45 protein-coding genes and 2 pseudogenes (1 of these 47 cut by a window edge) are annotated in these 57,167 nt (G+C 74.1%); 13 read left to right on the top strand and 34 right to left on the bottom strand.

What is annotated here, in order from left to right:
- Window positions 1-116 precede the first annotated feature (116 nt).
- The 13 genes from IO40_RS0123440 to IO40_RS0123375 all read right to left on the bottom strand — a co-directional run bounded on the left by IO40_RS0123440 (window position 117) and on the right by IO40_RS0123375 (window position 23,320).
- On the bottom strand, window positions 117-1,304 hold the full coding sequence (locus IO40_RS0123440; RefSeq protein ID WP_016473206.1) for a cytochrome P450: 1,188 nt from the start codon (window positions 1,302-1,304) through the stop codon (window positions 117-119).
- The gene (locus tag IO40_RS0123435) at window positions 1,301-2,923 is read right to left on the bottom strand and encodes a (2,3-dihydroxybenzoyl)adenylate synthase (protein WP_016473205.1); all 1,623 of its coding nucleotides are present in this window, start codon (window positions 2,921-2,923) and stop codon (window positions 1,301-1,303) included. The genes IO40_RS0123440 and IO40_RS0123435 overlap by 4 nt, the downstream gene beginning before the upstream one ends.
- A gap of 89 nt (window positions 2,924-3,012) precedes the next feature.
- Window positions 3,013-4,239, bottom strand: coding sequence for a cytochrome P450 family protein (locus IO40_RS0123430; RefSeq protein ID WP_016473204.1), 1,227 nt, complete (start codon window positions 4,237-4,239; stop codon window positions 3,013-3,015).
- A gap of 76 nt (window positions 4,240-4,315) precedes the next feature.
- Complete coding sequence (asnB, locus tag IO40_RS0123425; protein WP_016473203.1) at window positions 4,316-6,157, bottom strand: asparagine synthase (glutamine-hydrolyzing); 1,842 nt, start codon at window positions 6,155-6,157, stop codon at window positions 4,316-4,318.
- 56 nt (window positions 6,158-6,213) lie between these two features.
- A complete protein-coding gene (locus IO40_RS34975) occupies window positions 6,214-8,991 on the bottom strand; it encodes a class I SAM-dependent methyltransferase (RefSeq protein WP_051719301.1) in 2,778 nt (925 codons plus the stop codon).
- Entirely contained in the window at window positions 8,988-10,136 is a 1,149-nt protein-coding gene (locus tag IO40_RS38020) for a saccharopine dehydrogenase NADP-binding domain-containing protein (protein ID WP_041968541.1), read from the bottom strand. The genes IO40_RS34975 and IO40_RS38020 overlap by 4 nt, the downstream gene beginning before the upstream one ends.
- On the bottom strand, window positions 10,133-11,887 hold the full coding sequence (locus IO40_RS0123405) for an ABC transporter ATP-binding protein (protein ID WP_016473200.1): 1,755 nt from the start codon (window positions 11,885-11,887) through the stop codon (window positions 10,133-10,135). Before IO40_RS0123405 ends, IO40_RS38020 begins: the two co-directional genes overlap by 4 nt.
- A complete protein-coding gene (locus IO40_RS0123400; RefSeq protein WP_031176071.1) occupies window positions 11,884-13,725 on the bottom strand; it encodes an ABC transporter ATP-binding protein in 1,842 nt (613 codons plus the stop codon). The genes IO40_RS0123405 and IO40_RS0123400 overlap by 4 nt, the downstream gene beginning before the upstream one ends.
- Window positions 13,722-19,241, bottom strand: a complete 5,520-nt coding sequence (locus IO40_RS0123395; protein ID WP_031176070.1) for a non-ribosomal peptide synthetase — start codon at window positions 19,239-19,241, stop codon at window positions 13,722-13,724. Before IO40_RS0123395 ends, IO40_RS0123400 begins: the two co-directional genes overlap by 4 nt.
- Complete coding sequence (locus tag IO40_RS0123390; RefSeq protein WP_031176069.1) at window positions 19,238-20,020, bottom strand: VOC family protein; 783 nt, start codon at window positions 20,018-20,020, stop codon at window positions 19,238-19,240. The genes IO40_RS0123395 and IO40_RS0123390 overlap by 4 nt, the downstream gene beginning before the upstream one ends.
- On the bottom strand, window positions 20,017-21,138 hold the full coding sequence (locus IO40_RS0123385; RefSeq protein WP_199789962.1) for a Gfo/Idh/MocA family oxidoreductase: 1,122 nt from the start codon (window positions 21,136-21,138) through the stop codon (window positions 20,017-20,019). Before IO40_RS0123385 ends, IO40_RS0123390 begins: the two co-directional genes overlap by 4 nt.
- 26 nt (window positions 21,139-21,164) lie before the next feature.
- Complete coding sequence (locus IO40_RS0123380) at window positions 21,165-22,550, bottom strand: salicylate synthase (RefSeq protein ID WP_031176068.1); 1,386 nt, start codon at window positions 22,548-22,550, stop codon at window positions 21,165-21,167.
- Window positions 22,547-23,320 (bottom strand): thioesterase II family protein, encoded by a 774-nt coding sequence (locus IO40_RS0123375; protein WP_016473194.1) that lies wholly within the window; start codon window positions 23,318-23,320, stop codon window positions 22,547-22,549. The genes IO40_RS0123380 and IO40_RS0123375 overlap by 4 nt, the downstream gene beginning before the upstream one ends.
- 374 nt (window positions 23,321-23,694) lie before the next feature.
- Between IO40_RS0123375 and IO40_RS0123370 the strand changes: the two genes are divergently transcribed.
- The 5 genes from IO40_RS0123370 to IO40_RS0123350 all read left to right on the top strand — a co-directional run bounded on the left by IO40_RS0123370 (window position 23,695) and on the right by IO40_RS0123350 (window position 28,898).
- Window positions 23,695-25,281 (top strand): ABC transporter substrate-binding protein, encoded by a 1,587-nt coding sequence (locus IO40_RS0123370; RefSeq protein ID WP_016473193.1) that lies wholly within the window; start codon window positions 23,695-23,697, stop codon window positions 25,279-25,281.
- A complete protein-coding gene (locus IO40_RS0123365; RefSeq protein WP_031176067.1) occupies window positions 25,278-26,228 on the top strand; it encodes an ABC transporter permease in 951 nt (316 codons plus the stop codon). Before IO40_RS0123370 ends, IO40_RS0123365 begins: the two co-directional genes overlap by 4 nt.
- Complete coding sequence (locus IO40_RS0123360; RefSeq protein ID WP_031176066.1) at window positions 26,225-27,088, top strand: ABC transporter permease; 864 nt, start codon at window positions 26,225-26,227, stop codon at window positions 27,086-27,088. Before IO40_RS0123365 ends, IO40_RS0123360 begins: the two co-directional genes overlap by 4 nt.
- Window positions 27,089-27,096: 8 nt before the next feature.
- Window positions 27,097-28,554, top strand: coding sequence for an ABC transporter ATP-binding protein (locus IO40_RS0123355; RefSeq protein WP_016473190.1), 1,458 nt, complete (start codon window positions 27,097-27,099; stop codon window positions 28,552-28,554).
- Between the two features lie 95 nt (window positions 28,555-28,649).
- A complete protein-coding gene (locus IO40_RS0123350; RefSeq protein WP_016473189.1) occupies window positions 28,650-28,898 on the top strand; it encodes a hypothetical protein in 249 nt (82 codons plus the stop codon).
- Window positions 28,899-28,956: 58 nt separating this feature from the next.
- On the opposite strand, the gene IO40_RS0123345 is transcribed toward IO40_RS0123350, so the two are convergent.
- Complete coding sequence (locus IO40_RS0123345; RefSeq protein WP_016473188.1) at window positions 28,957-29,892, bottom strand: LysR family transcriptional regulator; 936 nt, start codon at window positions 29,890-29,892, stop codon at window positions 28,957-28,959.
- 232 nt (window positions 29,893-30,124) lie between these two features.
- Between IO40_RS0123345 and IO40_RS0123340 the strand changes: the two genes are divergently transcribed.
- The 3 genes from IO40_RS0123340 (at window position 30,125) to IO40_RS0123330 (ending at window position 34,045) form a co-directional block, all read left to right on the top strand.
- Entirely contained in the window at window positions 30,125-30,922 is a 798-nt protein-coding gene (locus tag IO40_RS0123340; protein WP_016473187.1) for an enoyl-CoA hydratase/isomerase family protein, read from the top strand.
- A 73-nt stretch (window positions 30,923-30,995) separates the two neighbouring features.
- Entirely contained in the window at window positions 30,996-32,684 is a 1,689-nt protein-coding gene (locus IO40_RS0123335; RefSeq protein ID WP_016473186.1) for an acetate--CoA ligase, read from the top strand.
- Entirely contained in the window at window positions 32,681-34,045 is a 1,365-nt protein-coding gene (locus IO40_RS0123330; protein WP_016473185.1) for an MFS transporter, read from the top strand. The genes IO40_RS0123335 and IO40_RS0123330 overlap by 4 nt, the downstream gene beginning before the upstream one ends.
- Window positions 34,046-34,353: 308 nt before the next feature.
- Here IO40_RS0123330 and IO40_RS0123320 read toward each other — a convergent pair whose 3' ends face one another.
- From IO40_RS0123320 to IO40_RS0123305, 4 genes are all read right to left on the bottom strand, one after another.
- On the bottom strand, window positions 34,354-34,803 hold the full coding sequence (locus IO40_RS0123320; protein ID WP_016473184.1) for a DUF6314 family protein: 450 nt from the start codon (window positions 34,801-34,803) through the stop codon (window positions 34,354-34,356).
- 175 nt (window positions 34,804-34,978) lie between these two features.
- A complete protein-coding gene (locus IO40_RS0123315) occupies window positions 34,979-35,929 on the bottom strand; it encodes an AraC family transcriptional regulator (protein ID WP_016473183.1) in 951 nt (316 codons plus the stop codon).
- A gap of 23 nt (window positions 35,930-35,952) precedes the next feature.
- Window positions 35,953-36,861: a zinc-binding dehydrogenase gene (locus IO40_RS0123310; protein ID WP_016473182.1), complete on the bottom strand. Its 909-nt coding sequence runs from the start codon at window positions 36,859-36,861 to the stop codon at window positions 35,953-35,955.
- 230 nt (window positions 36,862-37,091) lie between these two features.
- A complete protein-coding gene (locus IO40_RS0123305; protein ID WP_016473181.1) occupies window positions 37,092-37,688 on the bottom strand; it encodes a TetR/AcrR family transcriptional regulator in 597 nt (198 codons plus the stop codon).
- A gap of 110 nt (window positions 37,689-37,798) precedes the next feature.
- Here IO40_RS0123305 and IO40_RS0123300 point away from each other — a divergent pair, with 110 nt between their 5' ends.
- Window positions 37,799-38,506 carry a hypothetical protein gene (locus tag IO40_RS0123300; RefSeq protein ID WP_016473180.1) on the top strand — a complete coding sequence of 236 codons (708 nt, stop codon included), beginning with the start codon at window positions 37,799-37,801 and terminating at the stop codon, window positions 38,504-38,506.
- A gap of 13 nt (window positions 38,507-38,519) precedes the next feature.
- Here the strand turns inward: IO40_RS0123300 and IO40_RS39875 are convergent, their stop codons facing one another.
- The gene (locus IO40_RS39875) at window positions 38,520-39,770 is read right to left on the bottom strand and encodes a transcriptional regulator (protein WP_397611664.1); all 1,251 of its coding nucleotides are present in this window, start codon (window positions 39,768-39,770) and stop codon (window positions 38,520-38,522) included.
- A gap of 378 nt (window positions 39,771-40,148) precedes the next feature.
- Window positions 40,149-40,436: pseudogene (locus IO40_RS36140) on the bottom strand (helix-turn-helix domain-containing protein); the annotation flags it as partial.
- A gap of 199 nt (window positions 40,437-40,635) precedes the next feature.
- Here IO40_RS36140 and IO40_RS0123280 point away from each other — a divergent pair.
- Window positions 40,636-41,328 (top strand): DUF4232 domain-containing protein, encoded by a 693-nt coding sequence (locus IO40_RS0123280; protein ID WP_031176065.1) that lies wholly within the window; start codon window positions 40,636-40,638, stop codon window positions 41,326-41,328.
- A gap of 112 nt (window positions 41,329-41,440) precedes the next feature.
- Here IO40_RS0123280 and IO40_RS0123275 read toward each other — a convergent pair whose 3' ends face one another.
- Window positions 41,441-42,055 (bottom strand): LysE family translocator, encoded by a 615-nt coding sequence (locus IO40_RS0123275; RefSeq protein WP_016473177.1) that lies wholly within the window; start codon window positions 42,053-42,055, stop codon window positions 41,441-41,443.
- A 90-nt stretch (window positions 42,056-42,145) separates the two neighbouring features.
- Complete coding sequence (locus IO40_RS0123270) at window positions 42,146-43,351, bottom strand: diaminopropionate ammonia-lyase (protein WP_030407047.1); 1,206 nt, start codon at window positions 43,349-43,351, stop codon at window positions 42,146-42,148.
- 55 nt (window positions 43,352-43,406) lie between these two features.
- Here IO40_RS0123270 and IO40_RS0123265 point away from each other — a divergent pair, with 55 nt between their 5' ends.
- A complete protein-coding gene (locus IO40_RS0123265; RefSeq protein WP_031176064.1) occupies window positions 43,407-44,363 on the top strand; it encodes a LysR family transcriptional regulator in 957 nt (318 codons plus the stop codon).
- Window positions 44,364-44,524: 161 nt separating this feature from the next.
- On the opposite strand, the gene IO40_RS0123260 is transcribed toward IO40_RS0123265, so the two are convergent.
- The 7 genes and pseudogenes from IO40_RS0123260 to IO40_RS37130 form a co-directional block, all read right to left on the bottom strand.
- Window positions 44,525-45,427 carry a hypothetical protein gene (locus tag IO40_RS0123260; protein WP_016473174.1) on the bottom strand — a complete coding sequence of 301 codons (903 nt, stop codon included), beginning with the start codon at window positions 45,425-45,427 and terminating at the stop codon, window positions 44,525-44,527.
- 208 nt (window positions 45,428-45,635) lie between these two features.
- Window positions 45,636-46,352: a FadR/GntR family transcriptional regulator gene (locus IO40_RS0123255; RefSeq protein ID WP_016473173.1), complete on the bottom strand. Its 717-nt coding sequence runs from the start codon at window positions 46,350-46,352 to the stop codon at window positions 45,636-45,638.
- Between the two features lie 211 nt (window positions 46,353-46,563).
- Window positions 46,564-47,799 carry a CynX/NimT family MFS transporter gene (locus tag IO40_RS0123250; protein WP_234029945.1) on the bottom strand — a complete coding sequence of 412 codons (1,236 nt, stop codon included), beginning with the start codon at window positions 47,797-47,799 and terminating at the stop codon, window positions 46,564-46,566.
- 225 nt (window positions 47,800-48,024) lie between these two features.
- The gene (locus tag IO40_RS0123245) at window positions 48,025-49,404 is read right to left on the bottom strand and encodes a pyridoxal phosphate-dependent decarboxylase family protein (protein ID WP_031176063.1); all 1,380 of its coding nucleotides are present in this window, start codon (window positions 49,402-49,404) and stop codon (window positions 48,025-48,027) included.
- 90 nt (window positions 49,405-49,494) lie between these two features.
- The gene (locus IO40_RS0123240; RefSeq protein ID WP_033229551.1) at window positions 49,495-50,592 is read right to left on the bottom strand and encodes a type I phosphomannose isomerase catalytic subunit; all 1,098 of its coding nucleotides are present in this window, start codon (window positions 50,590-50,592) and stop codon (window positions 49,495-49,497) included.
- 8 nt (window positions 50,593-50,600) lie between these two features.
- On the bottom strand, window positions 50,601-51,440 hold the full coding sequence (locus IO40_RS0123235; RefSeq protein ID WP_016473169.1) for an SDR family oxidoreductase: 840 nt from the start codon (window positions 51,438-51,440) through the stop codon (window positions 50,601-50,603).
- A 194-nt stretch (window positions 51,441-51,634) separates the two neighbouring features.
- Window positions 51,635-51,787, bottom strand: a pseudogene (locus IO40_RS37130) (SulP family inorganic anion transporter); the annotation flags it as partial.
- 167 nt (window positions 51,788-51,954) lie between these two features.
- Here IO40_RS37130 and IO40_RS0123225 point away from each other — a divergent pair.
- The gene (locus IO40_RS0123225) at window positions 51,955-52,905 is read left to right on the top strand and encodes a phosphotransferase family protein (protein WP_016473168.1); all 951 of its coding nucleotides are present in this window, start codon (window positions 51,955-51,957) and stop codon (window positions 52,903-52,905) included.
- Between the two features lie 70 nt (window positions 52,906-52,975).
- Here the strand turns inward: IO40_RS0123225 and IO40_RS0123220 are convergent, their stop codons facing one another.
- The 5 genes from IO40_RS0123220 to IO40_RS0123200 all read right to left on the bottom strand — a co-directional run bounded on the left by IO40_RS0123220 (window position 52,976) and on the right by IO40_RS0123200 (window position 56,556).
- Entirely contained in the window at window positions 52,976-53,392 is a 417-nt protein-coding gene (locus IO40_RS0123220) for a nuclear transport factor 2 family protein (protein ID WP_016473167.1), read from the bottom strand.
- A 139-nt stretch (window positions 53,393-53,531) separates the two neighbouring features.
- On the bottom strand, window positions 53,532-54,326 hold the full coding sequence (locus IO40_RS0123215; protein ID WP_016473166.1) for an SDR family NAD(P)-dependent oxidoreductase: 795 nt from the start codon (window positions 54,324-54,326) through the stop codon (window positions 53,532-53,534).
- Window positions 54,327-54,390: 64 nt separating this feature from the next.
- Window positions 54,391-55,212 carry an aldo/keto reductase gene (locus IO40_RS0123210; protein WP_016473165.1) on the bottom strand — a complete coding sequence of 274 codons (822 nt, stop codon included), beginning with the start codon at window positions 55,210-55,212 and terminating at the stop codon, window positions 54,391-54,393.
- A gap of 213 nt (window positions 55,213-55,425) precedes the next feature.
- Window positions 55,426-55,845: a hypothetical protein gene (locus IO40_RS37125; protein WP_031176061.1), complete on the bottom strand. Its 420-nt coding sequence runs from the start codon at window positions 55,843-55,845 to the stop codon at window positions 55,426-55,428.
- A gap of 456 nt (window positions 55,846-56,301) precedes the next feature.
- A complete protein-coding gene (locus tag IO40_RS0123200; protein WP_016473163.1) occupies window positions 56,302-56,556 on the bottom strand; it encodes a hypothetical protein in 255 nt (84 codons plus the stop codon).
- Between the two features lie 282 nt (window positions 56,557-56,838).
- Between IO40_RS0123200 and IO40_RS0123195 the strand changes: the two genes are divergently transcribed.
- Window positions 56,839-57,167, top strand: partial view of a class I SAM-dependent methyltransferase gene (locus tag IO40_RS0123195; RefSeq protein ID WP_016473162.1) — the 5' portion only. 328 nt of this gene lie beyond the right edge of the window; 329 of the gene's 657 nt are visible here — the first part of the coding sequence; its start codon is at window positions 56,839-56,841; its stop codon lies beyond the right edge, outside the window.

Below are 57,167 nucleotides of genomic sequence, written 5' to 3'. Positions count from 1 at the left end.
TTCTTACGCCGGGTACGGGGCCGGCACGGCGGGAACGGCCGCCGTGCCGGGGTCCGTCGCGGCCCGGCCGGTGGGGCGGGGCGGGGGATGCGGGGGGATGCGGTGGCCGGGCGGTGTCACCAGCGCACCGGCAGGGTGGCCGGGCCTCTGAGGAAGGCGGCCCGCTTCCATGTCGGCTCTCCGGCCAGGCGCAGCCCGGGCAGCAGACGGGCGAGGGCACCGAGGCCCTCCTGGAGTTCGACACGGGCCAGCGCGGCACCGGCGCAGTGGTGGATGCCGTGCCCGAAGGCGAGGTGCCCCGCGGTGTCGCGGTCCGGGTCGAGGGTGTCGGGGGCGGGGAAGCGGAGGGCGTCGCGGTCGGCGGCTCCGATCGCCACCAGGACGGGTTCGCCGGCCCGTACCGTGACGCCGCCGACATCCACGTCCTCGACGGCGTAGCGCGGCAGCGAGGCGGAGGCTGCCAGCGGAACGTACCGGAGCAGTTCCTCCACCCAGGCGCGGGCCCGCCCGGGATGTGACGCGATGCCGGGGAGGGCGTCGGGGCGCTGGGTGAGCAGCACCCAGGTGAAGTTGGCGAGCTGGGAGGCGGTGGTCTCGTAGCCGCCGAGGAGGAGGGCGATGCACAGTTCGACGAGTTCGTCCCTGGAGGCCCTGCTGTCGGGGGCGTCCTCGTCGCGGGCGCGCAGCAGCGCCGTCATCAGGTCGTCGGCGGGTTCGGCCCGCCGCCGGTCGAGCAGGTCGCCCATGTACGTCTTGAGCGCGGCGGTGGCGGCCAGGAAGTCCTGCGGGCCGGCCCCGCTGGTGGACAGTACGGTGTCGCTCCAGCCGCGGAAGCGGTCGCGGTCCTGGGCGGGGACGCCCAGCAGTTCGCAGATGACGGTGATCGGCACGGGCAGCGCGACGTGTGCCACCAGGTCGGCGGGGGCCGCCGAGGCGGTCATCCGCCGGACGGCGTCCTCGGCGATCCGCCGGACGCGGGGGCGCAGTGCCTCCGCGCGGCGGGCTGTGAAGGCGCGGGCGGCGGGGCGGCGCAGCCGGGTGTGGTCGGGCGGGTCGGTGGCGACCAGGCCGATGGGGCTGACGGGGGTGGTGCGGGGCGCGTCGCGCCGGGCGTCCATGGCGCGGGAGAAGCGGGTGTCGGCGAGGACGGCCCGGGCCTCGTCGTGACGGGTGACGAGCCAGGCCGGTTCGCCGTAGGGCAGTTGGACGCGGACGGGGCCCGGGGTGTGCTGGGCGGCGCGGTAGGCGTCGGCCAGGTCCAGCCCTTCGTCGGTGTTGAACGGGTAGCGGGCGGGCGTGGTCACAGGGCCTCCGCCGGGGTGTTCAGGGTGCGGGCGAGCGCGGCGCGGTCGACCTTGCCGGCGCCGGTGCGGGGGAAGCCGGTCAGGACGCGGACCCGGTCGGGGTGTTTGAACGCGGCGACTCCGCGGCGGACGAGGTGGTCGAGGAGTTCCCGCCGGGTGGGTGCCTCGCCCCGGGGGACGACGAAGGCGCAGGTGCGCTCTCCCATGTCGGCGTCCGGGAAGCCGACCAGGGCCACGTCGTGCACACGCGGATGGGCCAGCAGGTGGTTCTCGACCTCCTCGACCGGGACCTTGTCGCCGCCCCGGTTGATGACGTCCTTGAGGCGGCCCTCCACGACGAGGTTCCCGCCCGGCAGGCGGCGCACCAGGTCGCCGGAGCGGTAGAAGCCGTCGGGAGTGAAGGCGGTGGCGTTGTGCCGCTCGGCGCGGAAGTAGCCGCGCAAGGTGTAGGGGCCGCGCGTCCACAGCTCGCCGGTGGCGCCCTCGGGGACGTCGGTGCCGTCGGGGGCGACCACCCGTACCTCGTCTGCGTCGGACAGGGGGCGCCCCTGGGTGGTGAACACGGTCTCGTCGGCATCGTCGAGGCGGGTGAGGTTCAGCAGCCCCTCGGCCATGCCGTAGACCTGTTGCAGTGCGCAGCCGAGGACCGGGCGTACGCGGCGGGCCGTCTCCTCCTTGAGCCGGGCGCCGCCCGCCTGGAGGAGGGTGAGGCTGCTCAGGTCCGGGGCGAGCTCTTCGGCCGCGTCCAGCCATGCCAGGACGAGCGGGGGGACGAGGGCGACGGTGGTGACCCGTTCGCGGGCGATGAGGTCGAAGGCCACGTCCGGAGCGGGCGAGGGCGCCAGCACGGTGGTGCCGCCGGCGTGCAGGGTGCCCAGCAGGCCGGGGCAGGCCAGGGCGAAGTTGTGGGCCGCGGGCAGCGCGAGCAGGGTGACGGTGTGCGCGTCGAGACCGGCGGCGCGGGCGGCGGCGCGCAGGTTGTAGGCGTAGTCGTCGTGGGTTCGCGGGATCAGTTTGGGCAGTCCGGTGGTGCCGCCGGACAGCAGCAGTACGGCGACGTCCTGGGGGCGGGCGTCGTCGGGGGCGCCCGCGTCCGGGGAGGCGGCGGTGAGGGCGTCGAAGGGGTGCCAGGGGCCGGGCCCGGCGGGGCCGGTGGTGAAGACGTGGCGGACGGTGTGGGCGGCCCTGGTCACGGCCTCGGCGAGTCCGGGCTGCTCCGGGCCGCCGTGCAGGACGCAGGCGGCGGCGCCGGAGAGGCGGGCGAGGTGGACGAGTTCGCTCTCGCGGTGTGCGGGCAGGGCCAGGACGGGGACGACGGCGGCGCGGAAACAGCCGAACAGGGTCAGGACGAACGGCAGCCCGTTGGGCAGGTGGACCAGCAGCCGGCTGCCGGGCCCGAGGCCGTGGGCGCGCAGGCCGGCGGCCACCCGGTCGGCGGCCTCGTCCAGTTCGGCGTAACTCAGCCGTCGCCCGTCGGCCACCAGCGCGGTGCGTCGGGGGGTGCGGCGGGCGCTGTTCCTGAGCACGGCGCCGAGGGTGGTACCGGTCCAGTAGCCCTCGGCGCGGTAGCGCGCGGCGTCCGTCTCGGGCCAGGGGGTGAAACCGTCGAGCAGGGGCACGGTGTGTCCTCGGGGTCGGTGGCGGGTGGGACGGGGTGCGGGTGGGGCGGGCGCGGGTGGGGCGCGGGAGCGGCAAAGGTGCCGGCGGGTCAGCGGGTGGCCGGGCCCAGACGCAGCGGCAGGGCCTCCAGGCCGTGCATGGCGGTGGAGTGGCGCCAGCGCAGCGCGGTTTCGGCGACGGCCAGTTCGAGGCCGGGGAAGCGGGCGAGGAGCCTGGCGAAGGCGATCTCGCCCTCCAGCCGGGCCAGGGCGGCGCCGACGCAGTGGTGGATGCCGTGGCCGAAGGCGAGGTGGCCGCCCGCCGGGCGGGTGATGTCGAGCCGGTCGGGTTCGGCGAACCGCTCGTCGCGGTTGGCGGCGAGCCAGGAGACCATCACGAAGTGGCCGGCGGGGACGGTGACGCCGCCCAGTGCGACGTCCTCGGTGGCGTAGCGCGGGCTGGAGAGGTTGTTGGGGGTCTCGTAGCGCAGGAACTCCTCGACGGCCTGCGGCATCAGTTCGGGGCGCGCCTTGAGCAGGTCGAGCTGTCCGGGGTGGCGCAGCAGGGCGAGTACGCCGCTGCTGATGAGGTTGACGGTGGTCTCGAAGCCGCCGGTCAGCAGGACGACGGCGGTGGAGATCAGTTCGTCGCGGGACAGGCGGTCGCCGCCGTCGCTGACGTGCACCAGGCGGGTGAGCAGGTCGTCGCCGGGATCGCGGCGTTTGGCCTCGGCGAGGTCACCGAGGTAGGAGGCCATGCGCAGGGAGGCGGCGCCGATCTCCTCGGGCCCGGTGGCGGCGACCATGGTGCGGGTCCAGGCGGTGAACCGGTCGCGGTCTGCGAAGGGGACGCCGAGGAGTTCGCAGATGACACGGATGGGCAGGGGCAGCGCGTAGTCGGCGAGGAGTTCGCTGTCGGGGCCCGCTTTCTCCATGGCGTCCAGGAGTTCGTCGGCGATGGCCTCGATGCGCGGGCGCAGCGGGGCGACGGCGCCCGCGGTGAACACCTTGGTCACCAGGGAGCGCAGCCGGGTGTGGTCCGGCGGGTCGAGGTTGAGGAGGTTCTTGGCCAGTTCGGGGGCGAAGCGGCTCTCGGTGTCCTCGCCGCCGCCCAGGCGTAGCCGCTCCAGCCGGTCGTAGACGCCCTCGCTGCTCAGCCGGGGGTCGGTGACGGCGGCGCGTGCCTCGTCGTGGCCGGTGACGAGCCAGACGGGGAATCCGCCGGGCAGTTCCACGAACCGTACGGGGGCGGCGGCACGCAGCCGGGCCGCGACGGTGTGGGCGTCCTGGATGAAGTCCTCACCGAGCGGGAGGGGTGCGGGTGCGGGCGTGTTCACAAGGTTCTCCGGTGTGCGGGTGCGGGGGTGCGCCCGGTTGCCGTCCGGGCGCACGGGTGGCGGCGGTGGGCGGCTGTCACGGCAGGTCCAGTTCGGGCTGGTACAGGTCGGCCCATACGTGGAAGTCGAGGAGGCGCTCCAGGCCGGTGCGTACGGCGCCGGTCACGGTGGCCGGGTCGGCGGCTGCGGTGCGCTGTGCCCAGCCGTGGTCGAAGACGGCGAACACCGGGTGGCCGCGCTCGGCGAGGAGTTCCCGGGCCTGTTCCTGGAGGGCCGCGGCGTAGGCCGTGTCCTGGGTGGAGGGGTAGGGGCTCTTGACGCGTTCGGTGACGGACGCGGGCAGCAGGTGGGCGACCGCCTGCCGCAGCAGGCTCTTCTCCCGGCCGTCGGCCGTCTTGAACGCCCAGGGCGCGTTGTGGACGTAGGAGACCAGGCGGTGGTCGGCGAAGGGGACGCGGACCTCCAGCCCGGCCGCCATCGACATGCGGTCCTTGCGGTCGAGCATGGCCCGTACCAGCCGGGTGATGTGCAGGTGGCTGCTGGTCCGCATGCGGCGTTCGAAGGGGTCCTCGCCGGGCAGGTGCTCGACCCGGGCCACGGCGTCGGCGTACTGGTCGGCGACGTAGGTGCCGATGTCGAGGGCGTCACGCAGCTCCGGGCGGAGCGGATCGGTGCGGTCGGCGGTGTAGGTGTTCTGGAACGCCAGCCAGGGGAAGGTGTCGGCGTCGCGGGCGGCGGGGTGGTGGAACCACACGTATCCGCCGAAGAGTTCGTCGGCGAACTCGCCGGAGAGCGCCACGGTGGACTGCTCCTTGATGGCGCGGAAGAGCAGCAGCATGGAGCTGTCGATGTCGCCGAGGCCGATGGGCATGTCGCGGGCCGCGACCACCGCCCGGCGCAGTGCCGGATCGGTCAGCGCGCGGGAGTCGAGGACCACGTTGTGGTGGTCGGCGCCGACGTGCGCGGCCACGTCCCGGATGAACGGGGCGTCGGGGGTGTCGCGGAACTCGTCGGGGCGGAAGTTGTCCTCGTAGCCCGCGAAGTCCACGGAGAAGGTGCGCGGCTTGTCCCCCGCCGCCCGCTGGTGCCGGGCGGCGAGCGCGGTGACGGCACTGGAGTCCAGGCCGCCGGAGAGCAGCACGCACTGGGGCACGTCGGAGACGAGCTGCTGCGGCACGATCTCGCCGAGGAGGGCGGCGACCCGCTCCACCGTGGTGGCCGCGTCGTCGGTGTGTCCGGCGGTCTCCAGCCGCCAGTACGTGTGGTGGCGGACACCGTCGCGGTCGACGGTCAGCACGGTGCCGGGTTCGACCTCGTACAGGTCCTTCCACAGCGACCAGCCGGGCGCCTTGGTGAAGCCGACGAGCTCGCGCAGGCAGGAGGTGTCCACGCGGCGCGGGAAGGCCGGGTTGGCCAGGACGGCCTTGGGCTCGGAGCCGAAGAGGAGACCGTCGGGGGTGCGGTGGTAGTAGAGCGGTTTGACGCCCATGCGGTCGCGGACGAGGACCATGCGCTGCCGCCGCTCGTCCCAGAGGGCGAAGGCGTACATGCCGGTCAGGCGTTCGGCGACGGCCTCTCCCCATTCGAGGTAGCCGCGCAGGACGGTCTCGGTGTCGCTGCGGGTGGTGAACCGGTGCCCGCGGCGCTGCAGTTCGGCGCGCAGCTCGGGGTGGTTGTAGACCTCGCCGGAGTAGCTGAGGGTGACATCGCCTTCGGGGGTGCCGGCCGTCATCGGCTGGGCGCCGCCCGGCAGATCGATGACGGCCAGCCGCCGGTGGCCCAGGGCCGCGTGCCGGTACAGACGCACGCCGCCGGCATCGGGTCCGCGGTCGGTGAGAGAGGCCGTCATGGCGTCGACCGTGGCGCCCCGCAGGGTGAGGTCCTGGTCGAACGCCACCCAGCCGGTGATTCCGCACATGGGTGTTTCCTCGGTTTCGTGTCGGGCCGCCGCGCTGCGGGCGGGCGGCCGTCGGGTCAGGTCGCAGGGCGCCGGGCGGCGAAGACCCGGTGGCCCAGCGGGTGGAGGGGGTGTCCGGCGGCGGGCAGGTCGGCGACGGGGAGGAGACCGGCTTCGTCGAGTACGGCCCGCCACTGGCCGTGGGTCAGGAAGCTGGCGCCGGTGGCCGCGCGGGCGTCGCCGGGGGCGGCCAGCAGGAAGCCCTGCGAGGCCAGCACCCAGTGCTCCTCGCGGGTGGGTTCGGTGAGCACCAGCAGTCCGCCCGGTATCAGCAGCCGGGCCAGGCCCCGCACGGAGCGGTCGGTGTCGACGGCCGCGTTCAGGACCCCGCCGGCCACGACGGCGTCGAAGGTGCCCGCCGCGTGGCCCTGTTCCACGGGGTCGCGGTCGATGTCCAGCAGCCCGTAGCGCAGCCGGTCGCCGAAGCGGTCGCGGGCGTGGTCCAGGAAGAACGGGGACACGTCGGTGAACAGGTACTCGACGGGCGTGCCGGTGAGCCGTTCCAGCGCGGGGAGGACCACCTCGGTGGTGGTCGCCGTCCCGCCCCCGGCCTCCAGCACGCGGCGGACCCGGCCGCTGTCCGTTTCCCGCAGGTGGCCGGCGGTCAGTGCCGCTGCCGCGTGGTGCTGGTAGCGCGCGGTTGCGCTCTCCCGGTACAGCGAGCGTGCGGTGTCCGTCCGTCCGCGGGGGAAGAGCAGTCCGGCCGCCGAGCGCTCGCCCCGCAGCAGCGCGAGGAGTTCCCCTGCCGAGCTGCGGGCGTAGGTGACGGTCGCGTCGGAGCCGTGGGCGGCACGCCAGCGCTGCCGGGCAGGCCCCCACACCGCGTCCAGGTCCGCGTACGTGTCCGGGGCCGCCGTGCAGCGCAGCGCCCCCGAGGCGTCCGCGCTCAGCAGCCCTTCCTCGGTCAGCACCGTCAGCCAGCGGTGCAGCAGCCGTCGGTGGGCGGGTGCCGGACGCACCGCGGCCGTGATCTCGTCCCGGGTGCGGCGCTCGCCGGTACGCGTGTAGCAGCCCGCCTGCCGGAGCGTGTGCAGCATGCTGTGCAGCGCGGCCCGGCTCACCTCGCGGGCGGCGGCGGCCGAGGCGTGCGGGTCGAGACCGCCCAGCGCCGCGTCCCCGGCGGCCGAAGCGGTCTTCGCGATGTCGCGGGGAGCGCGGTGGCCGCCGGGCCGCGGTGGTGCCGCCTCTACCAGCCGGGGGCCGAGGGCGGCCCAGGCCGCGACGCTTTCCGGGTCGGCGCCCGGTTCCGTGCAGACCACCCGGGCCAGGGCGGAGAGGTCGGTCAGCGCCGCGGTGGGCGACTCGGGCAGGGAGCGCACCAGTGCCGGCGGGAGGACCGCCTCGGTGGCCTGCGCCCGCTCCAGTGCGGCCAGCAGCCGGGCCGGCGGGGTGCCGGAGGGGACGGCCGTGACCCGGCCGCGGCGCGCCCAGGCGTGCAGGGCCGCCTCGGCGCCCGCCGGGTCGCCGGTCAGTACGAGGGTGTGCGGGGGCGGCCCCGGCTCGGGCCCGGGCTCCGGCTGGGCGGCGGCCAGGGCCTCGGCCACGCCGGAGAAGAACAGGGCGGCTTCTTCCGGCAGCCGGCCGGCGGGGGCGGGCGGGACGGCCGCGAGGACCGCACGGGCGTCGAACGGGCTGCCGTCGACGGTGCAGACGGCTTCCCCGTCCCGGCCGGCGAGGATCGCCTGGAGCGCACTCGTGTCCACGGCGTCCTCGCCGGGGGCGACGGCATGCCACAGGTACTGGCCGGCCGGGGCCGGTCCGTCCGCCTCATCGGGGTACCGGGCGCGGACGAGGAGACCGGCGGCCGTCAGGTCCTCCTCCCACTCCCCCGCCGCGGGGAAGACGGTGTCGGTCCCGGCCCGGCGGTCGGTGCAGCGGGTGCGCGGGTCGGCGGCGTGCGGCGACGAAGCCGGCGGGGACAGCAGGAACTCCATGGAGGTCAGGACGGTGTCGCAGTCCCCCGCCGAGTCGATGACCAGCAGCGTGCCGCCGGGCGCCAGCAGGCGGCGCACCTGGCGCAGGGCGGCCGGTATGTCGGCCGCGTTGTGCAGGACGTTCGCGGCGACGACGACATCGGCGCTGCCGGGCGGGAAGCCCTGGGCGGCGAAGTCGCCGTCCACGTCGAGCAGTGCCGTGGCGACGCCGAACCGCTCGGCGGCGGCAGCGGTGCACAGCGGGCTCACATCGGTGAACACGTAGTCCGCGTCGTGGCCGCGCAGTGCCTCCAGGACCGCTTGCGCGGTGGCCGCGGAACCGCCGCCGATCTCCACGACGCGCGCCGGGCCGTGCCCGCGCGCGGCGATCGCTCCCGCCACCAGTTCCGCGCACCGCGCGTGCAGCCGCCCGGTGAAGACGTTGCGCTGGTAGGCGCCCAGCGCGGTGAGCACATCGGTGTCCTGGGGCAGCAGACCGGCCAGGGTGACACGGTCGCTCAGCAGCTCGGGCAGGCGTTCCAGGGCGGCCCGGTGCAGGCGGGCCATCGCCGGGGGGAAGCCGAGCCGGCCGTACCGGTCGGGCAGCTCGTGCAGGGCGGGCGGGTCCGCCGGGCCCACCGCGTGGAAGACGCCGTCCTCGTCGCGGCGGGCCGCCCCGGCCGCGGTGAGCGAGGCCAGCCACCGGCGGAGGAGGGAGCGGTGCCGCGGGGCCACGGGAAGGCGGGCGGCGATTCCGTCCGCTGTGCCGGGCAGCGCGGGGTGCAGCACGGCCGCCATCGCGGCGCGGCTGACGTGGTCCAGACGGTGCAGGTCGGCGGACAGCCGCGAGGTGTCCCGGGCGTCGGCGCGTATGCCGCTCACAGTGCCCCCACTTCGGCCACGGCCTGGGGCGCGAACGGGTCGGCTCCGCGTGGCAGCAGTTCGACGCGGGCGCACGCTCGCGTTCCGTCCGCCGCGGGGCGGGTGAGCGCGGTGACGGCAGCGGGGGCGTCGAGGACGTCGGCGGCGAAGTGCCGTCCGGGCGGCACCTCACCGCGCAACACCTGGAGCGCCGTGTGGGCGGCGACGGCGCCGCTGAGCGGCGCGTTGCCGGTGCCGTGCAGGACGGCGGTGCGGCTTTCCGCACCGCTCGCCCCGCGTCCGGCGACGACCACGGCCAGGGTGACCGACGGGGAGCGCCCGGCCATGTCGAGCCGTGCCGCGCGGCACAGGCGTTCCGCGGCGTCCTCGGGCGGCAGGACGTGCACCCGGTCGAGGGCGGCGAGCACCTGTTCGCCCTGTACGAGGGTCAGCCAGTCGCCGTCGCGGACTCCCAGGGCCCGCGCGGTGCGGATGTCCTCGGCGGACAGCTGGGGCACAACCGTGCTGGTGCCGGGGAAGAACAGCAGGTCGGCGACGATCCGCCGGGTCAGTGCGCGGGGCCTGGCTGCTCCGTCGCGCCAGGCGGCCAGGGGTCCGGCGGCCGTGGTGGCCGCGCCGTGCAGATACTCCAGCGCCGAGGTGGTGGTGAAGTGGTCCACCACGCGCGTGCGGAGGCAGACCGTCTCGGGACGGGTCAGGCCGGCGGTCCGCACCCAGTGGGCCACGGCTCGCGGGAAGAGGCCGGTCAGTCCGGGACGCAGCCCCGCCGAGAGCACGGCGGTGCGGCCCGAGTGGCGGTACCGGTCGTCGTCCAGCTGCGCGTGGAGCGCGTCGTCCCCGGCGGCGTCCACGTAGTCGACGCCCGCGCGGAGTGCCGCTCGGGCGGCGGACGAGCCGGTCAGGTGGGAGGGGCCCGCGCAATTGACGAGGACGCTCAGTCCGTCGGCGAAGGCCCGCACGCTGTCGCCGTCGCGCACGTCCACCGTGCGCGCTTCCGCCGCCGCGCCGGGCGGCAGTCGCCGGGCGCGGAAGTGGGCCGCGGCGGTCGCGGACCGTCCGCCGATGCGCACCGGCACTCCGGCCCGGTACAGGGCCGAGACGGTGTGCGCCCCCACGTCTCCGTAACCTCCGATCACGCCGATCACCGGGTCGCCTCCGTCTCCTGCTGTGCCACCAGCCGCCAGCCCCGGCTGCGGCGCCGCCGCTCCCAGAAGCGGGCGTAGCGGCCGTCGGCGGCGAGCAGTTCGGTGTGGGTGCCGCGTTCGACGACGCGGCCCTCGTCGAGGACGAGGATCTGGTCGGCGGCCACGACGGTGGACAACTGGTGGGCGATCACCAGCAGGGTGGAGTCCGTCATCAAAGTCCGCAGCGCCCGCTGGACGTACTTCTCGTTCTCGGGGTCGAGGGCGGCGGTGGCCTCGTCGAGCAGGACGACGGGGGCGCGTTTGAGGACGGCGCGGGCGACGGAGACGCGTTGCCGCTCGCCTCCCGACAGGGAGGCTCCGCCCTCGCCGACGCGGGTGCCGAGGCCGTCCGGCAGCCGCTCGACGATCTCGTCGACGCCGGCGATCCGGGCCGCTTCCCGCACTTCCTCGTCGGTGGCGTCGGGCCGGCCCACCCGGATGTTGCCCTCCAGGGTGTCGTCGAAGAGGTACACGTCCTGCTGGACGAGGGCCAGCTGGGACATCAGCTGCTCCACGGGCATCTCGCGCACGTCGGTGCCGCCGACGCGGACCGTTCCAAAGTCCGCGTCGAAGAAGCGGGCGACGAGCCGCACGAGCGTGGTCTTGCCGGCGCCCGACGCGCCGACCACGGCCGTCATGGTGTGCGCGGGGACGTGCAAGGAGACGTCCCGCAGGACCGGGTTCGCCTCGTCGTAGCCGAAGCTGACGTTCTCGAAGGCGAGTTCGCCCGGGCGCGGGAGCGGGGCGCGGACGGCGGTGTCCGGCAGGGGCGGCTCGTCCAGGAGGGCCGCGAGCCTGCCGAGGTCGTTGCCGGCCATGCGCAGCATGCCGCTCATGCCGGCCGCCTCGGACAGCGGCCCGACGAACCGTGCGGCCAGCGCGAGGAGCGCGACCAGCGCTGCGGGCTCCACGGCGTCGTTGAGGGCCATGGCCACTCCGGTGGCCACCAGGGCGGCGAAGCACAGCTGGACGGCGAGCCCGTTGGCGAGCAGCCGGGGCATGGTCTCGGCGAGCATCCGGCCGCCGGCCCGGCTGCGTTCCTCCACGGCGGCCTCCAGCGGCGCGTACCCCTCGTGGTCGCGGCCGAAGGCACGCAGCGTCTTCTGCGCCCGTGCGAACTCCACCACCCGGCTGCCGGCGAGGGCATCGGCGGAGTCGCGCTGCCGTTCGCTGCGGCCGATCCACGACGCGGACCAGCGGTGGGTGACGTACAGCAGCGGGGCGCAGCAGACCAGGACCAGGCCGAGCCGCCAGTCGAGGACGAGCATCGCCACGACGACCGTGGCGGGCGTGACGACTCCGCCGACGACGGGCGTCAGCAGATGCGCGAAGACGTTGGTGACGGTGAAGGTGCCGGTGGTGGCGCTGCGGGCGACCCGTCCGACCTTCTCCGTGGTGAACCAGCCCAGTGGCAGCCGCACCAGATGGTCGCCGAGCCGGTCGTGCAGGGTGGTGAGCGTGACGACGGCCAGCCTGAAGCCCCGCATGGTCTGCTGGTAGCGGGCGACGCAGGTGGCCACGACGAGCACGGCGAGGACGACGAGGTGCCGCAGCGCCCCCTGGGTGTCGCCGTCGAAGACCGAGCGCAGGACGGGCACGAGGAAGGCCGTGGCGATGCCTTCGAGGACCGGGTGGGCGATCAGCCAGGCGAGGTAGCGGCGCAGCGCCCCGCGGTGGTCGGGGCCCAGGATGGTGGCCAGGTGGCGGATCATCGGCCGGCCTCCTTCGTCGGCTCGGCGCCGGGCGCGCCGGCGGGGCGGTGGGCCGCCCACATGCGGGCGTAGCGCCCGCCGGCGGCGAGCAGTTCGGTGTGGGTGCCCTGCTCGACGAGGCGGCCCCCGTCGAGGACGGCGATCCGGTCGGCCCCGGTGATGGTGGACAGGCGGTGGGCGACCACGAGGACGGTGCGGCCACGCACCAGGGTCGAGAGGGCGTCCTGGATCTGCGCCTCGGACTCGGGGTCGGCGTAGGCCGTGGCCTCGTCGAGCACGAGGACGGGGGTGTCGGCGAGCAGGGCCCGCGCGATGGTCAGCCGTTGGGCCTCGCCGCCGGAGAACCGGGCGTCGTCGCCGACGACGGTGTCGTAGCCGCGCGGCAGCCGCGCGATGCGGTCGTGGATGCGGGCTGCCTTCGCGGCGGCGACGAGGTCGTCGTCGGTGGCCTCGGGGCGGCCCAGGCGGAGATTGTCGGCGACCGTGCCGTGCAGCAGCTGCACGTCCTGGAGGACGAACCCGACGTGGCGGTACAGCTCCTGGGGGGCGATGTCGCGGACGTCGGTGCCGCCGATGCGCACCGCTCCGGCGTCCACGTCGTGGAAGCGGGGGACGAGCGCGGCGAGTGTGGACTTGCCGGCGCCGGAGCCGCCGACCAGCGCGGTGACGGTGCCGGCCCGGCAGGTCAGGTCGATGCCGTGGAGGACGGGACGGCCGGGTTCGTAGCCGAAGACGACCTTGTCGAGGACGACGTCCCTGCCGCGGGGCGGTTCGGGCCGTGCGGGCACGGGGAGTTCGGGGACGTCCAGGAGCGCGGTGATGCGTCCGGCGGCTGCCACGGCCTTGCGCTGGGCGGTGAGGCCCTGGTTGAGGGTGAGCAGCGTGGTCGGCAGGACGGCGGCGACCAGGACCTCGGCGAGGACGTCGGCCGGGCCGACCCATCCCCGGTGGGTGAACCAGATGCCCCCCGCCAGTCCGACGACGCTGATCACGGGCACGGACAGGGCCATGGAGGTGTACGCCTCCAGCCTGAGCACCGGCCGGACCCAGCCGGCGTACTGGTCGCCGTAGGCGTGCACGGCCTCGCGGTATCCCGCGTGCGCGCGGCGGGTGCCGCCGAACACCTTGACGACGCCGATGCCGTGCACGAACTCGACGACGGCGGAACCGACCCGGCCGAACGCGGCATCCAGCGAGGTCATCTTCTCGGCGAAGCCGCGCATCATGAAGGCGTACGCCGTGAAGTAGACCGGGAGGGTGGCCAGCGCGAGGAGGGCGAGCCGCCAGTCGACCCACAGCAGGTAGCCGAGTCCGGCCAGCGGCAGCGCGATGGCTCCGGTCAGCTCCACGTCGTGGTGGGCGATGAGGTGGTGCAGGTCGTCGATGTCCTCCTGGGCGGCCTTGCGGACCTGCCCGGAGGTGGTGGAGGAGTACCAGCCCAGCGGTACGCGGCCGAGCTTGGCGACCATGCGGCGCCGCAGATCGGCCTGGAGCCGGCCGTCCGCCAGGTGCGTGATCCACAGGGCGGCGCCGTTGCAGCTCCAGCCCACGACGAGGGTCGCGGCCACGACGACGGCCGCGGTGACCACCCGGTCGCGTTCCAGGGGCCCGTCGGCGAGCAGTGCCCTGCCGATCTCGGCGATGCCGACGAACGGCACCAGGTTGGTGACGGCGCCGACGGCGCCCAGTACGACGCCGAGGCGGGTCATCCAGGCGACGGGGCGGCGCAGTTCGCGCAGGGCGTCGGCGGTGCGCCGCCTCTCGTCGGGGGCGGCGGCGTCCCCTGCGGCGGGCCGCTGTCCGGCCGCCGTCTCCGGTCCGGTGGTGGTCGTGGTCATCGGGCGGTGCCTTTCTCGGTGTCACGGCCCGGCCGCAGCGGCGCCGCCAGGTGTGCGGCGACCGTGTGGACGTGCGGCGGTTCGATGACGCTGAAGTGGTTGCCGGGTACGTCGGTGACGGTGAACCGGCCCAGGCACGTCTCGGCCCAGAACGGCTCGGCGAGGTGGCCGACGCCTCCGGTGACGCCGAACGACTGCTGCTCGGCGGCCCGCAGAAACGTCATGTCGCCCGCGTACGGCTCCAGTTGCAGGTGGGCGGCCTTCATGCTGTGCCGGCAGGTGCGGAAGAGGGCGGGGACCAGTTCGGCGTCCACGGGCACCTGGGCGCCGGCCTCGGCGGCGCGGGCGTAGCCGGCCAGCCGATCCTCCTGGGGGCGGGCGGCGGCGCGGCGGGCGGCGGCGGCCACCGCGGCCAGTCGCTCGTCGCCGTCCAGGGTGGCCAGCGCCCCGGCCGGGATGCGTCCGCCGCCGCGTTCGGTGAGCAGTTCCACCGCGCGGTAGACGTCCTCCTCGGCCACGTCGGGACCGAAGACGGCCGGTACCGGGTCGAGGCCGAGGTTGGGCACGAAGATGGACTCGTAGGCGAGTTCCTCGTCGGTGTCCAGGAACATCGGGATGCTGTCGACCAGGGTGAGGTCGTCGACCCGCAGTCCGCGTTCGGTCAGCCGCCGGGCCACTTCGGTGGCCAGCAGCCCGCCGAGGCAGTAGCCGATCAGCTGGAAGCGGGTGTACCCCTCCTCGGCCAGGCGCCGGGCGTACCGGTCAGCGACGGTGGCCACGAGTTCTTCGGGCGGTGTCGCCGTGTACTGCTCCGCGTCGGCGACGGCGACGCCGATCACGGGTCCCAGGTCCTGGGCGGCCAGGGCGCGGCCGAGGTGCTGGAAGTAGTCCAGGGTGCCGAGCGCGGCGTGGAACATGACGCGCACGACGCCGTCGGGGTGCGGGGCGCCGCCGAACGGGACGAGCAGGGCGTTGCCGCCGGTGTCGCGGGGCTCGCCGCCGGGGCTCGCCGCCGGCCGGGCCGCTGTGCCCAGGGCCCGGGCGAGGGCCTGGACCGTGGGCTCGTTGAGCATCTGCCGCAGCAGCGCGTCGTAGCTGAGGTGGGCCGCCTCCGGTATCTCCTCGCGCAGCCGGCCCGCCACCCGGGCGAGGATCAGCGAGTCGGCGCCGTGGTCGTAGAAGTTGTCCTCGGGGGCCAGGGAGGTGGTCCCCAGGGCTGTGGCCCACAGTGCGCACAGCCGTTCCTCCAGCCCGGCGTCCTCGTCCGCCACGGGCGGCTCGCTGCCGGCCAGTTCGCCGGGGCGCCGGGCGGCCAGGGCGCGGCGGTCGATCTTGCCGTTGGCGGTGACGGGCAGCGCGTCGACGATCTGGAGGTGGCCGGGCACCATGGCGGCGGGCAGCCGCTCGGCGACGTGTGCGGCGACCTCCTCGGGCCGCACCGGTGTCCGGTCCGCCTTGGCGCGCAGGACGAACAGCCGGTGCCCGGCGGACGCGAGGGCGTGGTCCGCACCGGGCAGGGTGAGGACCTCCTCGGCCCCGGCACGGTCGAACAGGGCACGCCAGCCGTCCTCGCCGAGCAGCGGGCAGGCCCCGCTCTCGCGGTCGCCGTCGGCCGGTTCCATCATGAAGCCCTGCGTGAGCAGGATGTGCGGGTGGGCGCCGACGGGTTCGGTCACCACCAGCAGCCCGCCCGGGGCGAGGAGCGAGACGGCGGTGCGTACCGCACGGGCGCTGTCCCGGGCGCTGTTGAGCACGCCCGCGCACACCACGAGGTCGGCCGAGTTGGGCGGCAGCCCCTGCGGCAGCGGGTCGCGGTCCACGTCGAGGACGCCGTAGCGCAGCCCGCGTCCGGCGAAGGTCTCCCGCGCCCGGGGCAGGAAGGAGGGGCTGACGTCGGTGAACAGGTAGTCCACGGCGAAGCCGTCGAGCAGCGGCAGGACGGATTCCGTGGTGGCGCCGGTGCCGGCGCCCACTTCGAGGACGCGCAGCGGCCCCGGGCCCTCGTGCTCGGCCGCCCGGCGGTGGACCACGGCGGCGACGGCGGCGTTGAGATGGCGGGAGAGGGCGTCGTCGCGGTACACGGCACGGGCGGGGGCGTCGTCGCCGCCGGGGAAGAGCAGGTCGAACGGGTTGAGGCGGTCCTCCAGCAGGGCGTCGAGCCGCTCGGCGTGCGCCCGGTGGTAGGCGAGGTAGCCGTCGGTGCACAGGCCGTCCGCGACGGAGCCGGCCACCTCGTCCCACGCGCGGGAGACATCCTCGTCGCCGGGCGCCCGCGGCGCGTGGTAGCGGCCGTCCGCATCCCGGTCCAGCAGACCCGCGTCCGCCAGCGCGGCCAGCCAGTGGCGGACCAGCCAGCGGTGGCGGGGGGCCACCCGGGCGGCGTCCAGCACCTCGTCCGCCTGCTCCGGGCGGCCCGCGAGGGCTCCGCGCCGCCGCAGGGCGTGCAGCATCGTCAGCAGGGCCGCGCGGTGCAGGGCGTGGTGGTGGGCGGCGATGCGGCCGGGCCCGGCGTCCGGCAGGAAGCGGTCGGCGTGGCGCTGCGCGGCGGTGCGCAGCCGGGCGTCCCGGGCGGTCTCGTCCGGCGGGGTGCGCGGGGCCGGTTCGACGAAGCCGAGGAGCATCCGCTCGCCGTCCTGGTCGCCGACCACGGCCGCGGCGGCTCCCACGGCGGGGTGTGCCGCCAGCGCGGCCTCGACCTCGCCGAGCTCGATGCGGTGACCGCGGATCTTGACCTGGTTGTCCTCACGGCCGAGGAATTCGATCTCGCCGCCCGGCAGATAGCGTCCCACGTCCCCGGTGCGGTACAGCCGCTGTCCGTCCCGGGGGTGGCGGGGGAAGCGGCGGGCTGTGAGGTCCGGGTCACCGAGGTAGCCGATGGCCAGGCCCTCGCCGGTGATGCACAGTTCGCCGGGCACCCAGACCGGGCAGTCGCGGCCGTCCTCGTCGAGGATCCGGAAGCCCTGGTTGAGCAGCGGCAGGCCGTAAGGGATGCTGGTGCGTCCGTCGTCCGCCTCGGTGACCGGGTGGTGGATGGACCAGATGGCCGCCTCCGTCGCGCCGCCCAGCGAGACCGGCGACAGGCCGGGCAGCAGGCTCCGCAGCCGGGCGGGCAGGGTCACCGGGATCCAGTCGCCGGACAGCAGCGCGAGCCGGAGCGTGGGCAGTGCCGCCGGTTCCGTCGTCAGGTAGTCGGCGAGCATGTGGAGCTGGGCGGGCACCGAGTTCCACACGGTGACGCCCTTGCCGGCCACCAGTTCCGCCCAGTGGGAGGGGTCGGCCCCGCGTGCCGGGTCGGGCAGGACGAGGGCGGCGCCCACGGCGAGGGCGCCGAAGATGTCGTACACCGACAAGTCGAAGCCGAGCTGGGCGAGCTGGAGCACCCGGTCGGTCTCCGTGACGCCGAACCTCTCGTTGATGTCCCGCACGGTGTTGAGCGCGGCACGGTGCGAGGTGACGACGCCCTTGGGGTCGCCGGTCGAGCCGGAGGTGTAGACGACGTAGGCGGGTTCGGCGGGGTCGCCTGCCGCCGGCACCGGCGGGGAGGCGGCGGGGGCGAGCCGGTCGACGTCGGTGCGGGGCACGCCCTCGGGCCGGCCGGCGCCGTCCCCCACCCAGGACTGGGTGAGGACGTGCCGGATCCCCGCGTCGGACAGCAGCCGGGCGCGGCGCAGCGCGGGCTGGGTGGTGTCGACGGGCACGTAGACGCAGCCGGCGAGCAGGACGCCGAGGACGGCGGCGGCCTGTTCGGGTCCCTTGTCCATGACGACGGCGATCCGGTCGCCGCGCGTACGGCCCGCCGCGCGCAGGGCGTCGGCCACGGCCCCGGCCCGCCGGGCCAGTTCGCCGTAGGTGACGGTGCCGAAGGCGCCCAGCAGGGCGGGCGCGTCGGGGGTGTGCCGGGCGCGGGCGAAGAAGCCCTCGTGGAGCAGCCCCTCGGGCAGCGGCCCCGCCGTGTCGTTGGCGGCCTCACGCTCCCGGAGCTGCCAGGCGGGCAGGCCGACCGGGTCGGTGCGGTCCCAGGCGTGCGGGTCGTCGGCGAGCGCTTCGAGCAGGGCGCCGAACGCGGCGAGCATGTCCTCGGCCATGCCCTCGGGCAGTATCCCCTGCCGGATGTCCCAGTTGACCTCCAAGTCCCCGGAGCCGTCACCGACCTGGCAGTCCAGGAAGACCTGCGGGGTCTGGGTGATGCCCGCCCCCAGCGTCCGGCCGCTGCGTTCCGACGAGCCGGGGCCCAGTCCAAGGGAGCTGGTGAAGACGTACGGCATGAGGGCCGCCTCCCGGCCGCGGAGCCGGGTGAGGTCGCGGATGACCTCCACCCCGGAGTACAGGCGGTGGTCGAGGTCGGTGAAGAGGCGCTCGCCCAGCCGTTCGGCGCGCTCGGCCGGTGCGGCACCGGAATGGGCCTCGACGGCGAGCAGGGTGACGGAGGTGAAGTCGCCGACCAGGCGGTCGACGTCCGGGTGCAGCGGCAGCCGGTTGAGCAGCGTCAGGTTGACGGTGAAGGACTTGCGGCGGCTCCACCGCTCCAGGACCGACACATAGGCGGCGAGGACGGCGGTGGTGGGGGTGAGTCCGCGGTCGGCCGCCTGGCTGCGCAGGCGTTCCCACGCGGGCGCGGGCAGGCGGTGGGTGAGCCTGGCGAAGCGGGGCCGGCCGTCGGCCGGCGCGGTCACCAGGGGCAGGTCGGGGGCGGGTGGCAGGGAGTCGAGACGTGAGTGCCAGTAGTCCCGGTCGCGGCGGTGGCGGGCGGTGTCGCGCAGGGCGCGTTCGGCCAGCACGTAGTCCCGGAAGGAGAGGGTGAGCGGGGGCAGCGGGGAGGTGTCCGCCGGGTCGGGTGAGGCCAGCAGGGTGTCCAGTTCGTCGAGGAGGAGGGCGGCGCTGGCCCAGTCGGCCACCAGGGCGTCCAGCGAGAAGTGGAGCACGTCGCCGTCCGGCAGCCGGGTCAGCCGCAGTTCGAACAGGGGCCAGCGCGCGGGGTCGTAGGTGCGGTGCCCGAGATCGGAGCGCGTCTCCTCCAGGTGCTCGTCCCGGCGTTCCGGGGCGTCGCGCAGATCGGTGACGGCGATCCGGCAGCGCGGCACCTTGGGCAGGATTTGCTGGTAGCCGTCCTCGTGGACGACCGCGCGCAGCATGCCGTGCCGGGCGATCAGGGCGTTCCAGGCGTCCTCCAGCGCGGCGGGGTCGAGCCGGGGGTAGTGGATCTCCAGATAGCCGTGGCAGGCGACGCCGCCGTGCCCGAACGGGTCGCGCCGGCCCAGCAGGTAGGCGCTCTGCACATCGGTGAGGGGGAACGGCTCGTGGGCGGCGGCGGGGTCGGCGGTGACCGTGCGGGCGGCGTCCTCCGCGTCGAGCAGGACGAGGAGCTGTTCCTTGTGCGCCCGCAGGGCGGCACGCCGTTCCTCGGTGAGGACACCCTGCGGTGCCCGGAACCGTATCCGGCCGTCCTCGCTCCACAGTGCGACGCCGAGGGAGGTGAGTTCGTCGAGCAGATCGGCCGCGGTGGTGGGTGCGGTCATGACGTGGAGGTCCCCTTGCCGTGTGTGGTGGGCGGTGCGGGCAGGTCGTCGGCCGGGCGCAGCACGGCGCCGTGCAGCAGGGCCGGGTCGGGCGGCCGGGTCAGCCCGGCGAGGTGGACGGCGCGTACGGCGGTCACCGGTGCCTCCTCCAGCAGGAGGTCCGGTGCGTCACCGGCCAGGTGCCGCACGGCGGGCAGGTCGTCGGGGTGGACTCCGAGGACGATCCGGGTCAGGGCCCGGGCACCGTTGGGGTGGCGGACACCGGACGGGTGCTGGGGCGGGTCGTAGGGGGTGACGAGGAACGGGAGGCGTCCTGCCCTCGGGTAGGAGAAGGCGAACCGTGTCTCGCCGCCGTCCGGGCGCCGGCGCGTCCAGTGCACGGCGCGTCCGCACGGCACCCCGTCGTCGGCGAGGCGGCGGGTGACGCCTGCCAGTTCGGCGTGCTCGACGAGCAGGGCCAGGTCGCAGAAGCCCTCGTCCTGGCGGGCCCAGCGGACCATGCGGTCGCCCGCGCCCCGGCCGAAGCGCAGGTCCACGGGCAACCGCATCCAGCGGGCCCCGGGCGGTGTGGTCAGCAGCTCGATCACCGGCCCCTGGGGGAACCAGACGTGCGCGTGCAGCGCCTTGCGCTCGGGAGCGGTCGCGTAGGCGACGTCGAACCCGGCGGCGCGGAAGTCCTGGACCGCGCGGTGCAGGTCGTGCACGCGCACCAGGACGTGGCTGGTGCGGCGTGGCGGGGAAGGCAGGGAGGGCGGGGAGGGCGGGGAGGTGGCGGTCATGGGGCCTGTTCTCCTGCGCGGGCGAGGGCTGTCGAGGCGGCGGCTGCGGCGTCCCGCAGGTCGGTCCAGTCCACGACGGGCGGCTCGCCGGGCCGGATCAGTTCGGGCATGCCGAGCTGCGCGGTCAGGTCGGCCCAGCAGCGGGACACCGACAGGGCCCACTGCCCGGCGGCGGGCCGCAGGGCCCGGTCGGTCACGGCGTCCCGCAGGCGGTGCAGAGCGGCGAGGACGGCCTGCGGCCACAGCTGGGCGAAGACGTGGTGGTAGCTGCCGGCGGCCGGGTGGAGTTCCACGGTGGAGGGTGCGGCCAGCCGCTCGGTGCCGGGACCGGCGAGCACGAGGCGTCCCGTGGTGTCGCGCGGGGCGTGCAGACGCGGATTCCACAGCACCGGCCCGTGGGTGTCGGCGAGGGTGAGGACACCGGCGTCGGTGCCCAGTGCGAGGCGGTGCAGCAGATGGGAGTGGTTGTCCGGGTCGTCGGGGTGCACCTCGTTCTGCACCCGCAGGGTGACGGGGGTGCCGCCGATGACGGCGTGCGCGGTACGGAAGGGCTGCTGGTGTCCGGTGAGGGCGGTGAGCCGGGCGTCGGGTCCGGGCTGGGCGCGGAAGGCCCAGGGCCGCAGTGCGCCGGCTGCCCGGCCGAGGACGTCCAGCAGCGGGTAGGCGACCTGGCTGTTGCAGGCGGCGTCGACGAAGCGGACGGGGCCCCGGGCGCGCAGCACCTCGGCGGCGGCCAGGAAGGCCCGCACGGGCGCCAGGTCGGGGTAGAGCGTGCCGACGGCGTAGGCGGCGTCGCCGTCGCGGGCGGCCCGCAGGTTGCCGGCGAGTTCACCGGCGTGGACGGGGTGTTCCTGGAGTACGTGGATGCCGCGGCGCAGCGCGGTGCGGGCGATGTCGGAGCCGGGGCCGCCGGTGGCGCCGGAGCGGACGACGACACAGAGGATGTCGGTGTCGTCGGGCAGGTGCGCGGCGTCGGTGTGGAGCGGCACTCCGGCCCGCTCGGCCGAACGGCGCGAGTAGTCCCCGCCCTTGGCGAGGATGCCGGTGAGGGTGAAGGCGTCCGGGTCGCGGCGGACGGCGTCGAGGTAGATGCGCCCGAAAGCGGTTCCGGCGACCACGACGCGCAGCGGACGTCGAGGCCGGTTCACGGGGCCGTCACGGCGGTCGGCACGACTGCCCCTCCCGTGTCGTCGGACACCGTTGTCGCGTCCGCCGGGACCAGGTGGCCGCTGACCGCCCGGAGTTTCTCCCGGGTCTCCTCCAGTTCCCGTTCGGGGTCGGAGTCCGCCACGATGCCGGCCCCGGCACGCAGCCAGGTCCGGCCGTCCTTGCGCAGGACGGTGCGCAGTACCAGGGCGGCGTCCAGGGTGCCGTCCCGGTCGAGCCGGACGACCGCGCCGCTGTAGAGCCCGCGTTCGCGCTCTTCCGCGCGGCGGACGGCGGCGAGCGCGGGCGGTTTGGGTATTCCGGAGGCGGTCACCGCGGGGAAGAGCGCGGCGAGGGCGTCCCACCGGTCGCGGCCGGGTGCGAGTCTGCCGCGCAGCCGGGAGGCGAGGTGCTGCACGCTGCCCCGTTCCTCCACGCCCATGAACGCCTCGGCGCGTACCGTCTCCGGGAGGCAGACCGAGTGCAGTTCCTCCTGCACCAGGCGTACCGAGACGGCGTGTTCGTACACCTCCTTGGCGTCGCGGTGGAGCTGGGCGCGGCGGGCGGCGTCCGCCGCGGGGTCGCCCGTCAGGGCGCGGGTGCCGGCCAGCGGCTGGGCGGTGACGAGGCCGTCGGCGTCGATCCGGGCGACTATCTCGGGGCTGAACCCGGCGGCCTCCCATCCGCCGTGCCGCAGGAGGAAGGAGCGGGCCGGGCGATGGCCGCGCCTGCCCGCCACGTAGGTGGCCGGCAGGTCGATCTCGCGGGGCACGGTCACGCTGCGGGAGACGATGGCTTTGTCCAACTCCCCCGCCCGGATGGCTCGTACGACCTCGGTGACGGCGGCGCGGTACCGGGCGGCGTGCTCCTCCAGGTCGACGGTGATCCGGGAGGCGACCGGGGTGGTGGCCGCGCGCTCGGCGGTGCGCAGCCGCCGCTCCAGTGTGTCGAGGGCGTCCGGGCCTGCGGCCCGCAGTACGGCCGCGGAGGGCGTCAGCCTGATCTCGCGCCGCGGGACGACGAAGCGGGCGAGGAGACGGCCGGCGGGCACGTCGCCGCCGTGGTAGGCGTGGGCCAGCTCGTAGGTGATCCAGCCGTGCGCCGTTCCCGGGCCGCCGGTCTGTGCGCGGAGCAGTTCCCCGGCGGCGGCCAGTGGGTGGGCGCCGGCGGGCAGTTGCGCGGTCGCGGTGTCCGGGCCGTACCGGCGGACGGCAGTCCCGTCCACCTCGACCACGACGGCCTCGCCCTCGCTCCATACGACGTCGCCGCCTTGTTCGTACAGCAGGTGCGGCTCATCGGTGGCCGCGCACAGGGCGGCGGCGACGGTGACGGGGTCGCCGCTGAAGGTGAGTCCGCGTTCGGGGAAGGGGTCCCGAGGGGTCACGAAAGGTTCTCGCTTTCCGGTTGGGGGCGGGCGCCGGCGGCGGTGCGGGTGAGGTCCGCCAGGAGGCGCAGCACCGGCTCGCGCCGGGGGGTGAAGTAGAAGTGGCCGCCCGGGAAGGTGTGCAGGGCGAAGGGGCCGGTGGTGTGGTGCGACCAGCTCCCAGCCTGCGCCTCGTCGACCTCGGTGTCCGCGTCTCCGAGCACGGCGGTCACCGGGCAGTGCAGGGGCGGGGGTGCGGCGCGGTGGTAGGTCTCCGCGAGCCGGAAGTCGGCGCGGACGGCGGGCAGGTAGACGGCGCGGACGGCGGGGTCGGCGAGCAGGTCGCCGCGGGTTCCGCCGAGCCGGACGAGTTCCGCGACCAGTTCGTCGTCGGGCCTGGTGTGCATGTCGCCGCGGGCCGGCGCGGAGGGGGCGCGGCGGCCGGAGACCACGAGGTGGCCGGGGGCGGCTCCCCAGGCGGTCAGTACACACGCGGTCTCGTAGGCGACCGCGGCGCCGAAACTGTGACCGAAGAGCACCAACGGGCGGTCGGTGAGCGGCAGGAGTGCCGCCGAGACGCCGGCGACGAGGGTCCGCAGGTCGTCGGCGGGCGGTTCGGACAGCCGGTCCTCGCGCCCGGGGTACTGCACCGCGGACAGCTCCACGTCCTCGGGGAGGCCGGCCGACCAGGCCGCGTACGGGCCGGCCGTGCCGCCGGCGTGCGGCAGGCAGACCAGGCGGGCGGAGGGCTTGTGCCGGGGCGTTCGGCAGCGCAGCCAGGCGTCCGTCACGTGCGTTGTCTCCCTTCGGCACAGGCACCCGGCGGAGGGATCGGCCCCGGTGGCGCGCACGGCGGGTGCGGGCCGGCGGGGTGCCGTCGGGCGCTGCCCATACAAGCCCTATCGAAAACGATTGTCAAAACTATTTGCCGACTACTGTTCGATTCGACGACCGGCCGCACACCACAACCCCGGCACACCGGGAGTCCCCAACTTCCGCTCCAGCTTGCGCAGTTGATGACATCCGACCGGGCGCGGCACACCGGCCCGCACCCCGTCCGGTTGATGGTGAAAATGATTGTCATGTAAGACTGAGGGGGTCTTCGCCTCTCAGCCGCGGGCGGCCCGGCACATCGGCGCGCCCGCCCCCTCGCACTCGGAGTGTCATGTCTCCCAGCCCCGCCATGCCCTCACCGCCCGTCACACGGCGCACCCTCCTCGCCCTGCTCGGAGTGGGGGCCGCCACCGCCGCCGCACCCGCGCTCACCGGCTGCACGTCCGACGGTGCGGCGGCGCCCACCGTGACCGGCGCGCCCACCGGCGAGCCCGGGCGCGGCGGCACCGCACGGCTGGCCTTCGCCGGAGCGGGAGCGGCCGAATCGCTCGACCCCACTGTGGGCACCTCGCCCTGCGACCTCGCCCGCTACTCGGTCGTCTACGACACCCTGTTCTTCTTCGCCGACGGCCAGGCGAAGCCGGCCCTCGCCACGTCGGCCGAGGCCGACACCGAGGCCGAGAGCTGCACCCTGGCCCTGAGACGGGGCGTGACGTGGCACGACGGAACGCCCTTCACCGCCGCCGACGTCGTCCACACGCTGGCGTACCGCGCCTCCCCCGACCGCGTCTCCCCCAGCGAACTGGCGGCCTACTTCGACCTCGCCGCCGCCGAGGCGCACGGCGACCACACCGTCGTCATACCGACCCGCCGGCCGGTCGGCGACCCGGCCACCCTCCTCGCGGGCGCCGGCCTGTACGTCATCAAGAAGGGCACCTCCTCCTTCTCCGCCGGCAAGGTGGTGGGCACCGGCCCCTACCGCGTCACGGCCTTCAAGGCGGGCGTCGAGACCCGGCTGGAGCGCCACGACGACTACTGGGACGGAGCCGGGTACGCCGAGAAGGTGGTGCTGCTCAGCGTCGACGACGCCCAGGCCCGGGTCAACGCGGTCAAGGACGGCCAGGCCGACTACGCCTCCGACATCTCCTTCACGACCGCGAAGGCGGGACCGCCCGGAACCGGCCTCCAGATCCGTGACGCGGGCAAGAACGCCCGCACGACCTACGGCTTCGTCCTCAACGTCGGCCGCGACCTGCCCTCCGACCCCCGCGTACGGCAGGCGATCAAGCTCGGCATCGACCGGAAGGCCCTGGTCGAGGCCGTCTTCCTCGGGTACGGCGCGCCCGCCAACGACCTGTTCGGGGCGGGAGCCAAGTACTACCTCGACGACGTTCCCGTTCCCGGACGCGACGTCGCGAAGGCCAAGCGGCTGCTGAAGGAGGCCGGTGCCACGGGCAAACCGTTCGTGGTGCGCACCGCCGAGTACGAGACCGGACTCAACTCCGCCGCCGGGCTCTTCGTGGAACAGCTCCGCGGCCTCGGTCTCGACGCCTCCCTGGTCAAGGTCACCACCGCAGAGGGCTACGACCCGGCCGGGATGAAGGCGTGCGACGCCATCTCCTTCCCCCTCGGGCCCGTCTCCCTCGCCCTGACCTACACCCGGTCGGCCGCCTTCAAGACCCTGGCCTTCCCGGACGAGGAGCTGGAGAAGGCCGTCGCCACGGCGTTGTCCACCACCTCCGAAGCCGACCGGGCCGAAGCCTGGGCCAAGGCCCAGCGGGTGATGGCCGAGCGGGGCAACTGGGTGGCCTGGGGGCGCGGTGACGTGCTGAGCCTGGCGAAGGAGAAACTGACGGGCATCGAGAACCGCGAGTCGCCGAAGTACCCGTGGCTGGGGAAGGTCGGGTTCGTCGCGTGAGAGCGGACACGGCCCGGTACGTCGCCGGCCGGCTCGGCACCGCCGCCGTCCTGCTGGCCGCCCTGTCCCTGGTGGTGTACGCGGGCGTCGACCTCCTGCCCGGTGACCCCGCGTCCGCCCGGCTGGGCCCCGACGCCACACCGGAACAGCTGGCGGCAGCGCGCGAACGCCTCGGCCTGAACGAGCCCTTGGCACAGCGGTATCTGGAGTGGGCCGGCGGTCTGCTCCACGGCGACCTGGGGACCTCGGCGAACGGCACCCCCGTCGCCGGGATGCTCGCCGGCCGGCTCGGCAACACCGCCGTCCTGACCGCCTTGACCATCCTCCTTCTGGTGCCCCTTTCCCTTCTCCTCGGTGTCGCACTGGGCCGCCGGGCCGGCAGCCGCGTCGACGGTACCGGCTCGACGCTGCTGCTCCTGACCACCGCCGTGCCCGAGTACCTGGTCGCCGGGGTGCTCGCCCTCGTACTGGGCGCGCAGTCGGGCTGGCTCCCGGCGACCTCGCTGGTGCCCGCGGGTGACTCGCCCCTCGTCCATCCCGAGGTGCTGGTCCTGCCGGTCCTCAGTCTGCTGTGGGTGAGCCTCGCCTACGCCACCCGCGTCATCAGGGCGCAGACGCTCACCGCGTGCCGCGCCCCGCACGTGGAGGCCATGCGGCTCAACGGCATTCCCGAACGGGCCGTGCTGTGCCAAGGGGTACTGCCGGCCGTGCTGCCGGCCGCCGCCCAGATCTGGCTGGTCACCTCCGCCGGCCTCCTCGGCGGCACCGTCCTGGTGGAGATCGTCTTCAACTACCCGGGGATCGGCAAGGTGCTGGTCACCTCCGTCAGCACGGGCGACCTGCCGGTCGTGCAGGCACTCGCGATGCTCATGGGCGCCCTCACCCTGCTGGCCACCATCGCCGCAGACGTCGTCGGCACCGCAGTCGGAAGAACGAGGTCCGTATGAACACCCCCGCACCGCCACGGCGCGGCATACGCGGTGGCCGGTCGTCCGCCGCCCGCGTCCGGGCCCGCGGCGGGAGGCGCACCACGGCCGTGGCCGTACTCGTCGGCGCCGTCGTGGTGGCCGGGGCGGCCGGACCGTGGCTCGCCCCGCACTCCCCCACCGAGGTGGCCGCGGCACCGTTCGCGGCCCCCGATACCGCACATCCGCTGGGCACCGACCACCTGGGCCGCGACGTACTGTCCCGGCTGCTGCACGGGGGTCCGCCGGTGCTGCTCACCACCACGCTCGCCACCGCGGTCACCGTGGTGCTCGGCACCACGGCCGGGCTGCTGGCGGCCTTCGTCGCACACCGCCGGCCCAGGGCCGAAGGCGTCGTCATGCGCCCCCTCGACGCCCTCGCCGCGCTGCCGCCCATGCTCGCCCTCCTGCTCGTCCTGACCTCCGTGCCCAGCCGGCTCGGCGTCGTGGTCGCCGCGTGTGTCGCCGGGGTCCCGCTGTCCGCACGGGTCGTCAGGGCCGCCGCACTGCCCGTATTGCACAGACCGCACGTGGAACTGGCGGTCGCGCGCGGCGAACGGTGGCCCTGGGTACTGCGGTACGAGGTCCTGCCGCTGGTCGCCACCACGGTGCTCGCCGACGCCGGCCTCCGCTTCGTCTTCTCCCTGTACCTGGTGGGCGCCGCCGGGTTCCTCGGCGTCGGGATGACCGGCACCGACTGGGGCACCCTGCTGCACGAGGCGCTGCCCGGTGCCGCTCTCCAGCCGTACGCACTGCTGGCGCCGCTGGTCCTGATCGCCGTCCTCGCCGTGGGCGTCAACCTGCTGTCCGACACGCTGACCCGCCCCCGGGCCGAGGAGTGAGCCACGCGATGCTCTCCGTCGAGAATCTGACGCTGCGTTCGGCCCAGGGGCCGGTCCTGCGCGGTGTGTCCCTGACCGCACGGGCCGGCGAGACACTGGCGGTGGTCGGCGCCTCCGGCTCCGGCAAGACGACACTGGCCCTCGCCGTGCTGGGACACCTGCGGCCGGGCATCACGCTGGGCGGCGGCCGGGTCCGCGTCGCCGGGCACGACACACTGCCCGAGCCCCACCCGCAGCTGCGGGGCCGTACCGTCGCCTATCTCGGGCAGGACGCCGGCTCGACCCTCAACCCGTACCGCCGGCTGGCGCGCACGCTGAGCACCGCCTCGGGAACCCGTGGCGAGCACCCCGTGGCGGCGCTCCTCCACCGGGTCGGCCTGCCGGCCGCCCTCGCCGGCCGGAGGCCCGCCGAACTGTCCGGAGGCCAGCAGCAACGTGCCGCTCTGGCCGCCGCACTCGCCCGGGATCCCCGGCTCCTGGTGCTCGACGAACCCACCTCCGCGCTCGATCCCGCGGCGAGGGACGAGGTCCGCGCGGAGCTCGCCCGCGTCCGCGCGGCGGGGGTGGGCCTGCTGTGGATCACCCACGACCTGTCCTCGATCGACGGACTGGCCGACCGCATCGTGGTGCTCGACGACGGACGCATCGTGGAGGACGCCCCGGCGGAACGCGTGCTGACCGCTCCGGCCTCCCGGGCCGCTGCGGCACTCGTCACCGCGGCGTCGGCGGCAGCCGGCCGTCCTCCCCGCGAGAGCGGCGGGACCCCGCTGCTGCACGTCGAAGGTCTCACCGCGCGGCGCGGCACCCGGCAGGTCCTCCACAACGTCGGTCTGACGGTGCACCCGGGACGGTGCCTGGCCGTCACCGGCGCCTCCGGCAGCGGCAAGACGACACTGGCCCGCTGCCTGGCGGGGCTCCATCCGCCGGCCGCCGGAACGGTCCTCCTCGACGGCCGGCCGTTGCCGGGGCGGGCGCACAAGAGGCGCACCGCGGACCGCGCGGCGGTCCAACTGGTGCCGCAGAGCCCGGCGGAGACGCTGCACCCCGCGCAGACCGTCCATGACGCCCTGCGGCGTCCGCTGCGCGTCCTGCGGGGGATGCGGGACGCACAGGAGATCGACGAGGAGATCGAGCGGCTGCTCGCCCTGGTCCGCCTGCCGGCCGGGCTCGCGCGACGGCTGCCCGGCCGGCTCTCCGGCGGCCAGCGTCAACGTGTCGCCCTCGCCCGGGCGTTGGCCGCCGGACCACGCGTCCTGCTGTGCGACGAGATGACCTCGGCCCTGGACTCGGTGACCCAGGAGTCCGTGCTCGGCCTGGTGCGTCAGCTGTGCGAGGAGCAGTCGCTGGGCGTGCTCGTCATCACGCACGATCCGCGGGTGGTACGCCGGATCGCCGACGACGAAGTCGCCCTCACGGACGGAGAACTGGCCCGGCGCCCTCGTGTGCCCGCAGGTCAGGCGCGGTGATCCGTCCGCCCGGCGGGCGGGGCTGCGGGTGCCGGGGGCCGCTACGGCCGGGCCCCCGCCGGGAGCGGTCCGGCCGGCCGCTACAGTCGGCCGGCATGGCGACAGACGACATGCGCAGCGGATTCTGCTCCCTGTGCGGCGGGGACGAGGTCCACGAAGCGGAGATGGCCGGGCAGTTAGGGCTCCGCAAGCCGGGCGGGCTGCTGATGAAGGTGAACGTCTTCACGGTTCTGGTGTGCACCGGCTGCGGCCATCTCCAGTGGCACGTGCCGATGGACGAGGAACGGCGTGACTGGCTGCGCAGGAAGACCCCCCGGGTGCGGCCCCGGCCGCCGCAGCGCTGACCGGTCCGGCCCTCCACAGGGGGAGCGCGGGTCGTGACCGCCCGTGCCCAACGCCGCCTCAGTCACCACTCCGGGCTGCTTCGGGCACCGCCTCCACCAGACGGTGCCCGGCCGCCGTCAGTCCTTCGGACACCGCCTCGGTGAACGCGACGATCGCCTCGTTGTGGCGGGTGGGCACCCACACGACCGAGGTCTGCCAGGCCAGCGTCGCCCCCTCCAGCGGGCGCCAGACCAGTCCGTCGGGAAGCGGTGTCGCCGGGGGCTCGTTGAAGTGGACGCCCCGGCCCGCGAGGACGAGACCGTGCACGAAGTGCGGGTTGCGCGCGTGCCGGATGGCCCCGGGCAGCAGCCCCTCGTCACGGCAGATGAGCAGCATGTGGTCGTACAGCCGTGGCGCCATCGCCCGGGGGAAGACCACCAGCGAGGCGCCGTCCAGGTCGCGCAGCCGGACGGCGCCCCCGGGCCGGGCCGCCGGGTGGTCGGCCCGCAGCACGACGCCCAGCTCCCGCCGTAGCACCGGCCCGGACTCCAGACCGACCGTGTCCGCGGGGTGCCGGACCACCCCCGCGTCCAGTTCGCCCTCACGCAGCCGCAGCAACTGCTCGTCGGTCGTCAGCTCGTGCAGGTCGATGAGCACGTCGGGGACGCGGCGGGCGAAGCCGGCGGTCAGCGTCGGCAGCACCTGCGGGCCCGTGTCCGGCGGCACGCCGACCCGCAGGACGCCCGCCTCCCCCGGCCGCACCCGCCGCATGGCCTCCCGTGCACTGTCGACGCCGGCCAGCACCGGCCGTACGTGCTCCAGCAACAGCGCGCCCGCCTCGGTGAGCTGAACCCGGGGACGGGTGCGGTCGAAGAGCCGCACACCCAGTTCGTTCTCCAAGTCGCGGATGCGCTGCGACAGCGGCGGCTGCGCCATGTGCAGCCGTTCCGCGGCCCTGCCGAAGTGCAGCTCTTCGGCCAGAACGGCGAAATAACGCAGGTGACGAAGCTCCATCGGCGCACCATATCGCTCCGATATCGCCGGCAGTCCCGATTGGTGTTAGCCGGATCACATCGCGGGCTGTTTGCATGGCTGCCGACGGGAAGCCCACCGGCCTTCACCCGCCCTCAACCCACCCACCCCATGTGCGGCGGCCATGCCGCAGCCCTCCCCTGCGCGCACGACAGGCGCAGTCAGGCCCCTGAAAACCACGGAAGCGACACAAGCGACAGAAAGGCATGCCCTCATGACCGACGACAGCACCGTCCTGGTGACCCGCCACCCCGTACCGGCCGACGGCGAGGGAATCCACGTGGCCGAGGTGACGCTCAACCGTCCCGACAAGCTGAACGCCTGGACCGCCGCGATGCGTGACCGGCTCGTCGCCGCGCTCGACGAGGCGGGCGCCGACCCGCAGTGCCGGGCGGTCGTGCTCACCGGCGCCGGACGCGCGTTCTGCGCGGGCCAGGACCTGGCGGAGACGGCCGCCATCGACCCCGACGACCACGCCGCCGCCGAGGCGTGGATCGACGACTTCGGCCGCCTCTTCCGCGCGGTGCGGGCCCTCGACAAACCGGTCGTCGCCGCCGTCAACGGGGTCGCGGCCGGCTCCGGATTCCAGTTCGCCCTCCTCGCCGACCTCCGCATCGGCCACGAGGGCGTCAGGATGGGACAGCCGGAAGTGCTCTCCGGCATCCCCAGCATCACCGGCATCTGGGCCATGCGGGGCATCCTCGGCCGCGCGAAGACCGCGGAGTTCGCCCTCACCGGCCGCCTGGTGGACGGCCCCGAGGCGCAGCGGCTCGGGCTGCTGTCCCGCCTGGTGGACCAGGACCGGGTGAAGAGCGAGGCGCTGGCGGAGGCCGCACGGCTGGCGGAGCTCCCGCCCGGTGCCGTCGCCCTGACCAAGGGCCGGCTGCGCGAACTGGACGACGCGGGGCTCGACGAGGCGGTCGAGGCGGCGAAGAAGGTGCACACGGCCGCCTACGCCACGGGCGAGCCGCAACGCGAGATGGCCCGCTTCCTGGCCGGCCGCCGCCGCTGAAGCCGGCCGGCCGCCGCCGCGTCGCACCGGCCCGTACCCCCCGGATCCGCCCCGCCCCACCAGGAGGAACACCATGACCACCGGCGTCACCCCCGCCGACACCGCCGATGCCGCTGATACCGCCGATACGACCGGTGACGGAGATTCCGTCTACCGCCGGCTCGTGGCGGACCACCGCTGGAGCGTCCCCGAGCGGTACAACATGGCCGCCGACGTCGCCGACCGGCACCCGGGCGACAAACTCGCGCTCATCTTCGAGGACCACACCGGCCACCGGGAGGAGGTCCGCTGGCAGCAGGTCCAGGACCGCTCCCGCCAGGTGGCCGCGCATCTGCACGCGCTCGGTGTCCGCAAGGGCGACCGGGTGGCCGTGCTGCTGCCGCAGCGTCCGGACACCCCGGCCACCTATCTGGGCGTCCTGCGGACCGGCGCCGTCCTGGTGACGATGTCGCTGCTGTGGGCGGACGAGCCCATCCGCTACCGGCTGGCCGACTCCGGCGCGGGCGTACTGATCACGGAGCGGGCCGCGCTCGGCCGGGCCGAGGGCTTCGACGGCACCGTGGTGGACGTCGACGACCCGGCGATCGGCGCCCTGGCACCCGAGTACGCGACCGCCCCGACGGCCGCCGACGACCCGGCGCTGATCTTCTACACCTCCGGGACCACCGGACCGGCCAAGGGCATCGTGCACGCCCACCGCACCCTGCTCGGGCACAACGAGTTCCGCCACTGCCACGATCTGCGGCCCGGCGATGTCTTCTACGGCGCCGGGGACTGGGCCTGGTCCATGGCCAAGCTGATGGGCCCGCTGCGCGCCGGCGCCGTCCACCTCGTCCACCGGCCCGCCGCCGGCTTCGACCCGGCCGGGCTGCTGGCCGCCATGTCCCGTAACAAGGTGACAACGGCCCTGGTCAACCCCACGTTCCTCCGTAAGATGATGCAGGACGTCCCGGACGCCGGGACCCGCTATCCGCAGTCGCTGCGCGTGGTGTGCTGCTCCAACGAGCCGCTCACCCCCGACCTGATCGACTGGTTCCGCGAACAGTTCGGCGTGACCCTGCTGGACTACTACGGATCGACCGAGTCCTACCCGCTGCTCGGCAACTTCCCCGGCGTACCGGTCAAGCCCGGCTCCATGGGCCGGCCCCTGCCCGGCTGGGACGTCGCACTGCTGGACGAGCACGACCGCGAGGTGCCCGTGGGACAGCCGGGCGAGATCTGCCTGCGCGCCGGGTCCAACCCCCAGTACCCGCTGGGCTACTGGAACCGGCCCGAGGCGTCGGCCGAGACCTTCGGCGGCACCTGGTACCGCACCAAGGACCAGGCCGTCATGGACGAGGACGGCTACTTCTGGTTCCTGGGCCGCACCGACGACGTCATCAAGACCTCCGGGTACCGGGTCGGCCCCTACGAGGTGGAGGCCGTGCTGCGCGGGCACCCCGCCGTCGCCGACGCCGGAGTGGTCGGCGTCCCCGACCCGGTGCGCGGCCAGGCCGTCAAGGCGTGGATCGAGCTGAACCCCGGATACGAGCCGGGTGACGAGCTGGCCCGGGAGATCTCCGGCTTCGCCCGCACCACCCACTCCCGCTTCGCCTACCCGCGGCTGATCGAGTTCACCGACGAGCTGCCCCGCTCGGCCACCGGCAAGGTCCAGCGCGCCGCCCTGCGGGCCCGCGACCTCGGTGCCGCCGCGAACCCCGCGGCCCCAGCACCCGCCACCCCCGACACCGGTACACAGAGCACGAAGGACGGGCCACGGTGACGACAGACAGCACCCTGCCCCGGTCCGCCCCGGGGGACGAGACGCGCGGCGACGGCACGGCGGCCGAAGCGGCCGACGCACCCCGGGTACGGCGCAAGGTCGCCCTGGCGACCGCCGTCGGGAACTTCGTCGAGTGGTTCGACTCCGGCGCCTACGCCATCATGTCGGCCACCATCGCGGGACTGTTCTTCCCGCAGTACGACAAGACCGCCGCCCTCCTGGCGACCTGGGCCGTCTTCGCGGGCGGCTTCATCGCCCGGCCGCTGGGCGCCGCCTTCTTCGGCCGCTACGGCGACCGGATCGGCCGCAACCGCATGCTGGCGCTGAGCGTGCTGTGCATGAGCGGCTCGACACTCCTCATCGGCCTGCTGCCCAGTTACGCCACCATCGGCATCGTCGCCCCGGTGCTGCTCTTCCTGCTGCGCGCGGTGCAGGGCTTCTCCACCGGCGGCGAGTACACGGGTGCCTCCGCGTTCATCATGGAGTACGCGCCCGAGGGCCGCCGTGCCCGGTACGCGAGCGTCGTCCCGCTGACGGTGGGACTCGCCTCGGTGGCCGGCGCACTGACCGGGCTGGTGATCACCTCGTCCCTGGACGAGGCCGCACTGGAGAGCTGGGGCTGGCGCATCCCCTTCCTGCTGGCCGGGCCGCTGGGGCTCATCGGCCTCTATCTGCGCAGCCGGATCGAGGACACCCCCGTCTTCCGCGCGATGGAGCGGCGCGAGGCCGTGCAGGAGGCGCCGTTGCGGGAGGCGTGGCGGGCCTGCCGGCGGCAGGTGCTGACGCTCTTCGGCTACAGCATCACCAACGCGGTCGGCTACTACCTGATGAGCAGCTACATGATCTCCTACATGTCGGAGGAGGTCGGCTACACCAAGTCGCAGGCCATGCTCGTCGGATTCGTCGCAATGCTCGCCTACAGCGCGGCCTGCCCCTTCATGGCCGCCGCCAGCGACCGCTACGGGCGCCGGCCGATGCTGCTGGCGGCCTGCGGCGGCTTCGCGGTCGCCACCCTCCCCGTCTTCTGGCTGATCGGCACCGGACTGGCCGGAGCCCTCGTCGGCACGGCGGTACTGGCGGTGCTCGTCGCGGTGATCGGCACCTCCAACGTCCCGGCCATGGTCGAGATGTTCCCGGGCCAGCTGCGGGCCAGCGGCTCCGCCCTCGGCTACACGGCGGCCTACGTCCTGTTCGGCGGTACCGCACCGTTCGTCGCCACCGGTCTGGTCACCGCCGTCGGCAGTCCCCTCGCGCCGGGCTTCTACCTGATGGGGCTCGCCGTCGTCTCCGCACTGGTGGTCCTCTTCGCCTTCCGCGAGACCCTGCACCTCCCCCTCACCCGGACCGGCACCCGGGAATGACCCGGCCGGCCCCAGGGGCGCCGCCCGGCCCCGCACCCGGGCGGCGCCCCTTCACCGTTCCATGCGGCGGGCCGGCACATTGGACGGGCCGCGCGGAAGGGGCGGCTGTTGGGCAACCGTTCGGGTGCTGGTTGCGTCTGGTCAGGGGACGAAGGTCGTGGAGAGAAGGATGCGGTGGACGAGTTTCTGGTGAGGACGTGGACGTGGGTGGCTCGCGGGGTGGGGCTCGTCCTCGACCATCTGAGCCTGCGCCCCGGCGTCGGGGCGTCTTCCTCGGCCGTCCGGCGCGGTACGGGCCAAAAGCGCCGCTAGGGTGCGGTCCGGCGGTAGACCGAGCTGAGCAACTGGTCCTTGGCCGGGCCGTGCACCACCCAGCGCAGCCGCCACTCGTCGTCGGAGACCACCGTGAAGGTGCCCTCGTACAGGTCGGCGGCGCACGGGTGCCGGGCGATCCACCGGCCGCCGGTCAGGTCGAGGTGGTGGAAGGGCCGCCCGTCCAGGAAGGCGACCTCCGCGGTGCCGTCCGGGTTCGGTGTCAGCCGGAGCGTCCGCCCGGCCTGCCGCCGGGTCCCGCCCCACTCCAGGACGCCTTCCTCCACGTGCAGCCATTCCGTACCGGTGCCGTCCCTGCGGAACTCCGCGCGCCCGGTGAACCAGCCGCTGTGACCGGCTGCCCGGTCACGCAGCTCACGGCGTACGGTCCACTCACCGGCCAGGTAGGAGAGGGCATCGGCGACAGGGTGCGGCACTGGGTCCATGGCAGCAGTCTCGCAGCGTCGGCGCCGGCGGCGGCCGTCGGGGGCTGAGCGGCCACTGGGGCGCCCTTTCCGACTGGTGAGCGTGTGGTTCCCGGTATGCCTGTTGAGTACGTGGCCGCTGGGCAACAGGCCCGCTGCGGCCGGTCCGCCGCCGCGTCGGCCCGGACCGGCGTGCTCAAGCGTTGCCGCCGGTGGCCGTCTGCCCGCGGTCGCCCCGGAGCCGGGCACGGTACTCGCCCGGCGGCATGCCCCGGGCACGTCGGAAGGCGCGGCTGAAAGCGTGCGGTGAGGCGTAGCCGACCGCGTCGGCGATCGACTCGACCGGCTCGTCGGTGTCGCGGAGCCGGACGGACGCCAGGTCCAGGCGCCACTGCGTCACGTACGCACCCGGCGTCTGTCCGAGGGCGGATCTGAAGTGCCGGGACAGCGTCGCCCGGGAGACCGAGGTCGCCGCCGCCAGGGACTCGGTGGTCCAGGGGTGTTCCGGCCGGGCGTGGACACGTTCCAGGGCGTCGCGTACGACCGGGTCGCGCATCCCGCCCAGCCATGAGCCGGGCTGCCGCTCCGGGTGGCGGGCCAGCCAGACGCGTACGAACTGGATGAGCAGAAGGTCGACGATGCTGTTGACGGCGGCGGTGGTGCCGATCTGCGGCTGTGCAAGTTCGGCCGTCAGAAACTCGACGGTCTTTCTGAACTGTGCGTTCTCGCGGCTCGTGACGTGCATCGGCCGGGCGAGGGAGGTGAGCACCGGCGTACTCACCTCCGGGTCCTGCTCGTAGCGCAGGATGAGCACCTCCGTCCGCGCCGGGTCCGAGCCCAGGTGCAGGGCGCTGCCGTCGGTGAGCGCCCGTCCCGTCGCCTCCCGGTCACAGGGCCCCATCACCGTGTCGGGCCCGCCGGCCAGCCCGTGGGCGGTGCCCGGCGGCAGCAGGACGGCGTCCCCCTCCCCCACCTCCAGGGGTTTCCCGCCCGGGACGTGGAGCCACATCGTGCCGCGGGACACCACGTGCAGTGCCGCTCCCGGGGAGGAGTCCAGCCACAGGCCCCAGGTCCCGCCGGCCTCCAGCACGACCCCGAGTGCCCCTCGCGCGCCAGATACGCGCAGGGCCTCAGCGAGTACGTCCATCGTTCCCTTCTTGTCGCCAGGCGTCAGACCACGTCAAGAACGATCTTTCCGTGCACCTTCCGCGCGAACAGTGCCTGGACGGCATCGTCCACATCCAGCCAGCTGCCCCGCAGTCCGACCGGTACCGAGAGCCTTCCGGCGGCCACGAGGCCGAGCAGGTCCGTCAGGTCCTCGCTGGTCGGCGTCATGTCGCCGTAGGTGGTGATGCTGCGGGACTCACCGAAGCCGAACAAGGCCCCTGACGGGAACGTGGTGTCCTGCCCCGAGGAGTAGCCGACCAGGTGGATGGTGCCGCCTTCGGCGAGGCGGTGCCACGCCTGGGCCAGCAGCGGTCCGGCGACCGTGTCCAGGACGAAGTCGAAGCTGTACTCGGTCCCGGCCAGGTCGGTCAGGACCCTGTCGGCTCCGAGTTCGCGGAGTCCGGCGGCCCGGTCCGGTGAGCCCACGAGTGCCGTCACCCGGGCGCCCGCCAGCGCCGCCAGCTGGACGGCGAAATGGCCCACGCCCCCGCTGGCGCCGGTGATCAGGACGTCGCGCGCCAGCAGGGAACGCTTGCGCAGCACCCGCAGCGCGGTGACTCCGGCGATGCCCAGCGCGGCGCCGTCGGCGAGATCGACGCCCTCGGGGACGATGCCGAGCGAGGCGGGACTGACCGCCACCCGCTCCGCCCACGCGTGGGACGACATCCCCAGCGCGACGCGGGTGCCCTCGGGCGGCCCCGAGCCGTCGGCCGCGGCGCGCACCACGACGCCGGCCGCGTCGTGACCGTGCACGGCGCCGGACTGCCACAGGTGCAGATAGTTCAGCTCGCCGAAGTTGAGACCGATGTGGCGTATCTCGACCAACGCCTCGTCGCTGGACGGCTCGGGCTCGTCTACGTCGGCGAACCGGACGGGTCCGGCCTCGCCGTGCTCGACCACAAGGGCACGCATAGGGGTGTTTCCTTCTCTCGGGATGCGCCTGAACACTCGGCGCGGCAGCGGACGGAGTGCGTGAATGCCGCACTGCTTCGTCTCCTTGAAACCCTACGCAGGGCCCGCAGAGCGGCCAGTCCCGTGAGAGTCGATCAGTTGACGATCTGTGTCAGCGGGCCGGCCGGCCCACGCTTCGGTGCCCGGCTGCCCGGCTGCCCGGCAGCCCGGCAGCTCAGGTGAGCAGCGGCTCAGGTGACCAGCGGGAGGAAGACCGTGTCGACGATCTCCTCGATGTCCGAGGAGGGCATGGGTCGCAGGTTCATGAGGACGTCGTGCCGGAGCAGGTCGTAGGGCAGCCGCATGATGCGGGGGGTCAGCTTCGCCCCGTCGATCTCTCCGCGTTCGACGGCACGGTGCGTCACGGATTCGATCAGTGACCACCGCTGGTCGATCAGGGATGCCCGCAGTTCGGCGGGCGTCGTTCCCGTCTCCTCGAAGTAGGCGGCCAGTTGTGCGGTCATGGCCGCAGCGAACATCGCGAACCCGTCATTGAGCTGTTCGAGCAGTGCGACGGTGTCCTCGCGCAGCGACCCCGTGTCGGGGTCGGCGAACGGGAACCTGTCGCCGGCGCGGGCCAGGGCGTCGCGGACCAGCACGTCCTTGGCGGCCCAGTGGCGGTTGACGACCGGGCGGCTGGTGCCCGCACGGTGCGCGACCCCGGCGAAGGTGAGTGCGGCGTACCCGCGTTCCATGAGTTCGTCCCACGCCGCGTCGAGCAGCGCCGCTTTCAGTTCCGCGCCGTGCCGGCGACGCCTGGGACCGGAATCCGAGCTTGCAAGATGCATGGATGCATCTTACGCTCGCCGTCGAGGCCCCGACAAGCGGGCCGATGCATGAGCATGCCCGGCAATTCCGTCATGCCACGCACCTCTCCACCCTGGCGAAAGAGACACCCATGAGCACCAGCACCGATACACAGCCGCACCGCTCGGTGACCGTCGACGTCCACACGATGGGCGGCACGTTCGACGAAACCGCAGTGGACCGGTGGGAACTCGAAGCCGCGCGACGGGCGCTGAAGAACCTCAAGACCGTGGCCGGTGGCCAGGTGATGATGGACCTCCTCGCCGACCAGATAGCCGCCGGTGACCGCTTCCAGAAGGGACTCGTCGAGGCCTCCGCCGGCACCTACCGCGAGTCCCGCACCGAGTTCACCGTGCACGGACTCGGCGGCTCCGAGCTGGCCGGCTGGTTCGGGTCACAGGCCGGCACCGGCCGCTTCCAGGACAAGACACTGCTGCTCAACGCCCACCCCGAGCACTACGTCGAACCGCCGTCCTACACCGGGGGCATGGTCGAGACGATCGGCGGCCACCTCACCCGCTTCAAGGTCTCGGTGGCCCGCGAACTGCCCCCGGCGGTCGGCGCGTACCTGGACGCCGCCTACCCGGTGACGCTGATGAACGCCCTGCTCGCCCTGGACGACGGCACCCCCTTCGCGTACTGCCTGCACCAGGCACGGGACACCGCCACGGGCGCGGATGTGGTGGTACGCGTCATCTACCCGTCCGCCGCACCGGACTCGATGATCGAGGGCCACTGCCGGCACCTGGCCATCGAGTTCCGCAGCTGGATCCGCAACGCGGCAGCCGCCGCACGGTGACGGGCGGCCACGGCTACTCCTCCCGTTCGATCCACTCGCTGCCGCCCAGCGGGTAGTCGTAGCCGGGGCGGCCGGCATCGGCGCTCGTGCGGAAGGGGCTGCCGTTGTTGTCGATGTGCACCGTGCCGCGACGGTCGCCGCTCGACCAGTCCAGCGTGAGGTCCCAGCGGACATCGTGCGCCTTGGTGCGGGCGGTGACGTAGAAGACCTCCGGGTCGGACTCGCTGACCTTGTACGGGAAGTCCCGCTGGCCGTTCCTGACGGTGACGGTGGGGCTGCCGTTGTCGAGGTCGACACCGAAGGACTTGGTCTCGACGTTGCCGCCGCAGCCGACGCCCATCGAGTAGTCGTTCCAGGCGAGCGGGGCGCCCTTGCTGACGACCCGCACATGCAGGGCCTCCAGCACGACGGTCTCCTTGCCGGTGCCCTGCACGGTGAGGGCCACGCGCTGCTCCCCCGAGGAGACCGCACGGTAGGCGGCGGCCCAGCGGGGCGCGTCCTGCTCACCGGCGGGCGGGCCGACCTGTTCCGGCTCACCGTCCACGAGGAAGTGCTGACTGCACGGGCTCTCGTAGACGTAGGGGCGGACGGCGACGTTGACGGGCGCACCACCGCCGCGCCGGGCGGCGCTCCTGCCGTCCTCGGCACCGGACTTCGGCGTCGGCGCGGCGGAGCCACCGCCGCTCGCACTCCTGGACCGGGACGGGGACGGGAAGGGCACGGGTGGCCGTGCCTCGTGCGCCCGCCCCGGACCACTCCTTGCTCCGGTGGCCGGAGCGGTGACCTCGGCCGCCTGCTTGCCGGTGACGTCCCCGCGGGTGGCCGGCAGCTGCACGGTGAGGGCGACGGCTCCCAGAACGGCGGCGGCGACGGAGGCGACGAGCAGGGTCCGGCGCCGCCGGGAGCGTACGGGAGCGCGGGCCACGGTGCGGTGGACCACTGGTTCCTGTGACCGGTCGGGGCCGTCGGGCCGGGCGGGGCCGTCGGGACCGGCACACTCGTCGGGTTCGCCTCGTCCATCGAGTAGTCCCGTGCCGCCGCGCCCGTCGGATCCGGTGAGTGCTCTTCGGCCGTCGGGGCGGGCGGGATGGCCGCGCTCGTCGGAGCGGGCCGGGCGGCCCTGCTCGTCGTTCCGTCCGGGTGCGCCATGCCCGTCCCGTCCGTCGGGACGGGCGTGTTCACCGGATGCCTCGGGGGCGCCGCGCCCGCCGGATCCGTCGTCCCCGGGCGCCGCCTCCGCGCCGTCCGCTGCCCCGGACGGGATGTCTCCTGGGACAGCCGGTTCTCCTGCCGTCCCGTGCGGACCGTCGTCCGGGACAGCCTGCTTCCCCACCGTCTTGGCCAGGCCGTCTGCCGGAACGGCCTGGCTTCCACTCGTCCCGTTCGGGCCGTCACCCGGAACGGGCGGTCCTCCCGCCGCCGGGTGCGCGCCGTTCCCCGGAACGTCGCGGGTCTCCCCGGCCCCGGACAGCAAGCCACCCGCGACAGCCGGGCCCTCCCCCGACCCGGGCAGCCCGTCTCCGGGGGCCTCCGGGCGGGCGGGGCCGCCCCCGGCGCCGGTCGTCGGCTCCACGGGCGCCGGGGGCGCCTTCGGCTGTCCGGTGCCGTCACCACTCGTCCCGCCGCGCGTTCCCGGCGCCGCCCTGCGTCCGCGCGCCGCGTCCGCCAGGATCCACCGCCGGTGCAGCTCCACCAGTTCGTCCGGGGTGGCCCGGCACACCCTGGCGAGCCGTTCGACGGGTGCGTAGTCGGCCGGGACCGCGCTGCCGTTGCAGTAGCGGTGCAGCGTCGACGTGCTCGTGTGCAGCCGTTTGGCGAGCGCGCCGTAGCTGAGCCCCGAGCGTTCCTTCAGCCGCCGCAGCAGCTCGGCGAACGCCTCCGCCTCCTCGGCAAAGCCCCTCGCTCCGGTGGCCCCTGTCGCCCCTGACACCGTTCCCTCCCCTTCCCCCGGTGGCCTGTCGCGTCCCGTTCCCGCGTTCCAGGACCTCTGCATTGTCCCTGGTCGGAGCCTGTTTCTGCGTTCCGGCGTCCCGAACTGGCCGGATTGTGTGGCACCTGGGACGGACCGCCCCGCAAGCTTCGGTCATCCAAGCACCACACCGACCGCACCACCGAAGGGGCTCACCCACGTGTCCAGCATCCGCAATTCCCGCGCACGTCTCCTGCCCGCCGCCGCGGCCGTCGCGTTCGCCGCGTTCTCCCTGACCGCGTGCGGCGGCGGATCGGCGGACGACGACGCGCGCTCCTCGGGCGCCTCCTCGCCCTCCGCCTCCTCCCGCGCCGTCTCGTCCTCCCACCACGACGCCGAACAGGTCGCGTCCGGTTCGAAGGCGGCTGCGGGTGATGCGGCGACGGTCACCGCCGGGAAGCGCAACGCCCGTACGAGCGCCGGCAAGGCCGTCACCTGTCAGGGCTCCAACACCCGGACGGAGGCGCAGCTTCTGAACCGCCCGGCGAACCACATGCTGCTCACTGTCACCAACACCAGCAACAGCACCTGCTACCTCTACGCCTACCCGGCCGTCCGCTTCGGCGAGGCGCAGTCGGTGCCGCCGGCCATCGAGGCTTCGAAGCCGCAGGCCGTCGTCACGCTGGCTCCGGGCGAGAGCGGGTACGCCTCCGTGAACCTGTCCTCCGCCGACGGCAGCGGCGGCGACGGCCACGTGGAGAAGTCCCTCACCGTCTACTTCCAGGGCCGCACCCCCGACGAGGACGTCCCGGCCGGCGCCCACCCGTCGCTGCCCGCGGAGGGCGTCTACATCGACGACAGCCTCAAGGTCACCTACTGGCAGCAGTCGCTGGAGGACGCCATCAAGTGGTGACGCCCCCGTCGGCGGGAGCCGTGCCCTCGGCTCCCGCCGGCGGAGCGGACCACCCCGCCCCGCGGCCGGACGAGCACCTGCGTCCGGCCGCGGCGCCCTTCCCGGCGAGGGCTCACACCGACACGGCCACCAGGCCGAAGCCGATCAGCACCGCACCCGTGGTCCGCCCGAGGAAGCGGCGGCTCCGCGGACTGCGGAGCAGGTGTCCCGACCGGGTGAGCAGCAGCACGCAGCCGCCCAGCCAGGCGAGGGTGAGGGCGGCGTGGAGGAGGACGAGGAGCACCATGGCCCAGGCGGCGGGCAGTTGGGGCGGGGCCAGCGTGGGCAGCAGTCCGGTGTAGCAGACGGCGATCTTCGGGTTGAGGACGTTGCTGATCAGCCCCGTCCGCCAGGGGCCGCCTCCGGTCGCGCCGGCCGTGTCCGCAGCGGTGTCGGGCGCGGAGTGCCGGTGCTGCCACAGCGTCCGGGCACCCAGGAACACCAGGTAGCAGGCGCCCAGCAGCTTGATGACGAGGTAGGCGGTGGGAGAGGCGGTCAGCACCGCTGCGAGGCCCGCCGCGGCGAGGGCTCCCCACACCAGCAGTCCGAGCGCGACACCGCCGCTGGTCCGCAGTGCGTCGCCGGGGCCGGCCGCGAGGGCGCGTCGGGTCACCACCGCCATGTCGGGGCCCGGTGTGACGGTCAGCAGGCCGAGCACGCCGGCCGCGGCTGCGAAGTGGGTCAGCATGGTGACGGCTTTCTCCCCGCCGGGGGCCGGGCCGGCCTCCCCGGCGGGGCTGGAGTCGGGGGGAGGGTGCGGGAGTTGCGTGCCGTGTGGTCAGGGAGCGGTGGCCAAGTGGGGGTTGGCCGACGTGCCCTCGGTGTTCAGCAGGACGACGACCGAGGTGGCGTCGAGTCCCAGTGACGTTCGCCGGTCTCCGGCGTCCCGGCCGGTGAGCGCTGTCCGCAGACCGGCGAGCGTGGCCGCTCCGCAGGGCCCCGAGGAGACGCCGAGTGCGGCCAGGCGGGCAGCCGCGCGGTCCGCGGCGGCATCGGTGACGGCGACGGCGGCGTCCAGCCCGTCGCGCAGGCGGGGCCAGGCTGTGCTGGACGGGGTGCCGCAGTTCAGGCCCGCCATGGTGGTGTGCGAGGTGGTGACGCTGACGGGTGCGCCGCGGGTGAGGCTCTCCAGGACGCAGGCGGCGGTCTCGGGCTCCACCGACAGCAACGCGGGGGCGTGGCCGGACGGCCGGCTGCGGTAGTGGGTGATGACGGCCTGGGCCAGTGACCCGACCCCCACCGGGACGCAGACGAGGCCGGGCCCTTCGGCCACGCCACGGGACGCGAGTTGTTCGTCGATCTCGGCGCAGAGGGTGGAGTACCCCTCGACGATCCATCCCGGTATCCGCTCGTAACCGGCCCAGGCGGTGTCCTGTATCAGGACCGCGTCCGGGGCGGCTGCCTTCTCGGCCGCCCGGCGCACGGCGTCGTCGTAGCTTCCCGGCACCTCGGTGACCTCTGCCCCTTCGGCCGTGATGGCCGCGACGGCCCGCGGATGCACACCGTGCGGGACGAACACCCGGGCGCGCTGCCCCAGCCGGTGTGCCATACGGGCCACAGCGCGGCCGTGGTTGCCGTCCGTGGCCGTCACCAGAGTGACGGGACCCGGGTCGGCACCGCTCGCGGCCCGCTCGGCGAGCGCGCGATGGACCGCCCACGAGGCGCCCAGCGCCTTGAAGGCGGGCAGGCCCAGGCGGCACGACTCGTCCTTCACGAAGACCCGGCCGACCCCCAGTTCACCGGCCAGGGAGGGCAGTTCCGTCAGCGGTGTGGGGGCGTAGTCGGCAAGCGTGGCGTGGAAGTTCCGCACCTCCGCGGGCGGAGGTGCGCACCGCCACAGCCGGGCGGCAGGCCGCGCGAACCAGCGGGGCGTACGGGGCGAGGTTCGGCCTTCGGTTTCGTCTTCCGTTTCGTCTTCGGACACGCGTACAGGCTCCGGCAACCGCTTCGATCGGTCCAGCGGATGTTTCCAACTTATACTCATCGGATCATCCGAACCTTTTGAGGTTCAAGGGCAGTGCGGGAGGGAGCGGCCCACGATGTTCGATCTGCACCGGCTGCGTCTGCTGCGCGAACTGAAGCACCGCGGCACCCTCGCCGCCGTCGCCTCGGCCCTCTCCTACGCGCCCTCGTCCGTCTCCCAGCAGCTCTCGCAACTGGAGACCGAGGTCGGTGTCCCGTTGCTGGAACCGGTCGGGCGCCGGGTGCGACTGACCGAGCAGGCCAAGATCCTCGTCGCCCACACGGAGGCGGTCCTGGAGCGTCTGGAGCGCGCGGAGGCGGACATCGCCGGCTCCCTCGCCGAACTGACCGGCACCCTGCGCATCGCCTCGTTCCAGACGGCGGCCCTCTCCCTGGTCCCGGCCGCGCTGCGTCTGCTGCGTGACGCGCACCCGCGACTGCGCGTCCACGTCACGCAGCGGGAACCGGAGGAGGCCCTGCCCGCCTTGCAGGCACGCGACTTCGACCTCGTGCTGGCCGAGGAGTACCCGGGCAATCCGGCCCCGCGGCCCGTCGGGCTGGAACAGGAGCACCTGCTGGACGACGTACTCCACCTCGCCACCCCGCGAACAGCCGGGCCAACCGCCGCGAAGAGCCCGATGGCGGCGCTCCGTTCGCTGGCTGACCGGCCCTGGGTGATGGAACCGCACGGTACGACCGCGCGGCACTGGGCCCTGACCCTGTGCCGCTCGGCCGGCTTCGAACCCGACGTACGGTTCGAGACGACCGACCTGCTGCTGCACCTGCGCCTCGTCGAGCAGGAACACGCCGTCGCCTTCCTGCCCGGCCTCCTCGGGGACGGGCCGCCAACGACCGTGACCCTGCGGCCACTCCCCCAGGGCCAGGGCACGCGCCGCATCGTCACCGTCGCCCGCCGCGGCAGCAGCCGGCACCCCGCCGTCGTCGCCTGCCGTACGGCCCTCCGCCGCGCGGTCGCCCTCCGCGGCGAGCAGGCGGCGGAGACGGAGCAGCACGGCGGTACGGCGCCGCAGTGACGCGGTGGCGCAGTGACGCGGTGGCGCAGTGGCCGGTGCGTGCGGCACCGGCTTGCCTCAGGCGGTGCCTCGCGGGTTACCGGACGCGTCGTCCTCGTGGCTTGCCGCCCAGGACGCGAGGAGGTGCAGCCCCTTTCGGAGGGGTATCGGCGCTCTCCCGGTCAGTACCGGGTCCATGGCCGTTGGGGAAGCGGCCGGCCGGTGGTGGCGTCAAGCAGTACGCGGTCGAACACCGGCCGGCGCAGCGTCACCGTGCCCCGTTGCGACGCGAGTTGCTTGGTGCACAGGCCGGGCTTCCGCGGGCCTTTGACAAAGGCCGACAGCACCACACTGCCGCGGGTCTCCAGCACCTCCACCCCGGCACCGCGGTCGCAGACACCGTGGTGGGCGATCACTGTGATGACGCGTCCGTCCGCGGATGTGCTTACGGGTCCCTTGAGGGCGAGGGGCACGCCGGGAATCGGCTCGACCGGCGACCGGGGCGGTGCGGAGGGGACGACGGCGGCCCGCACGAGGGGCGCTTCGTAGCCTTCCAGGCTGAAGAGCCAGGCCGGGACGGTCGCCGCTCCCCGGCTCGTGACGACGCGCATCCGCCCTGGTTCCACCCGGGTCACCGCCAGGTGCGGCGCGCCCGGCTCCGCGGCCTCGGCCAGTGCCTCGTAGGACTCCTCCGCCCCGTCCGACGGCCGGTTGAGGGTTTTCCCCTTGTGCCACTCGACCCGGCCGTGCCGCGGTCCTCCGGTGGGTAATTCCGCCCGCAGGACGAAACTGCCCGTCCGGTAGGCCCGCTTGTCGGCCTCGCCGCGCAGGCCGCCCCTCGGCGGCCGGACCGTCTCGGCCAACGGGTGGTATCCGGCACGCCACTTGGCGGCTGCCGCCGACCCGTCCCATGCCGCCGCGACGTGCCGGGCACGCTGGGCCCGGGCCCGTGCGCTGTCGCCGTCGGCCTCCCGCGTGGAGTGGCCCGCCTCCTGCGGGTTGCCGCAGCCGGGGAGGGCGCCCAGGCCGACGGTCAGTACGACGGCGGCGAGCAGACCGGCGGAGCGGGAGGAGCGGATCCGCATACGAGGACCTTTCCGCGGGCCGGTGCGGCAGGCCGGTCCGTTCTCGCGGCACCGCCTGCTCCGGGCGTCCGCCGGTGATCGGGGAACAACCGTGCGCATCGAGGTGTGCTGACGATACCGTCACGCCCTCGTCCCGGCGGCCCGTGCGTCGGGACGCGTACAGGTTCGTGCGTACGGGTTTTGCGAGAGGCGCGGGCGGTCCCCGGGGTCAGGGGTGCGGTGGTGTGTCGGCGTCGGCGAGGCCGCGCAGTGCCTGGCTGGCCTCGGTGAGGTGGGCGACGGCGGCCTGTTCGGCCGCGTCGGGGTCGCGGGCGGCGATGGCGTCGACGATGGTGACGTGCGCGGCGTTCTGGAGCCGGACCGCGTCGGGGAGAGGGGCCCGCATCACGGAGCTCAGGGTGGAGCGCAGGGCGTCGGAGAAGTAGTCGTACAGCTCGGCGAGCACCGGGTTGTGGGCGGCGGCGGCCACCTTCTGGTGGAAGGTCACATCGGCCTCGATCAGGGCCTCGGTGTCCTGCGCCTGCCAGGCGCGGGTGCGTCCGCCCAGGGCGGCGCGCAGCGCGGCCAGATCGTCGTCGGTGCGGCGCAGTGCCGCGTAGCGGGCGGCGTCGCGTTCGAGGGAGGCGCGCACCTCGTAGGCGTCCAGGGCGGCGGAGCGGCGCAGACGGCGCTGCATGGCGGCGGCGAGTTCGCTGCGGGAGCGCACATACGTGCCGTCGCCCTGACGGGGTTCGAGCAGACCGGTGTGCACGAGGGCACGTACGGCTTCGCGGACGGTGTTGCGGCCGACGCCGAGCTGCTCGACCAGCACGGGTTCCGGCGGGATCTTGCTGCCGACAGCCCACTCGCCGCTCTCGATCAGCGCTTCGAGCTGGGAGATGACGGTCCCCACCAGGTTCGGGCGCGGGGCGCTGCTCAGGGGCATGGGGGACCTCCAAGTGGGTGGGCGGGGCCGGGCCGCGGCGGCGGGGGGTGTCCTGGCACCCGCGGCCGGACGGCGTTGCGCCGTACGGCAGCGGCGAGGGCCCGCGGGCCCCTGAGCAGGACACCAGCGAGGATAGACGCCGCCGCGCCGGGGGACGCGGCCCCCCGGCGCGGCCGACAGCGCGGATCGGCCCGTGCCCGTGGGCGGCGCCTTACCGGGTGCCGTCGGCGTCGGCCCCGATCGAGGCCCACTCCACCTCCGCGTCGGTGTGCCGGACGGGGCCCTGGGCCGCGGCCTGCCGTTCGTGGCGGCCCACGTAGCGGTCGCGGCCGGCCAGCACGCCGAACAGTGTCTGCGGCACCAGCAGTGCTGCCAGCACGGTCAGGGCCGTGGTCCAGTCGTGCGTGGCGTCGTGGACGGCGCCGAGCACCAGCGGGCCGAGTGCGGCGAGCAGGTATCCGACGCACTGCGCCATGCTCGACAGCTGCGCCGCGTGCCGGGCGTCGGGGGCCCGCAGCACGATCAACGCCAGGGACACGCTGATCGCCACGCCCTGCCCGAGGCCGAGGAGCACCATCCACACCCAGGCGCCTGTGACGGGCGCCGCCATCATTCCGGCCAGGCCCGCGCAGCACAGCACCGCGGCGACGACGGCGAGCCACCCCTGGGAGCGGGTACGGCCGGCGAGGACCGGCCCGGCCAGGGAGGAGACGATGCCCAGGATGCTGCTGAGGGAGAGCATCCAGCCCGCCTGCCCGGCGGACATCCCGTGGGCGGTGAAGATGGCCGGCAGCCAGGCGGTGGCGGTGTAGTAGTTCAGCGACTGGAAGCCCATGAAGAGGGCGACGTACCAGGCGAGCGGCTCCCGCCACAGGCCCCGCACGGCGCGGACGGGGTGGCTGGGGGCCATGTCCCTGTGCTCGGTGGACAGTTGCGGCGCCCAGCACAGGATGGCGATGACGGCCAGGACTCCCCACAGGGCGAGGGCCGGGCGCCAGCCGAGGGAAGCGGCGTGCTGTACCGGCACGGTCAGCCCGGCGGCCAGTGCGGCGCCGCCGAACAGTGCCATCGAGTACAGGCCCGTCATCAGTCCGGCCTTGTGGGGGAAGTCCCGTTTGATGATGCCGGGCAGCAGGACGTTGCCCATGGCGATGGCCACGCCGACCAGGAAGGTGCCGGCGAACAGGGCCGTGACGGAGCCCGCCAGCCGCAGGCCGACACCGGCGAGCAGCACCACGAGCACCACCAGCAGCGACGCTTCCATGCCGGCCTTGCGGGCCAGGCGGGGCGCGACCGGTGCGAACAGCCCGAAGCACAGCACGGGCAGGGTGGTCAGGAGCCCGGCAGCCGTGGACGTGAGGCCGGTCGCGGAGCGGACCTCGTCGAGCAGCGGCGACATGGCCACGATCGCGGGCCGCAGGTTCAGTGCGACGACGATCAATGCCACCGCCAGCCATATGGTCCGTCTCCGCCCGGGCTCCCCGGGTCCAGCGGCTCTCATTGCTCAGCTCCCTTCAGCAGTCCCATCAGCCTCATGCGCAGCAAACATCCTAACCTCCCATGTTTGATGACTCGTGGTGACGCCCGTCACGGACAGTGGGAGGCGCGAGGCCACCGCGGCTGCCGTCACTCGGCGCGGGCCAGGCGTTCCGCCAGACGTTCGGCTCCCCCGTCACCGCTCCATGGTGTCCAGGACCTCGATGAGCTCTTCGCGGGTGGCGGCCGGGTTGACGAGGGCGAACCGGGTGACCGGCTCGCCCTGGTGGGAGCTGGGGACGACGAGCGCCGTCTGCTCCCTGAGCAGCCGGTTCGACCATGCGGTGTAGTCGGCTTTGCGCCAGCCCTCGCGCCGGAAGACGACCACCGAGAGTTCGGGGTCCCGGACCAGGGAGAGGCGGGGCCTCGCCCTGATCTCCTCCGCGATCTCCTCCGCCAGGTGCAGGCACCGGGCGATCGCCGCGCGGTACGCACCCGCCCCGTGGGTGGCCAGCGAGAACCACAGCGGCAGTCCGCGGGTGCGGCGGCTGAGGTGGACGGCGTAGTCGGCGGGGTTCCAGCCGGGAGCGTCGTGGAGGGGGTCGAGGTACGCCGCGTCCTGGGCGTGCGCCGCCCGTGCCGCGCCCGGGTCGCGGTAGAGCAGAGCGCACGCGTCGAACGGCGCGAACAGCCATTTGTGCGGGTCGACGGTCAGCGAGTCGGCCAGCTCCACACCGCGGAACAGCTCCCGGCGCTCCGGCGTCAGCATGGCCGCGAGCCCGTAGGCGCCGTCCACGTGCAGCCAGAAGTCGTGGCGGGGGCGCAGCCGGGTGAGGGAGGCGATGTCGTCGACGATGCCGAAGTTGGTGGAACCCGCGGTGGCGACCACCGCGAACACCTCGTCCCCGTACCGCCCCAGGGCCCGCTCGACCGCCTGTCCGGTGAGTTTCCCGTCGGCGCCGGTGGGCGCGAGCGTGATGTCGATGTCCATCACCTTGGCGGCCGTCACCAGGGAGGAGTGGGCCTCGGCGCTGCACACCACGCGCCAGCGCGGCGGCCGGTGCCCGTTCCGCTTCCGCAGTGCGGCGTCGCGGGCGGCGACCAGCGCGGACAGGTTGCCGAGCGTGCCGCCTTGGACGAACGCGCCGCCGGCCTCGGCGGGGAGCCCGAACTCGCGGGCGAGGAAGGCCAGCACCTCGTTCTCCGCGAAGATGGCACCGGACGACTCCAGCCACGAGCCGCCGTAGGCGTTGGCCGCGGAGACGGCGAGGTCGAAGGCGGTGGCGGCCTTGGTGGGCGCCCCGGGGATGAAGGACAGATGCCGCGGATGGGCGAGGGTGACGCAGGCGGGCGCCAGGATCCGTTCGAAGACGGAGAGCGCCTCACGGGCCCCGATGCCGTCCTCGGTGAGTGTTCCGGCCGCGAGGCGGGAGAGTTCCCCCGGGGTGCGCGACCGGTTCAGCGGGGGGTGCTCCTCCAGGATCCGGCGCCGCGCATGGTCCAGTACGAGGTCGACGGCGCCCTCGGTCTCCGCGGTGCTGTGGTGCATGCGCGCTGACGCGTCCGGTGCGGCCATCACTCTCCTTTCGGACCGGGCCTGCACACCCGGTGCCTGCCATGCGGCCCCGGCTGCCTCCGGGCCCGCCGCCGGGGACCTCGCCCACGGTCACGGTCCCCGTCCGGCTCGTCCCGGTGCGCCGCCGGCGGCGGGCCCGAGGGCGTCGATGAGCCGGCGGGGATATCCGGCGTCGAGCAGCGGGCCCCGGACATCGCGGTCGAGGTCGGGGAGATAGCCGAAGAGGACGTCGGCCGGCCCGCCGATCTCCACGTCCCCGCAGGAGGCGGGCAGCACAAGAGTTTCCGCCCGCCCGAGTTCCTCGCTCCACCCGCCCGTGCGCACCCGCACGGGCGCACCGGCGTTGGAGAGGATCTGTGCGGTGGCGAAGGAGTGCCGCAGCGGCTCCTCCGCAGCGGCACGCCAGCGTTCGAGTGCGAAGTACGGGCCCGCGCACAGGAAGACGCGCTCCACTCCGTCGCCCACGGGGATGCGGAGCCCTGGCGTGAAGTCCGGTCTGCTGTCGAGGTCGGCCTGGCGCATGAGCATGTCGAGGTTGGCGGCGAACTCGGCGTCGCCGACGGGCGAGCCGTCCTCCATGTTCCAGCGCATCGCGTGCTGCTGGATGTCGGACGTCTGCTCGATCTCGTAGACGAGAGTGTCCGGGCCGAAGCTGTGCGGTGTGCCCCCGGGGACGTAGACGGTCTCCCCCGCACGCACCGGCAGCCGGCGCAGCACGGCGTCGAAGTCCTGCGCCTCCAGCGCGGCGCGCAGCCGGTCGCTCGTCACTCCCTTCTTGACGCCGCACAGTGCGGTCGCGCCTGGCGCCGCCTCGAGGATGTGCCAGGCCTCCGTCTTGCCGTTCGGCTGGCCCTCCAGTCGCTGGGCGGCCTCGTCGTCGGCGTGCAGGTGCACGGGCAGCGCGCCGGAGGCGTCGATGAACTTGGTCAGCACCGGGAAGCGGTCACCGGACCACCCGGCGCCCATCAGTTCCGCGGGGTACTCGGTGACGACCTGACGCAAGGACCGGCCGGCCAGCGGCCCGTTGACCACCGCACTTTGTGCGCCCGGCACATCGCTGCACTCCCAGGTCTCCGCGACGCTCCAGTCGGGGATGCCGCGCTTGCCGAGGCGGCGGGCGAGGGCGTGGCCGCCGAAGACCAGCGGCTTGGCCGTCACGCTCAGCCGCAGCGGATACAGGCCGCTCATCCGCTCGCTCACAGGATCGGCTGCCCGCCGGTGACCGCGATACGGGCCCCGGAGACGTAACCGGCCTCGTCGGAGGCGAGCAGTACGTAGACCGCCGCCAGCTCGGCCGGCTGCCCCGGCCGCCCGAGCGGTACCTGGGAGCCGAAGGACTCCACCTGTTCCTCGGGCATGGTCGCCGGGATGAGCGGCGTCCAGATGGGCCCGGGGGCGACGCTGTTGACCCGGATGCCCTTCGGGCCCAGCAGCTGCGACAGCGAGCCGGCCATGTTCGCGATACCGGCCTTGGTGACGTTGTACGGGAGCAGCTGCGGCGGCGGCATGTCGGAGTTGACCGACGTACTGGCGATGATCGCCGAGCCCAGCCGCATGTGCGGGACGGCGGCCTTGGCCAGGTGGAAGAAGGCGCTGAGGTTGATCGCCAGGGTGCGGTCCCACTCCTCGTCGGGGATGTCCTGGAGGGAGTCGCGCGTCATCTGGAACGCGGCGTTGCTGACCAGTACGTCGATCCGGCCGAACTCCGTCACGGCCCGCTCGACGACCGACCGGCAGTGCGCCGGGTCCGCCAGGTCCCCGGGTACCAGTACGCATACGCGGCCCGCGTCCCGCACCCAGCGCCCGGTCTCCTCCGCGTCCTCGTGCTCGTCGAGGTAGGAGATCACGAGGTCCGCGCCCTCGCGGGCGTAGGCGATCGCGACCGCGCGGCCGATGCCACTGTCCCCGCCCGTGATCACCGCCACCTTGCCGGTCAGCCGCCCGCAGCCGCGGTAGCTCTCCTCACCGTGGTCGGGCCTGGGGGTCATCTTCGGGGTGACGCCGGGCGGGGACTGCCGCTGACGAGGCTGGGGCATCGGGCCTCCCGGAGTTCGGCGAAGCGGGGGCGAGGGCTGCTCCCCGGCCCGTCGCTGTGCGCGGGGACGGTGTCGCAGGGCGGGTTCCCTCCGGCACGGCACGCGGTCCGGGCCGGGCCCTGCGCACCCCCATGCTCACGCGCCGGCCGGCGGCCCGCCACGCGGCGGCGCCGTGCGGCGGGGGCGCGGCCGGGTCAGTGGCCGGCGGTGAGGGTTCCGCCGAGCTTGCCGTGCAGGTCGGCGCTGGGATCGTTCAGGCCGGTGATCTCCACGGTCTTGCCGCGTTCGGCGTACTTCGTCCCGACCGCGTCGAGTGCGGCGACGGAGGACGCGTCCCAGATGTGGGCGCCGTGAGCACCGCGATACCGGCCGCGACGGTGACGACGGTCAGGTACTCGCGCACACCGGCCCGCCGGGGCCGCACAGGACTGACCTCGCACCTGTTTCCCGGACACACTCCGTACCCGGCGGAACGGAGATGCGCGGAGCCGGGACGGCGGGATGTACTGCGCCCATGACCACACATCCCCGACGGCACACAGAGGACTGGCTCGCGTACTTCGCCTCCTCCGGCCACCCCGCGCCCCGGCCCCTGGCAGCGGGCGCCGAGGGCACCGTCTACCGGCTCGGCGGAGGCACGATCGCCAAGGTGTGGGACGGACGGCCGCCGGCCGGTCTCGACCTGGTCAGCCGGGTCCAGGCGGACATCGCCCGCCATCCGCTGCCCTTCGCCACGCCGCGGATCCTCGGTTCCGAGGAGCGCGACGGCGTCCTCGTCACCTACGAGCGGGAGCTGCCCGGGGTGCCGCTGCGCGACGACTCCGCCAGGACGCCCCCGCCCCGCGATCTTCCCGCGCCGGAGACGGAGGCGCTGCTCACCGTGGTGCGCGGACTGGCCTCCGTGCCGGGCTCGCCCGCGATGCGGCAGCTGACAGTGCGGGGCGACGACCGCCCGCTGTGGGAGGGCCACACCCGCTTCCCCGACGCCCTCGCCGCCCTGGTCGAGCGGGCCGCCCGCCGCAACGGCGACGCACTCGCCGCGGCCGTGCCCGGTCTCGCCCCGGTGGTGGAGCGGACCGCCGCGGCGTTGCGGGCGCTGCCGGACACGCCCGTCACCGCGGTCCACGGCGATCTCGTCCCGCCCAACATCCACGTCGACAGTGCCGGACGCCCCGTGGCAGTGCTGGACTTCGGATTCTTCACCACAGCCGGCGACCCGGCGTTCGAGGCCGCTGTGACGGCGGCGGTCTGGGACATGTACGGACCCCACGCGGAGCACCACACGGCCGAGCTCACCGGCCTGTTCGCGGCGGTGCTGGGCCACGACGCCGAGGTCATGGCGCTGTACCGGACCGCCTATGCGCTGTGCACCTACGACCTGTTCGGCACGGACGGCACCGACGGCCACTTCCGCTGGTGCGCGGCGCTGCTGAACCGCGGTGCCGCCAGCGGCCGGGACGCCTGAACGCCCGCGCCGCGGGGGTCCGCGTACGGCGGCGCGAGGCCGACCACCGGGGCGAAGCCGGACGTCGCCGTCAGGAGACGCACGCCTCCGCGATCGAGAGGCTGTTCTCGTAGAGGTGGTGCCGGGTGATCCGGCCGTCCTCGACCGTGAGGCGCAGCGCGAAGGGCCCCTCGAAGGACTTGCCCGTCGCGCGGACGGTGCCCGAGACGTGCCCCGTCAGGACGGCATCGGTGCCGTCGACGAGGAAGGTGTCGACCGAAGCGCGGGCGTCCTCGGGCACGGTGTGCTCCATCAACTCGGTGAACTGCGCGGCGCATTCGGCGGCCGTGGAGCGGGGCCGGATCCAGGGAACGGCGGGGTTCTCGGCGAGCAGCCAGTCGACGCGGTCGGCGAAGAGCGCGGTCAGGCCCTCCGTGTCCCCGGCGAGGCGGAGTGCGAGGAACTTCTGGACGGTGGCGCGGGTGCTGTCCGCGGTGCTGGATGTCATGGCGCCCAGCCTGCCGGGGTGCGGGCCGCCCGTCGATTACGTCCGGGGTAAGGGCCGCGGCGGGAACGCCGGCTGAGGGATGCCGCCCCCGGCGCCTCACCGGGGGCGGCCCTCCTCGCTGCCACATCGGCGCAGGGCGTCAGGGCAGGATCGAGTCGACGTATCCGCCGTCCACCCGTACGGCGCCGCCCGTGGTGGCCGAGGCCAGTGGTGAGCTGAGGTAGACGGCCATGTTGGCGATCTCCTCGGGCTCGATCAGCCGCTGGAGCAGCGACTGCGGCCGGTGCTCGCGCATGAACTCCCGCTGGGCCTCCTCCCACGGCAGGGAAGGGTCGACCAGTTCGTAGACGAAGTCCTCCACACCGCCGGTGTGGGTGGGCCCGGCGATGAGGGAGTTGACGGTGACCCCGGTGCCCGCCGCGTCCTTGGCGAAGCCGCGGGTGACGGCGAGCAGCGCCGATTTGGACATGCCGTAGTGGATCATCTCGACCGGGATGACCACCGCCGAGTCGCTCGCCACGTTCAGCACCCGGCCCCAGGAGCGCTCCTTCATCCCCGGCAGATACCCGCGGATCATCCGTACGGCCGCCAGGACGTTGACGTCGAAGTAGCGGCGCCACTCCTCGTCGGTGATCTCCAGGGCGTCCTTGGAGCCGAAGATGCCGAGGTTGTTGACGAGGATGTCGGCGTCCGGCACGGCCTCGGCCACCTGCCGGGCACCGTCGTCGGTGGTGATGTCCCCCGGGGCGGCCACGAACGCGGTACCGTCCGTCTGCCCGCGGAGCCTGTCGACCGCGGCGTCCACGGACTCGCGGCTACGGCCGTTGACGGCGACGCGCGCGCCGGCCCTGGCGAGCCCCGCCGCGATGGCCGCACCGATGCCCTGCGTGGAGCCGGTGACCAGGGCCGTCCGGCCGGAGAGGTCGATCTGCACGGATTCCTCCTGGGGTGCGAGGGGGAGGACGAAGCGGCACCCGCCGCGCGGGTGCCGCTTGTCGTCAGTTGAAGGTGTCCGGGTCCGGGCCGGTGCGGGTGCCGTCGTCCAGGGCACCGATCTGAGCGATCTCGTCGTCGGACAGCTCGAAGTCGAACACGTCGAGGTTCTGCCGGATGCGCTCGGGCGTCACCGACTTGGGGATGACGATGTTCCCCAGGTGCAGGTGCCAGCGCAGGACGATCTGCGCCGGGGTCTTTCCGTGCCGCTCGGCGAGCGCGGTGATCGTCTCGTGGCCGAGCAGTGCGCCCTGGGCGAGCGGGCTCCACGCCTCGGTGGCGATGCCGTGCCGGGCGTGGAAGGCACGCAGCTCGGCCTGCTGGAGGCGGGGGTGCAGCTCGATCTGGTTGACGGCGGGCACGATCCCGGTCTCGTCCAGCAGCCGCTGAAGGTGGGCGGGCTGGAAGTTGGAGACGCCGATGGCCCGCGCCCTGCCCTCCGCGTGGATCCGCTCCAGGGCGCGCCAGGTGTCGAGGTAGCGGTCCCGCTCGGGGGCGGGCCAGTGGATGAGGTACAGGTCGACGTGGTCGAGGCCGAGCTTCTCCAGCGACGCGTCGAAGGCGGCGAGCGCCGAGTCGTGGCCCTGGTCGTCGTTCCACAGCTTGGTGGTGACGAACAGCTCGTCGCGGGGGATGCCGGAGGCGGCCAGGGCGCGGCCCACTCCCGTCTCGTTGTTGTAGGCGGCTGCGGTGTCGATGCTGCGGTATCCGGCCTCCAGCGCGGTGGTCACGGCGGCGGTGGTCTCCTCGTCGGGGACCTGGAAGACGCCGAAACCGAGCTGCGGCATGGTGACGCCGTTGTTGAGGGTGACTGTGGGGGTGGTCATGGTGCTGATCCTTTCGCGGCCACGGGTCCGCGCGACCGCGTCGTGCAACGGCAGAAGAGTGATGAGGGCGCGCTGCGGCAAATGACCCGCCGCCTCCGGGGTACCGGTGGGCTCCTCGGGACGCGCCTTCGGTCACGTTAATTGCACGCGCTTGTTATTGCAAACGCGTCCTACCGCCGCGTGGAAGCGCTGCGGAACAGCCCGTGCCGAGGGTCAGCTCCCTGCACTCATGGACATCAGCAGCACCAGCGTGAGGAGCGCCAGGGCGCCCAGTCCGATGCCACCGGCCCGGGCACCGCGCCGGGCCGCGAAAACGGCGATCACCGTGCCGAGCGCGATCATGGGCACTCCCCCGACGACAACGACCAGCAGCCCTTCGACGAAGACGGAGGGCGCCCGCACACCGTCCTGGCAGGACGAGCAGGAGATCGCCAGCAGCGGCCCGAACACCCACAGGAACGCCCCCAGGAGCAGCGCCGCGCAGGCCAGCGCGGCCCGCCCCAGCCACTCGACGGGAGTGCGGCGGCGCCCCGCCGTACCGCCCGCTCCGGAAGCGGGGGCGGCGGGTGCCGGGACGGAGGATTCCGGAGTGGCCGGTGCCGGACCGGCATCGGATGCGAAGGAGTTGTCCATGTGCCCGACGCTAGGAAGGAACCGGGCCCGCCGGTATCCGCACCGGTACTCACCGTCGCCTTCGCCCGGCTGAGTACCGGGCGCCGGGCCGGGGCCCCGCCGGTCCCCTGAGTACGCGCACTCAAGTGTCTGCGTGCGTCTGCGGCCAGGCCCGGGAGCGGGTCCGAGGGCTCCGGCGTCCCGCACGTCACCCGGTGCGCGGGCGAGCCACGGAAGCGGGCGGCGACCTCGGCTCCGCCGCCTGCCGCACCGTGCCCGGGGGCGGGCCCCGCAGAACGTGCCGGCAGGACGGCACGTCCTGCGGGATGCTCACAGCGCGGGTCCGGCCCCCGGCGGCACACCGCGGGAGCCGGACCCGGTCGGTACGGCCTGGTGGACGGCTCTCACGGATCGGCGGGCCGCCTCACGTCCCCCCTCGGGCGGCGGCCTTGCGCACTGGTCCGGGAGAGCACCGGCTCACACCCAGACGTAGAGGTCGTACAGACCGCCGGCGTTGCGGACGCACTTGGCCGAGCCGGCGTAGGAGTCCCGCAGCTCGTAGCACGCCGACTTGGAGAACTCGCCGATGTACTCCCAGCCCGTGACGCCCGCCGCGCCCGCGGGGGCCGGGGCGGCCCCGGACGTGGCGGCCGAAGCACCCGCCGCGGCCATCATCACGACGGCCGCGCTCGTGGCGAGTGTGGCGAAGGCGCGCTTCGCTGTGCTGCGCATGTTCGTCTCCCCTCTCGTGTGCCAGCAGGGTCCCCTCCTGGCTGCCGCCAGCATTGGTGAGCCGCCGACGCGGTGGCCAGATCTTCCGCTGTCCCGGACAGCCGGTGCGCTGTCCGGGCTGGTCAGCGACCGGGCCGTACCTTGTCCCGGACAGCGCCGGCGGCCGTCCCGGTCCCTGGCCCCCGGCCACCGGTCCGTCCCGGCGGCGCGCGCAGCCCGGTTGCGCGTCGGCACCCGGCGCTCGATTGCGCACCAGCGCCCGGTTCCTGATGGGGTGACGGCATGACGACACCGCTGCATCGCGCGCTTCAGGCTCTTGAGCGCTTCAACGCCACCCACCCGTGGGACCACAACGCGCACTACCACCGCTGGATCGTGCGACAGCTCCCCCGGCGCTTCGGCAGTGCCCTCGACGTGGGCTGCGGGAGCGGCGATCTGGCCCGGCGCCTGGCGAGACGTGCCCGCACCGTGTGCGGCATCGACTCCGACCCGGGGATCACCGCCCGGGCGCGGGAGCTGACCCCCGCGGCGGCTCCCGTCACCTTCGTCACCGCGGACGCGCTGACGGAGTTTCCCGCCGGCTCCTACGACGTCATCACCTGCGTCGCCGT

The sequence above is a fragment of the Streptomyces albus subsp. albus genome (assembly GCF_000725885.1).
GTDB lineage: Bacteria > Actinomycetota > Actinomycetes > Streptomycetales > Streptomycetaceae > Streptomyces > Streptomyces albus.
Note: the sequence above shows the minus strand (reverse complement) of the source record. Positions and strands in the feature narration are given on the sequence as shown.

What these genes read in the sequence shown, in the direction of transcription:
- asnB (WP_016473203.1), bottom strand. Translation starts at nt 6,157, where the DNA reads ATGTGCGGAATCACCGGCTGGGTGGCGTTCGACCAGGACCTCACCCTG.
- IO40_RS0123405 (WP_016473200.1), bottom strand. Translation starts at nt 11,887, where the DNA reads ATGATCCGCCACCTGGCCACCATCCTGGGCCCCGACCACCGCGGGGCG.
- IO40_RS0123400 (WP_031176071.1), bottom strand. Translation starts at nt 13,725, where the DNA reads ATGACCACGACCACCACCGGACCGGAGACGGCGGCCGGACAGCGGCCC.
- IO40_RS0123395 (WP_031176070.1), bottom strand. Translation starts at nt 19,241, where the DNA reads ATGACCGCACCCACCACCGCGGCCGATCTGCTCGACGAACTCACCTCC.
- IO40_RS0123390 (WP_031176069.1), bottom strand. Translation starts at nt 20,020, where the DNA reads ATGACCGCCACCTCCCCGCCCTCCCCGCCCTCCCTGCCTTCCCCGCCA.
- IO40_RS0123370 (WP_016473193.1), top strand. Translation starts at nt 23,695, where the DNA reads ATGTCTCCCAGCCCCGCCATGCCCTCACCGCCCGTCACACGGCGCACC.
- IO40_RS0123360 (WP_031176066.1), top strand. Translation starts at nt 26,225, where the DNA reads ATGAACACCCCCGCACCGCCACGGCGCGGCATACGCGGTGGCCGGTCG.
- IO40_RS0123355 (WP_016473190.1), top strand. Translation starts at nt 27,097, where the DNA reads ATGCTCTCCGTCGAGAATCTGACGCTGCGTTCGGCCCAGGGGCCGGTC.
- IO40_RS0123350 (WP_016473189.1), top strand. Translation starts at nt 28,650, where the DNA reads ATGGCGACAGACGACATGCGCAGCGGATTCTGCTCCCTGTGCGGCGGG.
- IO40_RS0123345 (WP_016473188.1), bottom strand. Translation starts at nt 29,892, where the DNA reads ATGGAGCTTCGTCACCTGCGTTATTTCGCCGTTCTGGCCGAAGAGCTG.
- IO40_RS0123340 (WP_016473187.1), top strand. Translation starts at nt 30,125, where the DNA reads ATGACCGACGACAGCACCGTCCTGGTGACCCGCCACCCCGTACCGGCC.
- IO40_RS0123335 (WP_016473186.1), top strand. Translation starts at nt 30,996, where the DNA reads ATGACCACCGGCGTCACCCCCGCCGACACCGCCGATGCCGCTGATACC.
- IO40_RS0123320 (WP_016473184.1), bottom strand. Translation starts at nt 34,803, where the DNA reads ATGGACCCAGTGCCGCACCCTGTCGCCGATGCCCTCTCCTACCTGGCC.
- IO40_RS0123315 (WP_016473183.1), bottom strand. Translation starts at nt 35,929, where the DNA reads ATGGACGTACTCGCTGAGGCCCTGCGCGTATCTGGCGCGCGAGGGGCA.
- IO40_RS0123310 (WP_016473182.1), bottom strand. Translation starts at nt 36,861, where the DNA reads ATGCGTGCCCTTGTGGTCGAGCACGGCGAGGCCGGACCCGTCCGGTTC.
- IO40_RS0123305 (WP_016473181.1), bottom strand. Translation starts at nt 37,688, where the DNA reads ATGCATCTTGCAAGCTCGGATTCCGGTCCCAGGCGTCGCCGGCACGGC.
- IO40_RS0123300 (WP_016473180.1), top strand. Translation starts at nt 37,799, where the DNA reads ATGAGCACCAGCACCGATACACAGCCGCACCGCTCGGTGACCGTCGAC.
- IO40_RS0123275 (WP_016473177.1), bottom strand. Translation starts at nt 42,055, where the DNA reads ATGCTGACCCACTTCGCAGCCGCGGCCGGCGTGCTCGGCCTGCTGACC.
- IO40_RS0123270 (WP_030407047.1), bottom strand. Translation starts at nt 43,351, where the DNA reads ATGAGTATAAGTTGGAAACATCCGCTGGACCGATCGAAGCGGTTGCCG.
- IO40_RS0123265 (WP_031176064.1), top strand. Translation starts at nt 43,407, where the DNA reads ATGTTCGATCTGCACCGGCTGCGTCTGCTGCGCGAACTGAAGCACCGC.
- IO40_RS0123260 (WP_016473174.1), bottom strand. Translation starts at nt 45,427, where the DNA reads ATGCGGATCCGCTCCTCCCGCTCCGCCGGTCTGCTCGCCGCCGTCGTA.
- IO40_RS0123255 (WP_016473173.1), bottom strand. Translation starts at nt 46,352, where the DNA reads ATGCCCCTGAGCAGCGCCCCGCGCCCGAACCTGGTGGGGACCGTCATC.
- IO40_RS0123245 (WP_031176063.1), bottom strand. Translation starts at nt 49,404, where the DNA reads ATGGCCGCACCGGACGCGTCAGCGCGCATGCACCACAGCACCGCGGAG.
- IO40_RS0123240 (WP_033229551.1), bottom strand. Translation starts at nt 50,592, where the DNA reads ATGAGCGGCCTGTATCCGCTGCGGCTGAGCGTGACGGCCAAGCCGCTG.
- IO40_RS0123235 (WP_016473169.1), bottom strand. Translation starts at nt 51,440, where the DNA reads ATGCCCCAGCCTCGTCAGCGGCAGTCCCCGCCCGGCGTCACCCCGAAG.
- IO40_RS0123225 (WP_016473168.1), top strand. Translation starts at nt 51,955, where the DNA reads ATGACCACACATCCCCGACGGCACACAGAGGACTGGCTCGCGTACTTC.
- IO40_RS0123220 (WP_016473167.1), bottom strand. Translation starts at nt 53,392, where the DNA reads ATGACATCCAGCACCGCGGACAGCACCCGCGCCACCGTCCAGAAGTTC.
- IO40_RS0123210 (WP_016473165.1), bottom strand. Translation starts at nt 55,212, where the DNA reads ATGACCACCCCCACAGTCACCCTCAACAACGGCGTCACCATGCCGCAG.
- IO40_RS37125 (WP_031176061.1), bottom strand. Translation starts at nt 55,845, where the DNA reads ATGGACAACTCCTTCGCATCCGATGCCGGTCCGGCACCGGCCACTCCG.
- IO40_RS0123200 (WP_016473163.1), bottom strand. Translation starts at nt 56,556, where the DNA reads ATGCGCAGCACAGCGAAGCGCGCCTTCGCCACACTCGCCACGAGCGCG.